Here is a 57,671-nt window from a genome sequence, read left to right on the forward strand (position 1 = left end):
CCAGATACAGTTCAGGCTTCAACATCAGGTTGGAGATGCCGACGTAGCGTTCGTGCTCCATCCACTTCTCGTTTTCTGCCACCGGACGGGAACAGGCCAGCTCAGCGCCAATCGTCTGGCACAGCGCTTCAGCCAGAGAGATATTCTCTTTGCTGCCAATACCACGTCCCACGCTGACCACCAGACGGGCTTTATCAAGATCAACGCTGTTGCTCTGACGCGCCTGAGTTGCCGTACGCGTCACGGCAATGGTCGGAGCCTGCCATTGCACCGTGTGCATCTCGCCGCTACGGGAGGTGTCTGGCTGTTGGGCGTCAAACGTTCCGCTACTAAGCGTCAGTACGGCAAACGGTGATGCGATGGTTTCCGCTCCCATTGCCAGGCCACCGTAGACCATATGTTTGACCGCGGCTTTTCCGTCCTGCAATGTCACTGCACTGGCATCGTTGGAAACTGCCGCTGATAAACGAAAACCCAGTTTTGCCGCTAACAGCTTGCCGCGACGCGTATTTGGCAGCAGTACCGCCCCCCCTTCGCTATGCTGACGAATCGTCTCAGCCATTACCCCGGCGTAATCCTCCATCATGCGATCTTCTGGCTTACCGCTGAGCAACCAGGCATGATCCGCACCCAGTTGGAATGCCATCGCGCTATCAGCGTCACTCAGTACGAATGTGTTAACTTTTTCACCTAAAGCCTGCGCACCACTCATCAGTTCCGGCAGACGAGAAGGGGTATCGCTGAATACCCAGACACTGGAAAACTTGTTCATAACATCCCCTGATAATTAAATGATTTTGCGAAGATTCTCGACAAACGCGGCAATCTGTTCTTCACCGTCACCTTCAATCACAACGCGTTGACGCTCGCGTTGTTTCGGTGCGGCAACCTGTTGTACGGAATACGCCTGTGCGCCAGTAAACCCAATGTCCGCTGGCGACCAGACCTGAACCGGCTTTTTCGCCGCGCCGAGAATGGCTTTCATGGAAGGGATTTGAGGGGTGTTGATGTCAGTTGAGACCGCAATCACCGCTGGCAGCGGTATGCTCAGGGTCTCAATTTCATCTTCCAGTTCGCGTTCTACCGTAAGGGTGTTATCCGTTAGGGACAGGATCTTGCTTACACCGTTAATCGCCGGGATATTCAGCGCTTCGCCCACCAGCAGACCAACCTGCTGTGCGTACAAATCGGAAGAACCATCACCGCAGATAAGCAGATCAAAGCCTGATTTTTGTGCGGCAGCGGCCAGCGCGCTCGCGGTATGTTGTGGTAGCGCCTGTTCAAACTGCTCGTCAATCACCACAATCAGTTCATCAGGGCCACGGGAGAGCACATCTTTACGCCCTTTGGCGTTGGTCAGTGCTTTCCCACCCACGCTCATGGCGACAACCTGTGCCTCACCTTGCTGCTGTTTTAACTGACACGCAGCTTCAATTGCATTCAGATCATATTGGCTGATTTTGCCATCCGCTTTGCTGAAATCCAGTGAACCGTCAGCATTATTAATTGCAATATCCTGTTCATCAGGTACGCATTTGTAGCAAGTAATTATCTTCATTGCATCTCCAGAAATCATGAAGGAAACGTTATTTATATCGGCGGTGTTAAATACAAATATCACGCTCTTTAATTCGGAAATAAAACATTAATCACCAATATTGAAAATGTCACACATTGAAATTCGTAACTTTCAATAGTGTTACATGCCTCACCAATATTGAACAAAACATGTCAAACAGGAAAATTTTCAATATTGTTTGCTGGTTCAACAATATTGAAAGACAAACACTTAAAAAAGTTAAAAAACCAACATCAAGCCATTGAATATAAAGATGTAAAATTGATTTTTAAGCCAAAATTACCAGCATAAAAAAGTGTGACGCGCATAACAGAACCACCCGTTACGAATACCCATTATGAGTTACTCACTGAGGCGCCCCAGAGGTTAAACAGTTATCAACAAATCATTAATAATAAATAAACAAAAGATTACAAACGGGAACGCTAAATAAATTTCGTTTTCACACTGGAATTCAATTATGAAAAATGAAAAGAGAAAGTCGGGAATTGAACCTAAGGTTTTCTTTCCGCCATTAATAATTGTCGGGATACTTTGCTGGCTAACAGTAAGAGATCTCGATGCCGCTAATGTGGTTATTAATGCGGTATTTAGTTATGTCACCAATGTCTGGGGTTGGGCATTTGAATGGTATATGGTCATCATGCTCTTCGGCTGGTTCTGGCTGGTTTTTGGTCCGTACGCCAAAAAGAAATTAGGCGACGAAAAACCAGAATTTAGCACCGCCAGCTGGATTTTCATGATGTTCGCCTCCTGTACATCCGCTGCCGTACTGTTCTGGGGCTCGATAGAGATCTACTACTATATCTCTACGCCCCCCTTTGCTCTCGCCCCGAACTCAACAGGAGCGAAAGAGATAGGCCTGGCATACAGCCTGTTCCACTGGGGACCGCTGCCGTGGGCAACCTATAGCTTCCTCTCCGTTGCCTTCGCCTACTTCTTCTTTGTGCGCAAAATGGACGTCATCCGCCCCAGCTCTACACTGGTGCCGTTAGTTGGCGAAAAACATGCAAAGGGCTTGTTCGGAACGATCGTCGATAACTTCTATCTGGTGGCGCTGATCTTTGCGATGGGTACCAGTCTCGGTCTGGCGACACCGCTGGTAACCGAGTGTATGCAGTACCTGTTCGGCATTCCGCATACGCTGCAATTAGACGCCATCATCATTACCTGCTGGATCATCCTGAACGCTATTTGCGTAGCCTGTGGCCTGCAAAAAGGGGTCAAGATCGCCAGTGATGTGCGCAGCTACCTGAGTTTCCTGATGCTCGGTTGGGTGTTCATCGTCAGCGGTGCCAGCTTCATCATGAACTACTTCACCGACTCCGTCGGCATGCTGCTGATGTATTTACCGCGCATGTTGTTCTATACCGATGCTATCGGCAAAGGCGGCTTCCCGCAGGGCTGGACCGTCTTCTACTGGGCATGGTGGGTCATTTACGCCATCCAGATGAGTATCTTCCTGGCACGTATTTCTCGTGGTCGTACCGTACGTGAACTGTGCTTCGGGATGGTGCTGGGCCTGACCGCGTCGACCTGGATCCTGTGGACTGTCCTTGGCAGTAACACGCTGCTGCTGATGGATAAAAACATCCTCAATATCCCGCAGTTGATTGAACAACACGGTGTGGCGCGCGCCATTATCGAAACCTGGGCCGCCTTACCGTTTAGCACCGCCACGATGTGGGGATTCTTTATCCTCTGCTTCATTGCCACTGTCACTCTGATTAACGCCTGTTCCTATACCCTGGCGATGTCGACCTGTCGCGAAGTTCGCGACGGTGAAGAACCTCCGCTGCTGATCCGTATCGGGTGGTCCGTCCTGGTGGGCATCATCGGTATTGTGCTGCTGGCACTGGGGGGATTGAAGCCGATTCAAACCGCCATCATTGCCGGGGGATGTCCGCTGTTCTTCGTCAACATCATGGTAACGCTGTCCTTTATTAAAGACGCCAAAGTGCACTGGAAAGACAAGTAATTCTCATTAACCCAATTGATCAAGAGGCTGAAAGATGGATTTCAACTTAAATGACGAACAGGAACTGTTTGTCGCCGGTATTCGTGAACTGATGGCCAGTGAGAACTGGGAAGCTTATTTTGCCGAGTGCGATCGCGACAGCGTCTATCCAGAGCGTTTTGTAAAAGCACTGGCGGATATGGGGATTGATAGCCTGCTGATCCCGGAAGAACACGGTGGTCTGGAAGCCGGTTTCGTCACCGTTGCCGCCGTCTGGATGGAACTGGGTCGTCTTGGCGCACCGACTTACGTGTTGTACCAATTGCCGGGAGGTTTTAACACTTTCCTGCGTGAAGGAACCCAGGAGCAAATTGATAAAATCATGGCGTTCCAGGGAACCGGTAAGCAGATGTGGAACTCGGCGATCACCGAACCGGGAGCGGGATCGGATGTTGGTAGTCTGAAAACCACTTATACACGCAAAAATGGTAAGGTTTATCTTAATGGCAGTAAGTGTTTTATCACCAGTAGCGCCTATACCCCGTATATCGTGGTGATGGCGAGAGATGGTACATCGCCGGATAAACCTGTTTATACCGAGTGGTTTGTTGATATGAGCAAAGCAGGTATCAAGGTCAACAAGCTAGAGAAACTTGGTCTGCGCATGGATAGCTGCTGTGAAATCACCTTTGATGACGTCGAACTGGATGAGAAAGACATGTTCGGTCGGGAAGGTAATGGTTTCAACCGCGTAAAAGAAGAGTTTGACCACGAACGTTTCCTCGTCGCGCTGACCAACTACGGTACGGCAATGTGCGCCTTTGAAGATGCGGCGCGCTACGCTAATCAGCGTGTACAGTTTGGCGAAACTATCGGCCGTTTCCAGCTGATTCAGGAGAAGTTCGCACACATGGCGATCAAACTGAACTCCATGAAAAACATGCTGCTGGAAGCCGCATGGAAAGCGGATAACGGCACCATTACCTCGGGTGACGCGGCAATGTGTAAATACTTCTGCGCCAATGCCGCGTTCGAAGTGGTAGACAGCGCTATGCAGGTACTGGGTGGCGTGGGTATCGCGGGCAACCATCGCATTACCCGTTTCTGGCGTGACCTGCGCGTTGACCGTGTTTCTGGTGGCTCTGACGAAATGCAGATCCTGACGTTGGGTCGTGCGGTACTCAAGCAATACCGCTAAGTGGGATGCCGGATGGCACTGTGCTTATCCGGCCTACAACTAACTGCCAGGAGCTAAATTATGAATCATTTACCCATGCCAACCTTTGGGCCACTTGCCGGGCTGCGGGTTGTCTTTTCAGGGATTGAAATTGCCGGGCCGTTCGCCGGGCAAATGTTTGCCGAATGGGGTGCGGAAGTTATCTGGATAGAGAACGTGGCATGGGCCGATACCATCCGCGTACAGCCAAACTACCCACAGCTTTCACGCCGTAACCTGCACGCCCTGTCGCTGAATATTTTCAAAGATGAAGGCCGGGAAGCGTTTCTGAAATTAATGGAAACCACCGACATCTTCATCGAAGCCAGTAAGGGCCCGGCCTTTGCCCGCCGCGGCATTACTGATGAGGTATTGTGGGAACATAACCCGAAACTGGTTATCGCCCACCTTTCCGGCTTCGGTCAGTTTGGCACCGAGGAGTACACCAATCTTCCGGCTTATAACACCATCGCGCAGGCATTCAGCGGCTATCTGATCCAAAACGGCGACGTTGATCAGCCTATGCCCGCCTTCCCATACACCGCCGATTACTTTTCTGGCATGACCGCAACCACCGCCGCGCTGGCTGCGCTGCACAAAGTGCGCGAAACGGGTAAAGGGGAAAGTATTGACGTTGCCATGTACGAAGTGATGCTGCGTATGGGTCAGTACTTCATGATGGATTACTTCAACGGTGGCGAAATTTGCCCGCGCATGACCAAAGGGAAAGACCCCTACTACGCCGGTTGCGGTCTGTATAAATGTGCTGATGGCTACATCGTTATGGAACTGGTTGGTATCACGCAAATCAACGAGTGCTTTAAAGATATTGGTCTGGCTCACATCCTCGGTACCCCTGAAGTCCCGGAAGGTACTCAGCTTATCCATCGCGTTGAATGCCCATACGGCCCATTAGTCGAAGAAAAACTGGATGCCTGGCTGGCGCAACACACCATTGCCGAGGTCCAGGCACGCTTTGCCGAGCTGAACATCGCTTGCGCGAAGGTACTGACGATTCCAGAACTGGAAGGCAACCCGCAGTACGTTGCCCGTGAATCCATTACTCAGTGGCAAACGATGGATGGTCGCACCTGCAAAGGGCCAAACATCATGCCGAAATTCAAAAATAATCCGGGGAAAATCTGGCGTGGCATGCCATCACACGGCATGGATACCGCCGCCATTCTGAAAAATATCGGTTATAGCGAAGCAGACATAAATGAGCTGGTCGGCAAAGGCCTGGCCAGGGTTGAGGAATAAACGCGACGCGCTAACCCACGGGTTTGGTTAGCGCTCACGCCTGTTTTCAGTGGATAAAGCAATATGGATATCGTTGGCGGACAAAACTTACGTCAGATGTGGGACGACCTGGCCGGGGTGTACGGAAATAAAACGGCACTTATTTTCGAATCCTGCGAAGGAAGCGTTCAGCAGTTTAGCTATGCCTCGCTTAATGAAGAAATTAACCGCACGGCGAACCTTTTCCATTCTTTAGGGGTCCGCAAGGGCGATAAGGTCGCATTGCATCTGGATAACTGTCCGGAGTTTATTTTTTGCTGGTTTGGACTGGCAAAAATCGGCGCCATTATGGTCCCGATTAATGCCCGTCTGCTGGGTGAAGAAAGCGCCTGGATCCTGCAAAACAGTCAGGTGCGCCTGCTGGTCACCAGCGCCCAGTTTTATCCTATGTACCGCCAGATACGCCAGGAAAACGAGACACCACTGAATCACATCTGTCTGATTGGCGATCGGCTTCCGGCGGATGACGGCGTAAGCCACTTTTCCCTCCTGAAAGACCGACAGTCAGCCACGCTATGCTATACGCCCGCGTTATCCACTGACGATACGGCGGAAATTCTGTTTACCTCAGGCACCACCTCACGTCCCAAAGGGGTGGTAATTACCCACTACAACCTGCGTTTTGCAGGTTACTACTCTGCCTGGCAAATCGCCCTGCGCGATGATGACGTCTACATGACGGTGATGCCTGCGTTTCATATCGACTGCCAGTGCACGGCTGCAATGCCGGCATTTTCATCAGGGAGCACCTTCGTGCTGATTGAGAAGTACAGCGCCCGGGGCTTCTGGGATCAGGTACGTCGATATCAAGCGACGGTGACGGAATGCATCCCGATGATGATCAGAACGCTGATGGTACAGCCCGCCTCGCCGACGGACAGGCAACATCATCTGCGTGAAGTGATGTTCTACCTCAACTTATCAGAGCAGGAAAAAGACGACTTTACCGGGCGTTTTGGCGTCAGGCTGCTGACCTCCTACGGTATGACAGAAACTATCGTCGGCATTATTGGCGACCGTCCAGGAGACAAACGGCGCTGGCCTTCAATTGGTCGTGTCGGTTTTAGCTATGAAGCTGAAATTCGCGACGACCAAAACCGCCCCCTGCCCGCCGGTGAAATTGGTGAAATATGCATTAAAGGCGTGCCGGGTAAAACGATCTTTAAAGAGTACTACGCTCAGCCAGAAGCAACCGCCAAAGCACTGGAGCCAGAAGGCTGGTTACATACCGGCGATTCGGGTTACCAGGATGAGGATGGCTTTTTTTATTTTGTCGACAGGCGCTGCAATATGATTAAACGCGGTGGAGAAAATGTCTCCTGCGTTGAGCTGGAAAATATCATTTCTGCACATCCGAAAATTCAGGACATCGTTGTTGTCGGTATCAAAGACACTATCCGTGATGAAGCGATTAAAGCATTTATTGTCCTGAATGAAGGTGAAACATTAAGCGAAGCCGAGTTTTTCAGCTTCTGCGAACACAATATGGCGAAATTTAAGGTTCCCTCTTTTATGGAGATCAGAACCGACCTGCCGCGAAATTGTTCAGGGAAAATAATTAAAAAAAATCTGAAATAACCTCTCTGGCAGGAATATCTCCTGCCTGAAAACCTATTTATCTGGAGATGAACCATGAGTGAATCATTACATCTGACCCGCAATGGCCCGATTCTGGAAATTACGCTGGACAGGCCCAAAGCAAATGCCATTGACGCCAAAACCAGCTTTAAAATGGGCGAAGTTTTTCTTAATTTCCGTGACGATCCTGAATTACGCGTCGCCATCATCACCGGTGGCGGCGAGAAGTTTTTTTCCGCAGGTTGGGACTTAAAAGCCGCCGCGGAAGGTGAAGCGCCTGATGCCGATTTTGGCCCAGGCGGCTTTGCCGGTTTAACCGAAATATTCGATCTCGATAAACCGGTCATCGCTGCGGTAAACGGCTATGCATTTGGGGGTGGTTTCGAACTGGCGCTGGCGGCCGATTTTATCGTCTGCGCAGAGAACGCCAGCTTCGCCCTGCCGGAAGCCAAACTCGGTATTGTACCGGACAGTGGCGGCGTACTGCGTCTGCCGAAACTGCTGCCGCCGGCTATCGTCAATGAAATGGTGATGACCGGCAGACGCATGAGCGCCGAAGAAGCGCTGCGTTGGGGGATTGTGAACCGTGTTGTTAGCCAAAGTGAATTGATGGACAGCGCCCGCGAACTGGCGCAACAGCTGGTGAATAGCGCCCCGCTGGCTATCGCCGCGCTGAAAGAGATTTACCGTGCGACCAGCGAAATGCCGGTGGAAGAAGGTTACCGTTACATCCGTAGCGGCGTACTGAAACATTATCCCGCTGTCCTGCACTCTGAAGATGCGCTGGAAGGACCACAGGCATTTGCGGAAAAACGCGATCCGGTGTGGAAAGGTCGTTAATCAAGACATGCCGGATGGCGGCGTAAACGCCCTATCCGGCCTACAAACACGGTATGTCAGCCAGATAAACGCCATCCGGCAAAAAAGCGAGGAACAACCATGAGCTATTACGCCTTTGAAGGACTGATTCCGGTCGTACACCCGGATGCATATGTCCACCCCAGCGCCGTGCTGATTGGCGATGTGATTGTGGGGGCCGGTGTCTATATTGGTCCGCACGCGTCACTGCGTGGTGATTATGGTCGTCTGATCCTCGAGGCAGGCGCTAATCTGCAGGATGGCTGTATCATGCACGGCTACTGCGACACCGATACCATCGTGCATGAGAATGGACACATCGGTCATGGCGCAATTTTACATGGCTGCGTGGTCGGTCGGGATGCATTGATTGGCATGAACAGCGTCATTATGGACGGCGCAGTGATTGGCGAAGAGAGCATCGTTGCCGCCATGAGCTTTGTCAAAGCCGGATTTCAGGGGGAGGCAAGACAGATGCTGGTTGGCTCCCCGGTTCGCGTACTGCGCGAAGTCACGGACCAGGAACTACACTGGAAACGGCTGAACACCAAAGAGTATCAGGATCTTGCGATCCGTTGTCAGACTGGTTTACACGAAACGCAGCCCTTAACGCGGGTCGAAGAAAACCGGCCGCGCCTGAAAGGCACGACGGACGTGAAGCCGAAATCAGCACCGTAATTGATGCCGGATGCGCTCACGCTTATCCGGCCTACGCGTCAATCACCGTTTATACCGCCATCAGGCAAACTGACCATTAGCGACGCATACTCTTGGAGAGCATCATTTGCCATTTCTGCTCACGGTTGAGCTCTGTTGGAGGAACCGCTGACAGGCGCGGCGTTTTCGCCATGCTCACCTTTTTTTCCTGCAAATTGTGATTCAATCTGCTGTAAAGATGGGAATCAATACTGATGACTTTCACCAGCCGCTGGCACTGACAGCCCCGACCGGCAATCTGATTAGGGATCATCTTAACTTCACAAACGATTTCCCCCACTTCAGACAGAATATAGGAGAGCGTATTAATCGCTTTGCAGTGCTCAATATCAAAATGGCGGGAAATTTCCTTTGCGGTGATCCAACGATCCTCAGCCATCATCCAGTCAGCAATTAACAAATAAAGCGGTCTTTCAACATATTTTTCACACATAAGCACACCATTTCACAAATTAAAAATCTGGCTACGGCCTGTCCAAATTAATAAAAACTAAGCCATATTAAAATTGTGGATATAAAGGATAGTATGCGACTTGAATGTTGATTAGTGTGAGCTATATCGTGCTTATTACATTGAAAATGTGGTTATGAAAGTGCATTTAGCCAGGAATGACCTTACACGAATTTAAAAAAGGGTTTCTTTACAGAAACCCTTTCAAAATTATATTGCAGGTCCGGTTAACGCAATTATCACCGAACCTATTTTTTATGACATTTTGATCTGCGCGTGCATTTCCTGGACAGAGGTCACCTTCTCGGTGGCATCTGCATTCAGCGCCATCGCCGTGGCAAAACCGCCGTTCAGGGTGGTGTCATAATGCACTTTATACTGCAGCGCACTGCGGCGAATCAGCTTGGAGTCTTCAATCGCCTGACGACCTTCAGTGGTATTGATGATGTAGGTGTATTCGCCATTCTTGATACGGTCCTGAATGTGCGGACGGCCTTCATGCACCTTGTTCACCAGACGTGGGTTAATGCCCGCTTCACCCAGCACAATCGCCGTACCATGCGTGGCATCCAGCTCGAAACCAAACTTCAGCAGTTTCGCCGCCAGGTCCACTACACGTTCTTTATCGCCTTCACGTACGGAGAGCAGCGCACGGCCCTGTTTTTTCATGGTGGAGCTGCTGCCCAACTGTGCCTTAGCGAACGCTTCGGCAAAGGTACGCCCCACGCCCATGACTTCACCGGTAGAGCGCATTTCTGGCCCTAACAGCGGGTCAACGCCCGGGAATTTATTGAACGGCAGCACCACTTCTTTTACCGAGTAGTACGGCGGGATGACTTCTTTGGTGACGCCCTGCTGTGCCAATGTTTTACCCGCCATCACACGTGCCGCCACTTTCGCCAGCGGTACACCAGTGGCTTTAGAGACGAACGGAACGGTACGCGCCGCACGTGGGTTAACTTCAATCAGGTAAACTTCGTTGTTCTTCACGGCAAACTGGACGTTCATCAGGCCACGAACCTGCAGTTCGAAGGCCAGTTTCTGCACCTGTTGACGCATGACGTCCTGAATTTCCTGACTCAGCGTATAAGCAGGCAGAGAACATGCGGAGTCACCGGAGTGCACGCCCGCCTGTTCGATGTGCTCCATGATGCCGCCAATCAGCACCATTTCACCGTCGCAGATAGCATCCACGTCAACTTCTACCGCATCGTCGAGGAAGCGGTCCAGCAGCACCGGCGCGTCGTTGGAAACGCTCACCGCCGTCTGGAAGTAGCGGCGCAGGTCAGCTTCGTCGTAGACAATTTCCATCGCGCGGCCGCCGAGAACGTAGGACGGACGCACCACCAGCGGATAACCGATTTCTTTTGCTTTCTCAACAGCCTGCTCGATAGCGGTTACGGTGGCGTTGGCCGGTTGCTTCAGCTTCAGACGGTCAACCGCCTGCTGGAAACGTTCACGGTCTTCGGCACGGTCAATCGCATCCGGGCTGGTGCCGATAACCGGAACACCTGCCGCTTCCAGCGCACGAGCCAGTTTCAGCGGGGTCTGGCCGCCGTACTGAACGATAACGCCTTTCGGCTTCTCGATACGCACGATTTCCAGCACGTCTTCGAACGTTACCGGTTCAAAGTACAGACGGTCAGAGGTGTCATAGTCAGTTGAAACGGTTTCCGGGTTACAGTTGACCATGATGGTCTCGTAACCGTCTTCACGCAGCGCCAATGAAGCGTGTACGCAGCAGTAGTCGAATTCAATCCCCTGACCGATACGGTTCGGACCACCGCCCAGCACCATAATTTTGTCGCGATCCTGAGTCGGATTCGCTTCACACTCTTCTTCATACGTGGAGTACATGTAGGCGGTGTCGGTGGAGAATTCTGCGGCACAGGTGTCCACGCGCTTGTATACCGGGTGCAGCTGATACTGTTCACGCAGTTTGCGAATTTCTGCTTCGCGCACGCCCGCCAGTTTAGCCAGACGCGCATCGGCGAAGCCTTTGCGTTTAAGCATACGCAGGAAGTCAGCATCGAGGCCGTTAATGCCCACGTCAGCCACTTTTTCTTCCAGACGCACCAGCTCTTCAATCTGCACCAGGAACCAGCGGTCAATGTTGGTCAGGTTGAACACACCATCGACGGACAGGCCAGCGCGGAACGCATCAGCGATGTACCAGATACGCTCAGCGCCTGCGTCTTTCAGCTCACGGCGGATTTTAGTCAGCGCTTCCGGATCATCCAGGCTTACTTTCGGGTCAAAACCGGTCGCGCCCACTTCCAGACCGCGCAGCGCTTTCTGCAGGGATTCCTGCTGGGTGCGGCCAATCGCCATCACTTCACCAACAGATTTCATCTGGGTAGTCAGACGGTCGTTTGCCCCCGCAAATTTCTCGAAGTTAAATCGTGGAATCTTCGTCACCACGTAGTCGATGGACGGCTCGAAGGATGCCGGAGTACGACCGCCAGTGATGTCGTTCATCAGCTCATCGAGGGTGTAACCCACCGCCAGTTTCGCCGCTACTTTAGCAATCGGGAAGCCCGTTGCTTTGGACGCCAGCGCTGAAGAACGGGATACACGCGGGTTCATCTCGATGACGATCAGACGACCGTTTTTCGGGTTTACCGCAAACTGGACGTTAGAACCACCGGTTTCCACGCCGATTTCACGCAGTACCGCCATCGAGGCGTTACGCATGATTTGATATTCTTTGTCGGTCAGCGTCTGGGCTGGTGCTACGGTGATGGAGTCACCGGTATGGATGCCCATGGCGTCGAAGTTTTCGATGGAGCAGACGATGATGCAGTTGTCGTTTTTATCACGCACCACTTCCATCTCGTACTCTTTCCAACCAATCAGCGATTCATCAATCAGCAGCTCATTAGTGGGGGAAAGGTCCAGACCGCGTTCGCAGATTTCTTCGAACTCTTCGCGGTTATAGGCGATACCGCCGCCGGTGCCGCCCATGGTGAAGCTGGGACGGATAATGCACGGGAAGCCAACATCAGCGGCAACCGCCAACGCTTCTTCCATGGTGTGGGCGATGCCTGAACGCGCAGTATCGAGGCCGATTTTTTTCATCGCGATGTCAAAACGACGACGGTCTTCTGCTTTATCAATGGCATCTGCCGTCGCGCCAATCATGGTCACGCCAAACTCAGCCAGTACACCCTGGCGTTCCAGTTCCAGCGCACAGTTCAGCGCCGTCTGGCCGCCCATGGTCGGCAGCACCGCATCCGGGCGCTCTTTTTCGATAATTTTGCGTACCACTTCCCAGTGAATAGGCTCGATATAGGTTGCATCGGCCATTTCCGGGTCGGTCATGATGGTTGCCGGGTTGGAGTTCACCAGAATGACGCGGTAACCCTCTTCACGCAGCGCTTTACACGCCTGCGCGCCGGAATAGTCAAACTCACACGCCTGACCGATTACAATCGGACCCGCGCCCAGAATCAGGATACTTTTTATGTCTGTACGTTTTGGCATGGCTCTTTTACTCCTGATTATTTCGCGGACTGACGGTATTGCTCAATAAGCTCGATAAAGTGGTCAAACAACGGCGCAGCGTCGTGCGGACCTGGGCTCGCCTCCGGGTGCCCCTGGAAGCTGAATGCCGGTTTATCGGTACGATGAATCCCCTGCAGGGTGCCGTCAAACAGTGACTTGTGGGTCACGCGCAGGTTGGCAGGCATGGAGGCCTCATCAACCGCAAAACCGTGGTTCTGCGCGGTGATCATCACGGTATTGTTATCAATATCTTTCACCGGATGGTTGCCACCGTGGTGGCCAAACTTCATCTTGATGGTTTTGGCACCGCTCGCCAGCGCCAGCAGTTGATGGCCGAGGCAGATGCCAAATACCGGAATATCGGTTTCGAGGAATTTCTGAATCGCGGTAATCGCGTAGTCGCACGGTGCCGGGTCGCCAGGACCGTTGGACAAGAAGATACCGTCCGGATTCATCTTCAGAACCTCTTCTGCAGAGGTCTGCGCCGGGACAACCGTCAGGCGACAGCCGCGATCCGCTAACATACGCAGAATGTTGCGCTTGGCGCCGAAATCGTAAGCCACGACGTGGAACGGGAGTTCATCAGCAGATTTTGCTTCCGGTAAGTCACCTTCCAGCGTCCAGCTACCCTGCGTCCAGCTATACGGCTCCGCGGTGGTCACTTCTTTCGCCAGATCCATACCGTTCAGGCCCGGAAACGCTTTGGCTTTTTCCAGCGCCAGCGCCGCATCCGGGTTGTCACCCGCAATAATGCAGCCGTTCTGTGCGCCTTTTTCACGCAGCAGACGCGTCAGCTTACGAGTATCGATATCGGCAATCGCCACGATGTTATGGCGCTTCAGGTAAGAAGAAAGGTCTTCAGTATCGCGGAAGTTGCTGGCAATCAGCGGCAGGTCGCGAATGACCAGGCCTTGCGCATGTACCTGAGAAGATTCTGCATCGGCTTCATTGGTGCCGACATTACCGATATGAGGATAAGTAAGAGTGACGATTTGGCGGGAATAGGAAGGATCAGTGAGGATTTCTTGATAACCGGTCATTGAAGTATTGAAAACGACTTCCCCAACCGCCGAACCTGTTGCCCCTATGGCCCGACCGTGAAACTGGGTTCCGTCTTCCAGAACCAATAGCGCTGACTTAATCAAAACACCCTCCAGAGAATATTCACTCACTTTATTTGCATATTAATTCATTAACACACTATGAATCAATGCAAATTTGCTTACCTATGGATTTCTGGCAAACGGCGGCATTCTAGAGATAGCCCACGTAAAAGTCTACCCAAAAGGACAATTTTTATTATTATTTTGCGCCATTGACGAATTAACCCGCCTCCAGGCATCAAAAAGATCAACTAACTTAGAGTGGAAAACGCTTGCGGAGCAGGAAGAGTATCAAATCTCAAAAACAAGAGATAAAAAGTAGACCAAATGGTCAAAATTTACATTTAACCAACACAAAAAGACAGTAAAACCTATAAAAATAAGACATTAAACTCAAAATAAACATCAAACAGATAAAATAAAGGGCAATAAAATATTGCCCTATGTAATCAAATAATTACGACCACAATAACCACATCACGAAGGGTAATAAATCTTACAAATTGCGTAAATCAAGCACGTCTCGCATATCAAAAAGACCATTTGATTTAGATTTCAGCCAAACTGCCGATCTCACCGCACCGTTGGCGAATGTCATACGGCTGGAGGCTTTATGCGTAATCTCGATGCGCTCACCGATATCAGCAAACATCGCGGTATGTTCCCCAACGATATCTCCCGCACGCACCGTCGCAAAACCGATAGTGCCCGGCACACGTTCACCGGTATAACCTTCACGCGCATAGACGGCACAGTCTTTTAAATCTTTATCCAGTGCCCCGGCTATCGCCTCCCCCATCGCCAGCGCGGTACCAGACGGCGCATCCACTTTATGGCGGTGGTGCGCTTCAATAATTTCGATATCGGTATAGTCACCCATGACTTTTGCGGCTTTCTCCAGCAGCTTCAACATGACGTTAACACCGACGCTAAAGTTAGCGGCGAAGACGATGCCAATATCCTGTGCGGCATCGTGAATAGCCTGTTTTCCCGCCTCATCGAAGCCGGTGGTGCCAATCACCATGCCTTTACCGTGCTGGCGACAAAACGCCAGATGTGTCAGCGTACCTTCCGGGCGGGTAAAATCGATAAAAACGTCAAAATCATCTTTTATCGCTTCAAGGCTGCTTTGCACGGTCACGCCCGTCTTTCCTGCGCCCGCCAGTTCCCCGGCATCGCTACCCAATAAGGAAGAGCCTTCACGCTCCAGCGCCGCGCCAAGCTGTACGCCATCCATGCCAAGAGTGGCCTGAATCAACTGACGCCCCATGCGTCCTCCGGCTCCCGCGATGGCAACGCGGATTTGTGCATCATGCATAGCTATTCTCTTTTGTTAATTTTACGTAAATCGTTTTCAGATTAACCAGCGCATCGCTGCGCCGCCAGCCGAAAACGTCGATAATTAGAATTTAATGATAAACAGGGAAAGATATCAGTAAAAGGCATGACGCCACGGAATAAGCAGCGTCATATCGTTATATCGCGTGGAAATCAGGGGGCCAGTGCCAGAACGTGCGCCACCCACTGCTGGAAACCCTCGACATCCAGCCCCAGCGCCACCTGGGCATTCGCGGGTTGCCCCAGCCGCCCTTCAATATCTACTACCGTTGTGCCAGAGGTATATTCCCCCTGCGTTTCAACGGCGACAAAACAGGACTTGAGCGTAAAGAGATCCGGGCGCACCAGCCAGGCAATAGCGCACAGGTCGTGCATTCGCAGCCCCGTATTCATGCTACCGCTACGGTAGTGATTGAACAGCGCATGCAGCATTTTTCCGGTCTGATTAAGCCCTGGTAACGTCGCCAGATAATCCGGCGCAAGCATGGCCTGGTTGGTCACGTCCAGCCCGCACATTACAATCTCCAGCCCACTCCGGAATACTTTCGCTGCCGCTTCCGGGTCGATAGCAATATTAAACTCAGCGTTTGGCGTGAAGTTCCCGCGCCCGGCCGAACCGCCCATCATCACCAGGCGCTGAATGTTGAATACGCATTCAGGATAATGAGTCAGCAGCAGCGCAATGTTGGTCAAAGGACCAATTGCCACCAGCGTAACAGGCTGCGGGGCATGCATCAGCGCATCACGAATGGCCTGGAAGGCAGGTTTTGCCAGCGGCTGGCGGTCGTGCTCGACAAATTCGTACCCTTCCATGCCGGACTCACCGTGTACGGAAGCAGCATCACGCAACGGGCGCACCAGCGGCATGGATGCGCCCTGCGCCAGGGGAATATCCGCCTTCCAGAAATGCAGTAACTGCAACGCATTACGGGTGGTTTTTTCCACCGACACATTGCCTGCTACCGTGGTCATCAGTTGCAGATCCAGCTCAGGGGCAAACAGCGCGGCGGCAATAGCGGCGGCATCATCAATGCCAGGATCGGTATCAAGAATGATCGGTAAGCGCATGGTTTCTCCAAAAAAAATGCCAGACGTTAAGTCTGGCATCTTCGCATAATCATGGCGTGAAAGACTTACTCTACTTCACGAACATCCACACGCAGCTCTTTAGGTACTTCGAAAACAATATTCTCTTCACGGCCTTCAAGCGGGATAGCTTCCCCACCGCCCAGCTCCTGCAGACGAGCAATCACATTCTGCACCAGAATATCGGGTGCCGAGGCGCCAGCGGTCACGCCTACGCATTTCGCCTCTTTCACCCACGCTTCCTGAATGTCAGTCGCATCATCAATCAGATACGCGGCTTTCCCCATCCGCTGCGCCAGTTCAGCCAAACGGTTGGAGTTAGACGAGTTTTTCGAGCCGACAACCAGCACAACATCCGCCTGTTCCGCCAGCGCACGTACCGCTTCCTGACGGTTAGTGGTGGCATAGCAGATATCGTCTTTGCGCGGCCCAACGATTTTCGGGAAACGTTGGCGCAGCGCGTCGATGACATCCGAAGTATCGTCAACGGAGAGCGTGGTCTGCGTCATGAAGGAAAGTTTACCTTCATTTTTCACGTCCAGTTTCAACACATCTTCCGGTGATTCAACCAGATACATCCCCCCTTGCGGGTTACTGTATTGGCCCATCGTACCTTCAACTTCCGGGTGTCCGGCGTGGCCGATCAGGATCGACTCTTCGCCGCGACGACTGGCACGGGCGACCTCCATATGCACCTTGGTCACCAACGGACAGGTCGCATCAAATACGGTAAGGTCGCGGCCTTTGGCTTCGTTACGCACTGCCTGAGACACGCCGTGGGCGGAGAAAATCAGAATTGAGCCGTCCGGCACTTCGCTGATTTGCTCAATAAAAATAGCACCGCGCTCACGCAGGCTATCCACCACGTAGCGGTTATGCACCACTTCGTGACGGACATAAATCGGCGCGCCGTAAATAGCCAGCGCGTTTTCTACAATGCTGATAGCGCGGTCTACGCCAGCGCAGAAGCCGCGCGGGTTGGCCAACAGGATCTGCATTTTACGCCTCCAGTACTGGTTCGACTTCCAGCACTTCAATATCAAAATGAACGGTATGCCCAGCCAGTGGATGGTTGAAATCAACCGTGATCGAATCACCGTTGATTTCGCGGATAACACCGGGCATCTCACTGCCGTCCATTGCGGTAAAGAGCATGATTGCGCCAATTTCTGGCTCGCCCGCGTCCATAAATTCCCGACGTGAGAAATACTGAATGAGGTCCGGGCTGGTGATACCAAAGGCCGCATCCGGCTCCAGGGAGAACGTGGTTTTATCGCCCTCTTTTAAGCCCAGTAGGTGCTGCTCCAGTCCTTCAGACAGAGAACCGTCGCCCAGGCGAAACAGCGCTGGCTTGCCGTTATTGCGGGTTGACTCAGCGGTGGAGCCATCGTCGAGCTTAAGGGTGAAGTGCACCAGCACCGCACTGTTACTCTGTACTGATTTTGACATGCAGGTTGCTCTTTAAAATTGCTGCCGACTGTAGGCCCGGTGGCGCTACGCTTACCGGGCAAACAAGGATCGCAGTGTATTGTAGGCCGGATTAGCATAGCGCCATCCGGCATTTTTTTATGCGACTTTTTTCTCTTTCGACGGCAGGAAGCCTTCAAGAACAATCAACGCCGCCCCGATACAGATAGCTGTATCGGCCAGATTGAAGGTCGCGAAATGCCAGTCCCCGACGTAAAAGTCAATCATATCAACTACAAAGCCGTGCCACAGGCGGTCGAACAGGTTGCCCAGCGCGCCACCGATGATTAACGCATACGCAATGTTATTCAGCTTCTGCGTCGCCTTAGCGCGGTACATCATCACCATCAGGATGACGCAAATACCGATGGCGATCCCGGCAAAGAACCAACGTTGCCAGCCACCGCTGTCAGCTAAGAAGCTAAACGCCGCACCATAGTTACGTGCATAGTGCAGATTAAGCGACGGGAACAGCGACACCGTATCCCCCAGAGCAAAGTTCTGGAGGATCAGGTATTTGCTGCCTAAGTCGATAATCAGCACGACTACCACCAGCCACAGCCAGCGTAGCCCTGTTGAACAAAGAGGCTTACTCATCAGGCAAACTTACGTTGTTCGCCATCACCGGCGATGTTGCTGACACAGCGTCCGCAGATTTCTGCGTGTTCCGCCACCTGGCCGACGTCGGTGGTGTAATGCCAGCAGCGCGGGCACTTCTCACCTTCGGCTTTACTCAGTACGATTTTCAGACCTTTCAGCAGTTCGCTCTGCTGAGCATCAGCCGGAGCCGCAGCATAATCCGCAACCGTTGCGCCGGAGGTCAGCAGTACAAAGCGCAACTCTTCGCCCAGTGCGGTCAGTTTCGCCGCCAGTTCTGGTTCAGCGTACAGCGTCACTGCCGCTTCCAGAGAACCACCGACTTTCTTATCTGCACGCGCCTGCTCGATAACCTTGTTCACTTCGCCACGTACTTTCAGCAGCTCGTCCCAGTAGGCATCGTTCATCGCTTCGGTTTCGCCTAAGCCAAACAGACCGTCGTACCACTCACCGGTAAAGACATACTTCTCGCGGGAGCCCGGCAGGTAGCCCCAGATTTCATCGGCGGTGAAGGACATGATCGGCGCCATCCAACGAACCAGCGCTTCGGCAATATGGAACAGCGCAGTCTGGCAGCTACGACGCGCCACGCTGTCCGCTTTCGCGGTGTACTGACGGTCTTTGATGATGTCGAGGTAGAACGACCCCATTTCTACGGAGCAGAAGCGCATCAGGCGCTGTACCACTTCGTGGAAGTCATAGGCTTCGTAAGCTTTCAGGATCTCTTCCTGAGCCGCCTGCGCACAACCTACCGCCCAGCGGTCCAGAACCACCATCTCTTCCGGTTTCACCATGTCTTTAACCGGATCGAACCCGTTCAGGTTCGCCAGCAGGAAGCGTGCGGTGTTACGGATACGACGATAGCTGTCGGCAGCACGTTTCAGGATTTCATCAGAAACGGCCATTTCACCGGTATAGTCGGTAGAAGCCACCCACAGACGCAGAATATCCGCGCCCAGTTTGTTCATCACATCCTGCGGAGAAACGGTGTTACCGATAGACTTGGACATCTTACGGCCCTGACCATCGACGGTGAAACCGTGGGTCAGTACCTGGCGATAAGGTGCTTTGCCTTTCATGGCGGTGGAGATCATCAGGGAAGACATGAACCAGCCACGGTGCTGGTCAGAACCTTCCAGATACATATCTGCCGCATGGCCTGCAAACTCAGGACGCACGTCCACGACGGATGAGTGGGTTGAACCGGAGTCGAACCACACGTCCAGCGTATCCGGCACTTTGACATACTGGTCAGCTTCGTCGCCGAGGATATCTTTCGGATCGAGGTCCCACCACGCCTGGATGCCGTCAACTTCAACGCGCTTGGCGACCTCTTCCATCAGTTCGATAGCGCGCGGATGCAGCTCTTCGGTATCTTTGTGAACAAACAGAGACATCGGCACGCCCCACGTACGCTGACGGGAGATACACCAGTCAGGACGGTTGGCAACCATCGATTCAATACGCGCCTGACCCCAGTCCGGGATCCACTGCACGCCTTTGATTTCTTTCAGCGACTGAGCGCGCAGACCTTTCTGGTCCATGCTGACGAACCACTGTGGCGTCGCACGGAAGATGATCGGTGACTTGTGACGCCAGCAGCATGGGTAGCTGTGCTGCATCTTCTCAACATGCAGCAGCGCGCCTTTTTCGCTCAGCAGTGCAACGATTTTGTCGTTGGCTTTAAAGACGTTCACGCCGTCGAGTTCCGGGTAAGTGCCCGCCAGGTATGCGCCGTCCGGGCCAACCGGGTTAGCGATTTCCAGACCGTATTTCTGGCTGATGACGTAGTCATCCGGGCCGTGGCCACCAGCGGTATGCACCGCACCGGTACCCGCGTCCAGCGTAACGTGATCGCCAAGGATAGCCGGCACGTCAAAGCCCATGAATGGGTGAGTAAAGCGCAGCAGTTCCAGCTCAGCGCCTTTAACGGTGCCGAGAATGGTGTATTCAGCCGCGCCAATACGCTGCATCACGCTTTCAACCAGATCTTTTGCCAGAATCACCGCCTGGCCTTCAATCTGCACCAGCGCATAGTCAAAGTCAGGCGCCAGAGAAATTGCGCGGTTCGCCGGTAACGTCCACGGGGTAGTGGTCCAGATAACCAGAGAGATCGGACCGTTGACGTCAGAAACGCCAAATTTTGCTTTTACTGCGTCCGGGTCAGCCGCATGGAACGCAACGTCAATAGATGGAGACGTTTTGTCATAATACTCAACTTCCGCTTCCGCCAGCGCAGAACGGCAGTCAACGCACCAGTGCACCGGCTTCGCGCCTTTGTGCAGGTGACCGTTGCCGATGATTTTACCCAGCGCACGAATGATGTTGGCTTCGGTTTTGAAGTCCATGGTCAGGTACGGATGCGACCAGTCGCCCAGTACGCCAAGACGGATAAAGTCTTTACGCTGACCGTCAACCTGGGTCGCTGCGTATTCGCGGCACTTGGCGCGGAACTCAGCGGCGGTGAACTTCTCGCCCGGCTTGCCGTATTCCTGTTCCACTTTCAGCTCGATCGGCAGACCGTGGCAGTCCCAACCCGGAACGTAAGGCGAGTCATAGCCCGTGAGCCCCTTGGACTTCACGATAATGTCTTTCAGAATCTTGTTAACCGAGTGACCAATATGAATGCTGCCATTCGCATAAGGAGGGCCATCATGCAGAATGAAGGTTTTTTTGCCTTTTTTGGCCGCACGAATGATGCCGTACAGGTCATCATCAGTCCAACGCGCCAGCATTCCCGGTTCACGCTTGGCGAGATCGCCGCGCATCGGGAACCCTGTTTCCGGCAAATTCAGGGTTGATTTATAGTCACTCATCAGATTCTCGGTTCCGTATTTAAAACTCGTATAGGCATTAAGCCGGTTTTGTTAGCCCAAAAAATTCGCGGGCAGTCAACTCATCACGCGCAATCTGCGCTTTTAGTTCATCCAGCGAGGCAAATCGCTGTTCGCTGCGTATTTTTTTACGCAGTACTACATCTATATGGCGACCGTAGAGGTCCATTGCAACATCCAGTAGATGCACTTCCAACTGCTGGCGTACACCGGCAACCGTCGGGCGGGTGCCAATGTTAGCTACGCCGGGATAAGGCTTTTCACCCAATCCCATCACTTCAACCGCATACACCCCTTTCACCGGGGAAACCTGGCGACGCAGCGGTAAATTTGCCGTCGGGAAACCGATAGTTCGTCCCAGTTCATCGCCGTGTACGACGCGTCCTGAAATGGTAAAAGGGTGTCCAAGCAAACTTTCGGCCAGTTGCAGGTTATCGTCTGCCAGCGCCTGACGCACCGCGGTGCTGCTGATCCGCACACCGCCTTCACAGAAGGTTTGGGTACTGGTGATATCAAAACCATACTCAGCGCCCGCTTCCTGTAATAACAAGAAATCGCCCGCACGGCTAGCGCCAAAGCGGAAATCATCGCCAACGGCAAGAAATTGTACACCAAGGCGCTTCACCAGCAGGTCGCTGATAAAGGTCTGTGCCGTTAATGCGGCAAAACGCCTGTCAAAGCGCACGCACAGCACGTAATCCACGCCGCATTCGGCCAGATAACGCAGTTTTTCCCGCAGGCGGGTAAGGCGCGCAGGTGACTTATCCGTCGCAAAAAGCTCCAGCGGCTGTGGTTCGAAAATCATCACCACCACCGGTAAATTGCGTTTGCGCCCTTCTTCCCGTAAGCCTTGCAGCAACGCACGGTGGCCACGGTGCACGCCGTCGAAATTACCAATAGTCAGCACACACCCATGCGGGGCCTGGCTGAGATTATGTATGCCTCGTATCAGCTTCATGTCTGGCTCAAAACAGTGAAAATCGTGAAAGTATACCCTGTACCGCGGTCAACGTTAACCGGCGATTGTTTCTACGAAACAGAAAGAGGATTGTTTTCATTGTTATGAAACAAATTGCAGACCTCCACGGGCACGCCAATGCAATTTTTCTCGTCGAAAAGCTGTATTCACAGCACGCAAGCTGGTAGAATCCTGCGCCATCACTACGCAACGAGTGCTGTAATTTAAACGGCGCTTATTTGCACAAATCCATTGACAAAAGAAGGCTAAAAGGGCATATTCCTCGGCCTTTGAATTGTCCATATAGAACACATTTGGGAGTTGGACCTTGGCTAATATCAAATCAGCTAAGAAGCGCGCCGTTCAGTCTGAAAAGGCCCGCAAGCACAACGCTAGCCGTCGCTCTATGATGCGTACTTTCATCAAGAAAGTATACGCAGCTATCGAAGCTGGCGACAAAGCTACTGCACTGAAAGCATTTAACGAAATGCAACCAATCGTGGACCGTCAGGCTGCTAAAGGTCTGATCCACAAAAACAAAGCTGCACGTCATAAAGCAAACCTGACTGCACAGATCAACAAACTGGCTTAATCGCCTGCTTGTTGTCGCTTTGTGAAAAAACCCGCGCAAGCGGGTTTTTTTATGTCTGCTTATTTGCTCACTGGCGTAAAGAGCGCGGAATAGTCCGCATTACAAATACGCTGCACCGCCGGGTGCTGGATCATTCTCTCCGCAAAAATGGCATGGTATTCCTCCATCACATTCTCCACACGTCCAATCTCCACAATCGAATCATCGGCATAGAAATTGTTCGAATAGAGCGTGGGCGCAACGAAAATGGCATTGTGCGTGGCACCAAAGGCTTTCATCAATGCAGCATCATCAAACTCACCGAGGATTTCAACATTCAGCCCCTGAGAATTAATCCAGTTCAGCAGCTTACGCCCCAGCATTGAACGACGACCAGGGATCAGCAATCGCCGCTCTTCAAGACAGGCCGGAAATGGCTTCTCAGGCAAGGGATTCGTGCACCAAAAACTGACACAGCACTCGCCTATTTTCACCGAGAACAGACCTTCCTGCTGCGTCGAATCAATCGGACAATCGGAGATAATCATATCCAGCTTGTGCTGACTGAGCTGCTCTAGCAGCATCTCATGCGTAGATTCAAAGCAGCGCAGGTGGATTTGTTCATCTTCCGCCACAGCGGCATCCAGCACACTGCTGACCAGCTGTTTTGACAACGCATCCGCCACACCGACATCGAACAATAAATTAGACTCTTTGCGATAGTTCACGATATCCAGCATCTCCTGGCTTAACGTGAACATTTTATCCGCATAGCGAAAGACTAATTCGCCCAGTTCACTGGGCTCCAGTCCGCGCCCCTTACGCTTGAACAGCTTTCCCTGCAAACGTTCCTCAAGCGCTTTAATCTGCCCGGTAATGGTCTGTGGCGTCAGATAAAGCGCTTCTGCTGCGCCAACCACCGAACCTTCTTTATACACATGCCAGAAGTAATACAGGTGGTTGTAATTGATATGAGACATACTCTCTCCCTGAAAATTGCCACAAAAGCGTCAGCCGATCAGGCTGACACGTTCAATCGAGTGCGTAACCAGCAATAACCGATCACTGCCGACAGTAAAGAACCGATCAGTATCCCCAGTTTTGCCCAGTTAATCAGCTCTGGATCAACGCTGCCGAACGCCAGGCTGGCAATGAAAATCGACATGGTGAAACCAATGCCGCACAGAATACCCACCGCCATGATCTGCTGGAAATTCGTGCCTTCAGGCAACTGTGCCAGCTTCAGGCGGAGCGCCAGCCAGCAGAACAGGCTAATCCCCAGCGGCTTACCGATGAGCAGGCCAGCGATAATTCCCAGCGGTAGAATCGAGGTCAATCCATCCAGCGTAACGCCCTGCAGCGAAACACCTGCGTTAGCAAAGGCAAACAGCGGCAGAATCAGATAAGCCACCCACGGATGCAGGACGTGCTCCAGACGCTTCGCCGGTGAGCGCCCATGTTTTTCCTTTAACGGAATGAAGAAACCCACAATCACCCCAGCCAGCGTCGCGTGCACGCCAGATTTCAGTACCGCAGTCCACAGCACCACGCCGACAAGAATGTAAATACCCGTCCGTCTTACGCCACACAGATTCAACGCAGCCAGGATAACAATGGCCAGAGCGGCAACCCCCAACGAAAGCAGTGAAAGGTCGCTGGTGTAGAACAACGCAATAATCACGATAGCGCCGAGGTCATCAATAATCGCCAGCGCCATCAGGAAGATTTTCAGCGCCAGCGGGACACGACTGCCCAGCAGCGCCAGCACGCCTAACGCAAAAGCAATATCCGTTGCCGCCGGGATAGCCCACCCTTCACGAGTGATGGGATCGGCATAGTTAAATGCCAGATACAGCAACGCCGGAACAATCATGCCGCCAATCGCCGCAATGATCGGGAACGCCGCCTGACGCAAACTGGCAAGCGATCCCTGCATCAGTTCACGCTTCACTTCCAGACCGATCAGCAGGAAAAACACCGCCATCAAGGCATCGTTGATCCACAACAGCATGTTTTTGTTGATCTCAAGCGCGCCAACCCGCAGTTGAACGGGCGTCTCCAGAAAGGCGTGGTACCATCCACTGGTGGCACCGATATTGGCCATCAACATAGCTACCGCTGCAGCGATGATCAGAATGATGCCGCCCGAGGCGTCGCTACTAAAAAAACGATGTAGATGTTTCACTTTTATTCTCTCTATTGGGTGAATACTTCGTAATTACTATCTTACACCCTCAAAAAGCTCGTTAAAATTAGATTATTTGTGATTGATAGATCGGTTTTTACGAAGCATACATCCAGGAGGGAACGGCTGAAAATCAGTACTTAACCTTAGCAGTCATGTCGTTCGATGTGGCGGGCATTGAATGCATAGCGGAGATAATCCAGCGTTGAGACGACATTACCTGGTGACATATGGTTAAGTTGTGTCAAAAACGGATGACTATTGATGTACATAATAAATTCCGTTGCTCCGGCAAGCGTAGCATGACGCAGCATGCCCGTTTTTTTATTACCTGTTAGGCTACATGCCGCTATCGCATAATCTTGGGTAGAGTAAGTACGCCAGACATTATTACGAATCCCCCCACTTTGAAACATGCGGTACGGAATATCACGTTGCGCAGGCCTGTCCCCTATTTCCTTCACAAACGAGATATGGCAGCGCCCTTGCTGGACGTGCTGTAAATTAGCCATCATGCAACCGCCTAATATGAAGCACTCATGATCAATGTAATGCTGAACATTGAGGGAGCGTTCATCAGTAAGTGTTTTGACTAACTCAAAATGCCGATAAGCCGGCAGGACGGGTTTTACCAGCATCCCGGTATCATTTCTGTACAGCGTTGCAGGACCATAATCCACATCAAACAAGGTATTTCGTCGCATTGTCATCAGTTCCTTGCGCTGGACAAGATGCGCTAACGTGCCGGGGGGTAAACGTTCTTCGTAGTAGGAAGCATACTGGTACTCACCCTCAACAGGCTGGGTTGAATAATTAGTCGAAACGGCAATAACCCGACCGCTATTTTCCTCAACCGTAACCAGAACATACAGACTGTTGTCACTACCGTTAAATTTAATCCGAAAAGCACGCGTACTCATCACCAGGTCGAATTTCGGAATAACAAACTCACGTTCAGCCTGATTTGCCTTACGGGATAATTTTAGTAGAACGCGGTTCAGGCCCGTGCTGTCGACAGACAGCGCCGTGCGAATATCAACAAGTGAAGCGCCCTCCAGGATAAGCCTGGCAAGATCTTCCAGACGAGGATCGCCTTTATGCCTGACAGGAGAAATAAACGTTTTATGACATTGCAGACAATAAACTCGCGGTTCCCCCTGAGCAGAAAAACCATACTTTTTTAATGACGAACTGCCGCAGGCTGGGCAACCCTTAACTAACCCCTTCCATGACTGGTTTACCGACTGACGAAAAAGGTTAAGAGAGCGCTCAGAAATGATAGGGAAAAAAAAGCCACATTCCCGGCACAGGATATTTTTCCCCTGTACCAAGTAATCAGGGCTATTAAAGACCCCAAGGTTTTTACAATCAGGTGTTTTACACACATCTACATTGATTCGAGAAAACATATTCACTCCCTGCGAATATTGCTATCACACAAATATTGATTTTATCTCTGCGGGTGAAATTCCATTTTCATAGAGCGTTTTCATCGCATTCATCGTTGGGCTGGTATGGGCAAAAAAAGCCTGGTAACCCGCGCACAGGTAGTTTTGATTCGAAGAACCAGAAACCGAAGGTAAAAAACGATGCTTAGGGCAACCACCATAACAGGCAAACTGCCACTGACAGGCATGACATTCCTGTGCCATTGTTCGGCGCTTATCGTCGCCAAACTGTCGATTCTGTTGGCTGTTGTTCATTGTGCGCAACGTCATATCCTGGATATTTCCCAGTTTGTACTGTGGGTAAACAAAATGGTCGCAATTATAGACATCGCCATTCATTTCCAGCGCAAACGCACTACCGCAGGTTGGCGCAAATACACATACCTGTGGCGGTAATCCACACCAGGCAGCTAAAGTTTGCTCAAAAACCTGTACACCTACATCGCCAATGTCGTTACGGATCCAGACATCAAAGATTGCATTAAGAAAATGGCCAAACTCGATAGATTCGACAGACCAGGGCATCATTGCGGTTTGTTTATCAACAGGATGTGCCAATCCTGTGTCACCACTTCTCTCAACCAGCGGAATAAACTGCATATAACGGCTGCCAATGTTTTTCAGATATTCATAGACCTGCAGCGGATAACGCATATTTGTACGGTTAACGACCGTCAGCGTATTAAACTCGACATCGTGACGTACCAGACATTTAATGGCTTGCTCAACCTTTTCGTGAGTCGGCTTTCCTGAACGCGTAACGCGCCATTCATCATGCAAAGCTGCATCACCGTCAATGGAAACCCCAACCAGGACGTTATGCTGCTTAAAAAACATCGCCCATTCGTTATCAATCAAAATACCGTTGGTCTGGAACGTATTGATTATTGTCTTTTCACCCGCGTATATCTGCTGAAGTTCGACCGCCCGTCGAAAAAATGGCAGCCCCATCAACGTTGGTTCCCCTCCTTGCCAGGCAAAAATCACCTCATCCACATCCTGCGCGGCGATATGCTGTTTGATAAACAATTCAAGCGTATCTTCAGACATCTTGTAATTGGCTTTTCTTTGCGGATAGAGCTTCTCTTTCTCCAGGTAAAAACAGTATTTACAATCCAGATTGCATACCGAACCCGTCGGTTTAATCATGACCTGACAACTTTTCCTGCTCATCATCATTCAAGCCTATAAATAAAAGAACCTGACTCAGCGCTAAAGCACTGAGTCAGGCGGGCAGAGCCCTAAGTGGCATACATGGTATTTCTTATAATTATTCGATTAGCCCCAGGTGACCGGCGTAGGCTTGTCACCACGTGCTTTCATTAACGAGTCGTTATCAATATCCTGTTTATATTTCAGGAACTTACCGTAGAGTTGTTTTTCAATATCAGGCTGTTTGCCGATCTGGTTCAGTGTCTCAAAACGATCTTTTTTCAGGTTATAGAGATACTTGGGTTTATTCTCACGATCGATGATCATTTTCCAGTCACCATCACGAATAGCCCATTCATCAGTAGGATCATCCTGGAATGGCATATCGATACCGAAAATCAGCGGTTTTTCACGTTTTAAGGTTTTCTGTTCCAGTAATGGAATCAAAGACTGCCCATCATAGGTGCGATCGGTAGGGAGCTTGAAGTTCATCATATTTGCCAGGGTCGGCAACCAGTCGAGGCCATAGACAGGCGTATCTGTCACCATTCCCTGCGGAATATGCTTACCATATTTGATAATCGCCGGAACGCGGATCCCGCCCTCCCACAGGTTATCTTTACGACCGCGAAGACCATCCGTTTCACCCGCCAGGTTTAACTCATACACTTTACGCGCTTCACGAGTGACAGGTCCGTTATCACTGGTAAAGATAACAATGGTGTTATCTTCTTCACCCATTGCCTTTATCTTATCCATTACTTTACCGACCTGAGCATCCATATAACTGATGTTGGCGTAATACTCACCTGTGCCACGCCAGGGTTTATCAGCCCAATCACCGTAGAACAGATCGGGATGCTGTTTCTGGTAGGCACTCATGTATTGTGAATACATATCGAGGTATTTTTTCGGTGAGGCCAGCGGGCTATGGACCTCAGTAAATGCAACGTATAAGAAGAAAGGTTTATCGTCTTTCTTGTTATCCAGCCAGTTAACAACTTCTGAACTAACCAGTTCACCGCTAAATGTTTCTGCTCTTCCAATCGGTTTGCCATTACGTACGAATCCGGTCGGATGCACAGTGCCATAGCGTGGACGCTCTTTCGCATTATCTAAAGTGGAATCGGTCACAAACCCGGCTGCATTCACCAGACCATAGTCAAACCCCATATCTTTAGCTTGCGGTTGGTCTGTTCGATCACCACCGGCATTGAGGTGTAATTTACCCATCATCGCCGTATCGTAGCCTTGCGCTTTCAGCAGATTAGCAATCGTCAGCTCATTACGGCCCAATGCCACATCTTTCCCTTCCGGGATCCAGGAACGGATCCCCGTGCGAAACGGCATACGTCCAGTCAATAACCCGGCACGAGAAGGGGAGCACAGCGGAGCTGGCGCATAGTAATCCGTAAATCTCACACCATCCTGAGCCAATTTATCGATATTCGGTGTTTTAACGATTTGATGACCATAAGCAGCCAGATCGCCATAACCCAAGTCATCCGCCAGAATGATGACTAAATTAGGGCGTTTATCCGCAGCAGCCTGCGCAGTTTGTAATGTACTCCCGGCGCACAGTGCCAGCCCAATCATGCTGGCAACGACTGTTCTTTTCATTTCAGTTCCTTTAATTTTAATTAAAATGAATATCCGACCATATAAATCATCTGATCCCCATATCCGTCATAACCTAATTTGTTCTCAAAATAACGATACGTTACAGATGCCTTCCATCGTGGATAAAACTTCCATGCCAGCGTTAATCCACCATTTAAACCATTCCGACCGAATTGCTGCTCCGTGTAAGCATCATTTCTATCAATCTCGACTTCATTCCAGTCAGATAAAACAAAGCTTTCACCAAATAAAGAGAAGTTATAAACAGCAGTCCAACCAATAACGTATCCATTCCATCCACTGGTCTGTCCATATTTCGGTGATACATAGTCACCTGACTGGTTATGCAAGCCGATATAAGGTTTAAAGAAACCCCAATCTCCGCTCCACCCCAGATAACCAAGTCCATAAAACATATCCAGATCATCCCCCCAAGAGTTGTCCCATTGACCGTATATCTTGCCAAAGAAGGTATAGTCAGAATCAAAAAGACGCACATGGGTCATAGCAGAGACAGTATGGTTACGACCCGCCACTGCATGGTTTAATACGTTGCTTTCAATAAAAGAATAGAATTCAGCCTCTCTGAAATTGACGCCAAAATCAGCCGTTGCTTTCCAAACTTCACCGCGGTGCACATTCACAAAACCGCTATTCCAGTCTGCATAACCAGCGTTAATTGACCCAAAAGAGTTTTTATATTCCAGAGCCTGTACATTTTGGCTAAAAAGAGCTGGCACGGCTAATACAAGACTAGCCAATAGTATTTTCTTTATCCGAGGCATTGAATTTATTCCCCATAATTATAATTTATCCATCAATGAATGAAGGTTCGCTGCGGTGATAAATATTAAACAAATGTAATTACAAGATAGTGATGTAAATCTCACATCAGAATAGATAAAGGCTGCTTAAAATAATGTGTCGAATAATGTTGCTGTAGATACGATAAGTTCATATTTATTAATAAACACGTCAATATCTTCTTACTAAACCACCTCTGATATATTTACCTGGCATGTTAGAAAACTCACATTAAAGACTATCCAACTCACTTTTATCCTTGACAATAAAAAACCGGTATTCCCTTAAAGGGGATACCGGTTTTTTCAAACGAGAGAGCTTTTCTGCTTGTCGTTAGCGCGTCAGATCGTCAAAGAACTTCTTCACACCGTCGAAGAAACTTTTGGAGCGCGGACTGTTTTGTTCGCCGGTCGGGCCGCCAAAGCTGTCCTGCAGATCTTTGAGCAGTTGCTTCTGCTTGTCGTTCAGGCCCACTGGGGTTTCAACCACCACGCGGCACAGCAGGTCGCCCTGAGCGCCACCGCGTACAGACTTGACGCCCTTTCCACGCATGCGGAAAAGTTTGCCAGTTTGCGTTTCGCCCGGAATTTTTAGCTTCACGCGACCGTCCAGCGTCGGGACTTCAATCTCGCCGCCCAGCGCAGCCATCGCAAAGTTAATCGGTACTTCGCAGTACAGGTTATTGCCTTCACGTTCGAAAATTGGGTGCTGTTTTACCTGCACCTGAACGTACAAATCACCTGCTGGCGCACCATGTTCACCGGCTTCACCTTCGCCCGCTAAACGAATGCGGTCTCCGGTATCAACCCCTGCCGGGATCTTAACGGACAGCGTTTTACTTTTCTCAACGCGACCATGACCGTGGCATTTGTTGCACGGATCTTTGATCAGCGTACCGCGGCCCTGACAGTGTGGACAGGTCTGCTGTACGGCGAAAAAGCCCTGACGCATCTGCACCTGACCAGAACCATGACAGGTTGGACAAGTCTGCGGCTGAGTGCCTGACTTCGCACCGCTGCCGTGGCAAACGTCACACTCTTCCAGCGTAGGAATACGGATCTCTTTGGTGACGCCACGCACGGCTTCTTCCAGAGTGAGATCCATGTTGTAACGTAAATCAGCACCACGTGAGGCGCGCTGACGACCACGACCGCCGCCAAAGATATCGCCAAACACGTCACCAAAGATATCGCTGAAGTCAGCCCCGCCGCCAAAACCGCCGCCGCCGCCCATGCCGCCTTGCTCAAACGCTGCATGACCGTACTGATCGTAAGCCGCACGTTTTTGCGCATCGGTCAGGATCTCGTACGCTTCTTTGATTTCTTTAAACTTGGCTTCGGCCTCTTTATCACCCTGGTTGCGGTCCGGGTGAAATTTCATGGCCAGGCGCTTGTAGGCCTTTTTGATTTCACGCTCTTCCGCTGATTTGGAAACGCCTAAAATCTCGTAATAGTCTTGCTTAGCCATCTCTTTTTATCTGCCCCCAACATGCGTGCACGGGCGGAGAGGAAACCTCTTCGCCCGTGCCAGTAATTACCCGTTCAAAGGGCGATTATTTTTTGTCTTTCACTTCTTCAAACTCGGCATCGACAACGTCGTCATCTTTCGCGTTGTTTGCAGAAGCATCAGCGCCTGCTGCACCAGCCTGCTGCTGTGCGTGCTGCTGCTGAGCGATTTCCATCAGTTTCTGGGAAACCTGTGCCAGCGCCTGCATTTTCGCTTCGATATCCGCTTTGTCTTCACCTTTCAGAGAAGTTTCCAGCGCGGTCAGTGCAGACTCGATGGCAGTTTTGTCGTCAGCTGGCAGTTTATCGCCGGCTTCTTCAACCTGCTTACGCGTGCTGTGCAGCAGATGGTCGCCCTGGTTGCGGGTCTGAACCAGCTCTTCGAACTTACGGTCAGATTCCGCGTTCGCTTCTGCTTCGCGAACCATTTTCTGAATTTCTTCTTCGTTCAGACCAGAAGAAGCCTTGATGGTGATCTTCTGCTCTTTACCGCTGTTTTTGTCTTTCGCGGAAACGTGCAGGATACCGTCGGCATCGATGTCAAAAGTCACTTCGATCTGCGGCATACCGCGCGGAGCCGGGCTGATACCATCCAGGTTAAACTGACCCAGATCTTTGTTATCAGCGGCGCGTTTACGTTCACCCTGCAGCACGTGGATGGTTACCGCAGACTGGTTGTCTTCAGCGGTAGAGAACACCTGGCTGTGCTTGGTCGGGATAGTGGTGTTTTTCGCGATCAGTGGAGTCATCACGCCACCCATGGTTTCGATACCCAGAGACAGCGGGGTAACGTCCAGCAGCAGCACGTCTTTTACATCACCGGTCAATACACCACCCTGAACGGCAGCACCGATTGCCACAGCTTCGTCCGGGTTAACGTCTTTACGCGGCTCTTTACCGAAGAACTCAGCAACTTTCTTCTGTACCATCGGCATACGCGTCTGACCACCAACCAGGATCACGTCCTGAACGTCGGAAACAGACAGACCAGCATCCTGCAGAGCTACTTTCAGCGGCTCGATAGAACGGTTAACCAGGTCTTCAACCAGGCTTTCCAGTTTCGCACGGGTCACTTTGATGTTCATGTGTTTCGGACCGGTCGCGTCTGCAGTGATGTACGGCAGGTTCACGTCGGTCTGCTGAGCGGAAGACAGTTCGATCTTCGCTTTCTCAGCGGCTTCTTTCAGACGCTGCATCGCCAGCGGGTCATTACGCAGATCGATACCCTGATCTTTCTTAAATTCGTCAACCAGGTAGTTGATCATACGGCTGTCGAAGTCTTCACCACCCAGGTGGGTATCACCGTTGGTTGCCAGAACTTCGAAGGTTTTTTCGCCGTCAACTTCGTCGATTTCGATAATAGAGATATCGAAAGTACCACCACCGAGGTCATAAACCGCGATAGTACGGTTGCCGACTTCTTTATCCAGACCGTAAGCCAGTGCCGCTGCGGTCGGTTCGTTGATGATACGTTTTACTTCCAGACCTGCGATACGGCCAGCGTCTTTGGTTGCCTGACGCTGAGCATCGTTGAAGTATGCAGGTACGGTGATAACCGCTTCAGTTACCGGTTCGCCCAGGTAATCTTCAGCCGTTTTCTTCATTTTTTTCAGCACTTCAGCAGAAATCTGCGGCGGTGCCATTTTCTGACCTTTTACGTCAATCCATGCATCACCGTTGTCAGCACCGATGATTTTGTACGGCATGATGGCTTCATCACGCTGTACTTCTTCGTCCTGGAAGCGGCGGCCAATCAGGCGTTTAATCGCAAACAGGGTGTTTTGCGGGTTTGTCACTGCCTGACGTTTAGCCGGCTGACCAACCAGAGTTTCACCATCCTGGGTATAAGCAATGATAGAAGGCGTGGTGCGATCGCCCTCGGCGTTCTCCAGCACACGTGCAGTAGTGCCATCCATAATCGCTACACAAGAGTTGGTAGTACCCAGGTCGATACCAATAATTTTACCCATCTAAACGTCTCCACTAAAAATTCGGTCATCATGTGGTTGTGAATCTGTAATAAGGGCGAAACGTGCGGTTTCAACTACCCTGAATCGTTTTTTTTCAGACTCACCACTGCGGTTGTCTACAAGATGGGGTCGTAACCCACGTCATCAAGGGGGGCATGAAAATTTTTTTTAGCGTCGTGGCAATAAAATGAGGGAAAAATGGCTGAAATGTACAATTGCGAATAATCACCACCCAAAATGTATACACAAAGCCAATAACAAAAAACCAATCATTCATCTAAAAATTGTAATAAAAAGAAAAGATTACAGGAATGAATCATTTTTCTGGCGGCGTTAAGATGACGGCAACGAACATATTTTTGAACCCGCCTAAGAGAAACACCATGAAAGCCGCATTAACACTTCCCGCCAGCCTGTTGGCGGGTCTTCTACTGAGCAGCGCCGCGCACGCTAACGATCATAAAGTTCTCGGTATGATTGCGATGCCCAGAAATGAAACCAACGATCTGACACTTAAAATTCCCGTTTGCCGCGTAGTGAAACGCATCCAGCTCACCGCCGACCGTGGCGATATCCACCTGAGCGGTGCGTCTGTTTATTTCAAAGCTGCACGCATGGCCAGTCAAAGCCTGAATGTCCCTTCATCCATTAAAGAGGGGCAGACCACCAATTGGATCAATATTAATAGCGACAACGACAACAAACGCTGTGTCTCCAAAATTACCTTCTCTGGTCAGTCGGTAAACTCGTCTGATATGGCAACGTTGAAAATCATTGGCGACGACTAATCCCTTCTGCATAAGTAGAACTCAGTATGAATGTCACGTATTTGAATGACGACGATCTCGCTTTTCTCCAGCATTGTAGTGAGGAGCAACTCGCCGACATCACCCGTTTACTCACCCATAACGAAAAAGGGAAAGCCCGCCTGTCGAGCGTTCTGAGTCATAACGAATTGTTTAAATCGATGGAAGGACACCCGGAACAGCACCGCCGCAACTGGCAATTAATCGCAGGCGAGCTTCAACATTACGGCGGTGACAGTATTGCCAACAAATTACGCGGACACGGGAAATTATACCGGGCGATTTTGTTGGATGTCTCAAAGCGGCTAAAGCTCAAAGCAGACAAAGAGATGTCTACGTTCGAAATTGAACAGTATCTACTGGAACATTTTTTACGCAACACCTGGCAAAAAATGGATGCTGAGCACAAGCAAGAATTTCTGCAGGCGGTCGATGCAAAAGTCTCTGAGCTGGAAGAACTGTTGCCGCTATTAATGAAAGACCGCAATCTGGCAAAAGGAGTGTCTCACCTGCTCTCCGGCCAGTTAACCCGAATTTTGCGTACGCACGCTGCAGTTAGCGTCATCGGGCACGGACTCTTGCGCGGCGCAGGGCTTGGCGGCCCAGTGGGGGCGGCCTTAAACGGCGTAAAAGCCGTGAGTGGAAGTGCCTATCGGGTCACCATTCCGGCCGTGCTGCAAATCGCCTGTCTGCGCCGAATAATCAACACCTCACAAGCGTGATGCTCATCACAGGGGAAAATAATTCATTTTCCCTTCGTTAGATCATAGACAGTGCCCTCTCCCCTGATTATCATGCCGCGCCCCGAAGACTGTGATCGTTATTCGGGGAAACTATTTCACCATTCAATCAATGATGATTTTGAGGAATTATGGGCAACACTAAGTTGGCTAATCCGGCACCGCTGGGCCTGATGGGCTTTGGCATGACCACCATTCTGCTTAACCTGCACAACGCGGGTTTCTTCGCCTTTGACGTTATTATTCTGGCGATGGGAATTTTCTACGGCGGTATCGCGCAAATTTTTGCCGGCCTGCTGGAATATAAAAAAGGCAATACCTTCGGTTTAACCGCCTTTACCTCCTACGGTTCGTTCTGGCTGACGCTGGTTGCGATCCTGATCATGCCGAAAATGGGCCTGGCAGAGGCAACAAATGGTCAGTTCCTGGGCGTATACCTGGGTCTGTGGGGTGTGTTCACTCTGTTCATGTTCTTCGGAACGTTGAAAGCCGCCCGCGCATTACAGTTTGTCTTCCTGAGCCTGACGGTGCTGTTCGCGCTGCTGGCCGTTGGCAACATTGTCGGTAATGAAGCCATTATCCACGTTGCAGGTTGGGTTGGCCTGGTGTGTGGCGCAAGCGCCGTTTACCTGGCGATGGGTGAAGTACTGAACGAACAGTTTGGTCGTACCATCCTGCCGATTGGTGAAGCGCACTAATCGACGTTATCCCCCCTTTCGGGGGGATATTCCTTACAAGCGCTGTAACGCCCCCTGCGCGCTCGCATCGCGATGAAAAATATCCTGTCGCAGCCAAATCCCCAGACCTAATCCCACCAGCGATAACGCCAGCACATACCAGGCCGGAGCCATTGGCGACACGCTCATTAACATCGTCACGGCGATTGGCGTCAGACCACCAAAAATGGCATAGGAAACGTTGTAGGAAAAGGAGATGCCGGTAAAGCGCACTTCTGCTGGAAACGCCCGCACCATGACATAAGGAACAGCCCCCACCACACCAACACACAACCCCACCAGTCCGTACAACAGGAACAGATGCTCAGGGTGGCTACCGGTCAGGTGATAAAAGAACCAACTGGAACAGGCCAACAGTAAGCTACCGATAATGAAGGTTTTGCTGGCGCCGACCCTGTCGACAATCAATCCGGCCAGCAGACAGCCAATACACAGCATAATGGTGGCAACACTGTTCGCCTGTAACGTTAGCGCGGCTGCAAAGCCATACTGCTTCTGCAACCAGACTGGCGACATCAGGATCACCACCACAATCCCGGCCGATAACAGCCAGGTCAGCAGCATTGAAATAACCACCGCTTTTTTATGTTTACTGACGACCGACTTCACCGGCAGTTCCTGCGCCAGCGCTTTACGTTGCTGCATTTCAAGGAAGATAGGCGTCTCCTGCAGCCAGCGGCGCAGGTACATTGCCACCAGCCCAAACGCGCCCCCCAGCAGGAAAGGGATACGCCAGCCGTAGTCATGCACCGCCTGCTGCGTCAGGCTGGTGTTCACCAGCGTCGCAACCACCGACCCCAACAGAATTCCCACCGTCAGCCCGGCGGTCAGCGTGCCACAGGCAATGCCGATGCGACGCTCCGGTACGTGCTCCGCCACGAACACCCACGCGCCCGGTACTTCTCCACCAATGGCAGCACCTTGCAAAATACGCATCAGCAGTAACAGCAGCGGCGCGAGGATCCCCATTGAGGCGTAGGTAGGCAAAAGACCAATCGCCAGCGTCGGTATCGCCATCAGCAAAATGCTCAGGGTGAACATTTTCTTACGCCCGACCAGATCGCCAAAGTGCGCCATGATGATGCCACCCAGTGGACGCGCCAGATATCCGGCCGCAAAAATGCCAAAGGTTTGCACCTGACGTAGCCATTCCGGGATGTCAGCGGGGAAGAAGAGTTCGCCAACGACGGCGGCAAAGAAGACAAAAATAATGAAATCATAAAACTCCAACGCCCCACCGAGGGCAGCAAGCGTTAGGGTTTTATAATCCTGGCGATTCAGCGGTCGAGAGTGTTGTGACATAGCAAACCATGAGTCAGTGGAGTAATTGAATCTGTTCGTCGATATATGTAAAGCAAAAATTACTATATCGTAAACAATTCAATACTCCACCGTGATTGCTATTTATATCACGAATAGACTACTTTCAGGCGTTTGTATCGCGTATTGCGCTTTTAGGTCGAAAAGATGCTACGACAGCCGGTGCAGTTTCCACATACGGCCCATCCAGCAACTGTATACAATACGGTACACTCGCAAAGATACCCGGCACGATAACCTTACCGTCGGCATCTTTTACGCCTTCCAGCGTTTCTTTGATCGATTTCGGCTGCCCAGGCAGGTTCAGGATCAGCGCCTGCTTGCGAATGACCCCAACCTGGCGGGAGAGAATAGCCGTTGGCACAAAGTGCAGACTAATTTGGCGCATTTGCTCACCAAACCCAGGCATTTGACGGTCGGCAACAGCCAGCGTGGCATCAGGCGTCACATCTCGACGTGCCGGACCGGTACCACCGGTCGTCAGTACCAGATGGCAGCTCATTTCATCCACCAGTTCGCATAACGTTTGCTCGATGATTGCCTGCTCATCCGGGATCAACCGCGTTTGCAGCTCAAAGGGGGTAGTCAGAGCCGATGCCAGCCATGCTTCAAGAGCAGGGATACCCTTATCCTGGTAAACGCCACTGGAGGCGCGATCGGAAATGGAAACCAGGCCAATGCGTAAAGTGTTCATGATTATTCCGTTTAAACAGTCTCGTTAAACAGAATGATACACTGCGAAAGGAAGGACAGACAGGTTTCAGAAGAGGTAGCGTGACCCCTGTCAGGGCCACGCTCTAATGATTACAGCAGATCGCCGATCATTTTTTCCAGTTTACCCTGGTCTACAGCAAACTTACGGATACCGTCCGCCAGTTTGTCTACAGCCATCGGATCCTGGTTGTGCTGCCACAGGAACTCAGCTTCAGTGATGCGTGCAGGACGCGCTTTCACTTCGCCAGAGAAGGACAGTTTACGTTCGAGAGCGCCTTCGCTTTCCGCCAGCTCTTTCAGCAGTGCCGGAGCAATGGTCAGACGATCGCAGCCCGCCAGCTCAATGATTTCGCCGATGTTACGGAAGCTTGCGCCCATGACGACGGTTTCGTAACCGTGCTGTTTGTAGTACTCGTAGATTTCCGTTACGGAAACCACACCTGGATCTTCTGCCGGTGCGTACTCTTTCTTGTCAGTATTGGCTTTGTACCAGTCAAGAATACGGCCAACGAACGGAGAAATCAGGTATACGCCAGCTTCAGCACATGCACGCGCCTGCGCGAAGGAGAACAGCAGAGTCAGGTTACAGTTGATACCTTCTTTTTCCAGCTGCTCAGCGGCACGGATACCCTGCCAGGTAGAAGCCAGTTTGATCAGAATACGATCGTTGCTGATGCCAGCATCGTTGTACAGTTTGATCAGACGTTTTGCTTTCGCGATAGACGCGTCGGTGTCGTAGGACAGGCGAGCATCAACTTCAGTAGAGATACGACCCGGGACCAGTTTCAGGATCTCCAGACCGATATTTACCGCCAGTTTGTCCGTCGCATCGACGATCTGCTGAGCACGATCGTCGCTCTGCTGCTTAGCCCATGCCACAGCGTCATCGATCAGCTTGCGGTATTCCGGGATCTGCGCTGCGTTAAGAATGAGAGAAGGGTTAGTTGTGGCATCCTGAGGCTGATACAGCTTCATTGCCGCGATGTCTCCGGTGTCGGCCACTACTGTGGTGAACTGACGAAGGGAGGTCAATTTGTCCGTCATGATAGCGATTCTCTTTAAACAGCTTGTTAGGGGGATGTAACCGATCTTCCCTGATGATAGCACGACGCACTCTCAGCGCAACCGCCGGGATTGTCCAACTCACTGCTCATTCCCGATTACGCATCTTAAAGCCCCTGATGCGCAATTAAGGGTTATACCCATTGTTATGGTAAACTCCCGCAATCAATCTCCTGACAAGGTATATACTGTTCGATAATTGGTAGCGCTTACATGGGAATATTAGCGCGTACCGGCATCAACAAGAGGGATGTTAATGCCTGATTTTTTCTCGTTTATTAATGAAATACTCTGGGGATCGGTGATGATCTACCTCCTGCTTGGCGCAGGATGTTGGTTCACCTGGCGTACCGGGTTTGTTCAGTTTCGCTACATTCGCCATTTTGGCAAAAGTCTTAAAAACAGCCTCAGCCCGCAACCGGGTGGCTTAACCTCGTTTCAGGCATTGTGTACCAGTCTCGCAGCTCGTATCGGCAGCGGAAACCTCGCTGGGGTTGCCCTGGCGATCGCCGCGGGTGGCGCAGGGGCCGTCTTCTGGATGTGGGTCTCAGCGATCATTGGCATGGCGACCTCCTTTGCCGAGTGCTCACTCGCGCAACTGTATAAAGAACGCGATAGTAAGGGGCAGTACCGCGGCGGGCCAGCATGGTATATGGCACGCGGCTTGGGTATGCGCTGGATGGGCGTACTCTTTGCCCTCTTTTTGCTCATCGCATACGGCCTGATTTTTAACAGCGTGCAGGCAAACTCTGTCTCCCGCGCATTGGCATTTGCGTTCGACATCCCTCCCCTCGCTTCCGGCATCGCTTTAGCGATACTGTCATTCCTGGTGATCATTGGCGGTATTAAAGGTGTTGCTCGTCTGATGCAATGGTTTGTGCCGATCATGGCGCTACTGTGGGTCGGTTGCAGCCTTACTATCTGTCTTTGGCATATCGGGCAGATCCCCGAGATCATCGTCAACATCGTAAAAAGTGCTTTAGGGTGGCAGGAAGCTGCTGCCGGCGCAGCCGGTTATACGCTGAGTCAGGCCATTGCCAGCGGTTTTCAACGCGGTATGTTCTCTAATGAAGCGGGAATGGGCTCAACACCTAACGCAGCAGCTTCGGCTGCCTCCTGGCCACCGCATCCCGCGGCGCAAGGCATTGTGCAAATGATCGGTGTGTTAGGTGATACGCTGATTATCTGTACGGCCAGCGCCATGATTATTCTTCTGGCGGGGAATGGCACGACCTATATTCCAATGGAAGGCATCCAGTTGATGCAGAAGGCCATGGTCTCGCTGACCGGCGAATGGGGAGCTGGGTTTGTCGCATTTATTGTGATTCTGTTTGCCTTCAGCTCTATCGTGGCTAACTACATTTATGCGGAAAACAACCTGGTCTTTTTACGTCTGGACAATATCCGGGTTGTCTGGCTGTTGCGCATTGCTACCGTCAGTACCGTGATCGCAGGCACCGTAGTCAGCTTCCCGCTGGTCTGGCAGCTCGCCGACATCATCATGGCCTGTATGGCGATAACGAACCTGACGGCGATTCTGCTGCTCTCCCCGGTTGTTCATACCCTTGCCAGCGACTATCTGCGTCAGCGCAAACTCGGTGTGCGCCCGGAATTTGATCCGCGCCGTTATCCTGAGATCAGACAACAGCTTGCGCCGGATAGCTGGGATGAGACGCCGCGCGAATAGCGCGGCAATCACAACCATCGATCAATTCTGTCGTTTTTTTTGCTAAAGTCGCAGTAAATTTCCTGCAAGGACTGGATATGCTGATTCTGATTTCACCTGCAAAAACGCTCGACTACCAAAGTCCGCTGGCAACCACACGTCATACGTTGCCCGAACTGCTGGATCACTCTCAGCAGCTTATTCACGTGGCGCGTCAACTCTCTGCGCCGCAGATCGGCAAGCTGATGGGAATTAGCGATAAGCTGGCGGATCTGAACGCGACCCGTTTCCATGATTGGCAGCCAGACTTCACACCGGACAATGCGCGTCAGGCCATTCTGGCGTTCAAAGGTGACGTGTACACCGGATTACAGGCGGAAACCTTCAGCGAAGCGGATTTCGATTTCGCTCAGCAGCACTTACGCATGCTGTCCGGGCTGTATGGTGTTCTGCGCCCGCTGGATTTGATGCAACCCTACCGTCTGGAGATGGGCATTCGTCTGGCCAATGCAAAAGGTAAAGATCTCTATCAGTTCTGGGGAGAGACTATCACCGATAAGCTTAACGAAGCGCTGGAAGCACAAGGTGATAACGTGGTGATTAACCTCGCCTCAGACGAGTATTTTAAATCCGTGAAGCCGAAAAAGCTGAACGCAGAACTGATCAAACCCGTCTTCCTTGACGAGAAGAACGGCAAATTCAAAGTCATCAGCTTCTATGCCAAAAAAGCCCGCGGCCTGATGAGTCGCTACATTATTCAACATCGTCTGACGAAGCCTGAGCAACTGACTGCGTTTAACAGCGACGGCTATTTCTTTGATGAAGAAGCATCAGGGAATGGCGAACTGGTGTTTAAGCGTCACGAGCAATAATGTAACGCATGTCGGATAAGGATGCGCCTTATCCGACAGCACATACTTAATGGTGCCCGTTCGGTCCTGGACGGTGGTCGTCGCGGCGATCGTCATGACGATCGTTATGATGATCATCATAGCGATTGTTGTGTGGCTGTGGGCGCGGTCCGTGAGGTTGCCAGCGATGATCCCGCCACTCATAGTGTTTTCCCCACCAACCGTGATCGCGCCAGTTCCCGCCATCCCAGTAGTTACCCTGGCTGTCACGATCGCCAATCTGTAATTTAACCGCCGGTACCAGAGTAATTTCAGCCGCCTGTACGGCAAGGGGAGCAACCAGCATCATAGAAAGCGCAAGAAACACAGGTTTGAATTTTTTCATTGGTGACTCCTTTTTATCATTGCCCTTATCGGGTCGATAAAAGGAGATTACGTGAAGGGAATGAACGTTATTATCCTCCGCAATCCTAATCTCTAAGTTAGCGCATTTATTGGGAATTTCTCCTTTTTCGCTACCTATTTTCTCCTTATTTTCTCCATAAAAAAAGCCGGGTACAACCCGACTCAGATTGTTAGCAAGCATCGCCTACCTGTTACCGGATAACAGGTATCGTCGGCCCGGTAAGCAGAGCGTCACCGGGCACAACAATTAACTGCGGGTCATCATCAGTTGACGCAGCGCGGCAAAATCAGCAGGCAAATGATGAGAGAGCAGCGGTAAGTCTGCACGTTCAGCCAGCTCTTTTGGCAGATCCAGCGTGACATTCAGAATCTGTTCAACGCTTTCTTTAAATTTCGCCGGATGTGCGGTGCCAAGGAACAGGCCATATTCGCCCGGATTCAACTGGTCACGCAGTGCACGATACGCCACCGCAGCATGCGGCTCTGAGGTATAACCTTTCTTCTGCAGTTCACGCATGGTGTCCTGCGTTGTTGCATCATCCACAGCAGCATAGCCCAGCTCATTCAGGCGCCATATTTTACGGCGGAACAGTTCCTCCACACGCGGCCAGTTGTTTGGCTGGCTGACGTCCATGGCGTTCGATAAGGTTGCCTGAGTCGCTTTCGGCGCCCACTCGCCTTCGGCAAGAAAGCGTGGAACCGTATCGTTGACGTTAGTTGCCGCAATAAAGCGCTTCACCGGTAAACCCAGTGATTTCGCCAGCAGACCCGCGGTCAGATCGCCAAAGTTACCGCTGGGAACAGAAATAACCAGTTGGTTACGCGCTTCCTGCGGCAGTTGAGCCACGGCTTCAAAGTAGTAGCAGATTTGCGCCAGCAGGCGGCTGATGTTGATGGAGTTAGCGGAATTCAGCCCCAAAGCCGCCTTCAGCTCTTCATCATCAAACGCCTGTTTCACCAGCGCCTGGCAGGCATCAAAATCACCATCAATCGCAACGGTTTCAATATTGCCGCCCAGCGTACAGAACAATTTTTCCTGTAATGGGCTGATCTTGCCATTTGGGTAGAGGATCACCACGCGCACATTTTTCAGGCCATAAAAAGCATGTGCAACCGCCGCCCCGGTGTCTCCGGATGTCGCGGTCAGGATAGTCACCGGTTTGTCGCCGCTGATGTGCGTTAGCATTTGCGCCATAAAGCGCCCGCCAAAGTCTTTAAACGCCAGTGTCGGACCATGGAACAGCTCCAGACAGCCGACATCACCTTCGACCTGAGCGACCGGTGCCGGGAAGGCAAACGCCGCACGCACGCGCTCTTCCAGGATCTCTTGTGGGATCTCCGTGCCAATGAATGCGGACAGGATCTTAGCGCTGCGGCTAACGAAGTCCTGGTTCAGCATCTCATCCACTTCTGTCAGATTAAATTCCGGCAGTTCGTGCGGAAAAAACAATCCCTGATTCTTGCCAAGCCCTTGCGTGACGGCCTGCGCAAAGCTGACCTGTTCGTTGTGATCTTTCAGATTATAGAGTTTCATTGATTATCCCAGTACCCGTGCGCCCGCCGTGTCCAGCTGGCAAATATGAACAAAGCCTTCCTGATTTTGCAGGTAATTTTTACCCAGCCAGTCTGCTACGCGCTGTGCCGTATCCGGCTTATCGCATAAGGCGAACAGCGTCGGCCCTGATCCGGAAATGCCGCTGGCCAGCGCGCCGATTTCCGCTACCGCCTGACGCGCCTGACTAAAGCCGGGCAGCAAGCGGGTACGGTACGGCTCAGCAATAACATCTTTCATCAGCTTCGCGGCAAGCCCCGGCTGACGGGAATAGCAGGCGTGGATAAACCCAGCCAGATGCCGCCCGTGGGCAATACAGTCCTGACGACGATACTGCGCAGGTAAAATCGCCCGTGCTTCCGCCGTCGACACTTTAATGCCTGGATACGCCAGTACCCACAGCCACTCATCAAAGCCTGGCACCTGCTGGCTGATAATGCCGTTTTCTTCGATCATTAACTGCATGCCGCCCAAAAAGCACGGGGCGACGTTATCGTAATGAATACTGCCGGAAATACGCCCTTCCAGTTCGCCCATAATTGCCAACAGTCGCGTATCGTTGAGCGGTTTACCGCAATATTCGTTCATCGCCACCAGTGCGGCCACCACGGAACAGGCGCTGGAGCCTAAGCCAGAACCAATCGGCATATTTTTTTCCAGCGTCATCGCCACTGGAACGGTTTTACCCAGTTCCTGACAAAAACGCTCCCAGCACTGGTAGACGATGTTTTCCCGCGGCGCTGACGGCAGCTTATTCGCAAAGCGCCCGAGGTTGTTCAGGCTGAACTGGTCAGCCGCCTCAACCGAGACCACGTCACCCAACAGTGAACCATCTACAGGGGTGACCGCCGCGCCAAGCACATCAAACCCGACGCTCATATTGGCACTGGAAGCCGGGGCATAAACTCTCACCATGTCAGACTCCTAACTTCCATGAAAGGGTGCGAAGAAGATCGGCAAATACCCCTGCCGCGGTGACATCATTACCCGCACCATATCCGCGCAGCACCAGCGGTAATGGCTGATAGTAATGGCTGTAGAACGCCAGCGCGTTTTCACCGTTTTTCACCTTGAACAGCGGATCGTTGCCATCTACCGCATCAATCTTCACACGACAGACGCCGTTTTCTTCGATATTGCCAACATAGCGCAATACTTTCCCCTCATCACGGGCTTTCGCCACGCGTGCGGCAAACTCATCGTCCAGTTGCGACAATTTCGCCATAAACGCGGAAACATCACCGGAATCATCAAATGCTTCTGGCAGGACTGGCTCAATGACAATGTCAGAAAGCTCCAGCTCACGACCGGTCTCACGGGCCAGAATCAGGAGCTTACGCGCCACATCCGTACCAGAGAGATCGTCACGTGGATCGGGTTCGGTGTAACCCAGTTCCCGCGCCAGCGTGGTGGCCTGCGAGAAGCTCATCCCTTCATCCAGTTTGCCGAAAATAAACGACAGCGAACCGGAGAGGATACCGGAGAAACGCTGTAGCTCATCACCCGCGCTAAGCAGGTTTTGCAGGTTCTCAATAACCGGTAATCCTGCGCCCACGTTGGTGTCGTACAAGAATTTACGCCGGGATTTCGCGGCTGCGAAACGCAGCTGATGGTAGTAATCCATCGACGAGGTATTAGCTTTTTTGTTCGGGGTGACCACGTGGAAACCTTCACGCAGGAAATCGGCATATTGGTCTGCCACCGCCTGGCTTGACGTACAGTCGACGATCACCGGGTTAAGCAGATGGTATTCTTTTACCAGACGGATCAAACGACCGAGGTTGAAAGGCTCTTTCGCGCACTCCAGTTCCGATTGCCAGTTTTCCAGATTCAGGCCGTGAACATTCGTCAGCAAGGCCTTCGAGTTCGCCACACCGCACACGCGCAGATCGATATGTTTGCCCTTCAACCAGCTTTGCTGACGCTTGAGCTGCTCAAGCAGTGCAGAGCCGACACCGCCAACGCCAATGACAAAGACTTCGATCACCTGGTCCGTATTGAACAGCATCTGATGGGTCACACGCACACCCGTGGTTGCGTCGTCGTTATTGACGACCACTGAAATAGAGCGTTCAGACGAGCCTTGCGCGATGGCCACGATATTGATGTTGGCGCGGGCCAGCGCGGCGAAGAATTTCGCCGAGATGCCGCGCAGCGTGCGCATGCCGTCACCAACCACTGAGATGATCGCCAGGCGTTCGGTCACCGCCAGTGGCTCCAGCAGCCCTTCTTTCAGCTCGAGGTAGAACTCATCCTGCATCGCCCGCTGCGCTCGCACACAGTCGCCCTGTGGGACGCAGAAGCTAATGCTGTATTCAGAAGAGGATTGGGTGATCAGCACCACCGAGATGCCCGCACGCGACATCGCGGCGAAAACGCGTGCCGCCATGCCCACCATGCCTTTCATTCCAGGGCCGGAGACGCTAAACATCGCCATGTTATTGAGGTTAGAAATACCTTTTACCGGCAAATCGTCCTCATCGCTGCTGGCGCCGATCAGTGTACCTGGCGCTTGCGGATTGCCGGTGTTTTTAATCAGGCACGGGATCTGGAACTGGGCAATTGGGGTAATGGTTCGCGGGTGTAATACTTTGGCGCCGAAGTAAGAAAGCTCCATCGCTTCCTGATAAGACATCGACTTCAACAGCCGGGCATCGGGTACCTGGCGCGGATCGCAGGTATATACGCCGTCGACATCGGTCCAGATCTCACAACAGTCCGCGCGTAAACAGGCAGCCAGCACAGCGGCAGAGTAGTCAGAGCCATTGCGCCCCAACACCACCAACTCACCTTTTTCATTCCCGGCAGTAAAGCCTGCCATCAAAATCATATGATCTGCTGGAATACGGCTGGCTGCGATGCGACGCGTAGATTCGGTGATATCAACGGTAGATTCGAGGTAATGGCCTACCGCCAGTAGTTTCTCAACTGGATCGATAACGGTAACGTGATGCCCGCGCGCTTCCAGCAGGCCTGCCATGATAGCGATCGACATTTTTTCGCCACGGCAAATAAGCGCGGCGTTAATGCTGTCCGGGCACTGTCCCAGCAGGCTGATACCGTGCAGGACATGTTTAATTTGGGCAAATTCTTGTTCAACGAAGGCTTTAAGCTGCGTCAGCGGGAAGCCCGGCTGCGCGGCGGCGAGACCAACCAAAAGCTCTGAGAAAATACGTTCGGCGTCACTGATATTGGCTAAAGCGTCCTGACCACCGATGGTCTTCTCAATCATCGCCACCAGATGGTTGGTAATTTTTGCGGGGGCAGAAAGAACCGTCGCGACCTGCCCCTGCCTGGCATTGCTTTCCAGAATATCGGCAACTCGCAGAAAGCGCTCTGCATTTGCCACTGATGTACCGCCGAACTTCAACACTCGCATGGTTTACCTCGTTGCCTTTGGTCGAAAAAAAAGCCCGCACTGTTTAGGTGCGGGCTTTTTCTTGTGTTTCCTGTACGCGTCAGCCCGCACCGTTACCTGTGGTAATGGTGATGGTTGTTGTAATGGTGATGCTGATGCGTTTCATGATGTTGTGTGCTCTGTAATTATTTATGACCTGTCTTGTATTCTTTTAGGGTTAAAGTATCTGCTGACCTAAGTCAATAAATTTTTAAATTGATCACATTCCGAAACTTGTTCACGAGCGACTGCTTGCCCTTTTATTTTCAACCAATACAGCATGCGCACCCCACTTGAAGTCAGAATCAAACACTAAAAAATAAAACAAAGAAGACATTTTATTTTGTAATATTTTTTTCGATATCATGTAAAAAACGGTGCAACATTGCTGTATCTCGTTGCCCTAACAACCCCATCCGCTGCTGTAGCCAATCCGTGAGCTTGATATCATCCGCAACGTCCAGCGTGGCTAATAATTGCAAAACCCGGGCACGTAACGCCTGCAACTGAAGCTCATCCGTCACCTCAATGTTTTTTGCCGGTTGTTGTATTAAACCTGCTAATTGATAGCAATAGACCATCACCGCCTGACCCAAATTCAGTGAAGGGTAGTCAGCCACCATCGGCACGCCGGTTAGCACATCCGCTAGCGCCAATTCTTCGTTTGTCAGGCCTGAATCTTCACGACCGAACACTAACGCGGCGTGATCCATCCACGTTGATTTTTCCTGTAACAGGGGAACTAGCTCGACCGGCGTGGCGTAATAATGGAACTTCGCGCGGCTACGAGCCGTGGTGGCGATGGTAAAATCGACGTCGTGCAACGCATCGGCTAACGTTGAAAAAACGTTAATATTATCAATAATGTCCCCTGAACCATGTGCCACCCATCGCGTCGCAGGCTCCAGATGAGCCTCGCTATCAACGATCCGCAATTGTGTGAATCCCATGGTTTTCATCGCACGCGCTGCCGCGCCAATATTTTCGGCTCTGGCTGGAGCAACCAGAATAATTGTTAAACGCATTTTGATACTCTTCTTGACCGGTCTGCAGATAATTATGTGATGTGCATCAACATATTACGCAGCGCGAATTTACATATTTTTAACAGAAATCACTGAAAAAGCATTTCACATTCAGTAAAAAATGCTAAACTATTTCCTGCCTGTACTATTGCTTTTTATGTTAACAGAAGTTGCATATCCTTCTGTTTATCCATGATAATTTGATTTAGAATGGTTCTCATAGATTGGATTCATTACATTTATTAATTAGCGCGTGCAACTAGTTGTAATATTGCAATTTTGTGATGAAAGCTATCATTTAGATACGTTGATTTCATCAAACTGTTAACGTGCTACAATTGAACTTGATATATGTCAACGAAGCGTAGTTTTATTGGGTGTCCGGTACGTCTTAGCCTGTTATGTTGCTGTTAAAATGGTTAGGATGACAGCCGTTTTTGACACTGTCGGGTCCAGAGGGAAAGTGCCCACGACCAAGCTAATGATGTTGTTGACGTTGATGGAAAGTGCATCAAGAACGCAATTACGTACTTTAGTCATATTACGCCGATCATGTTAATTTACGACATGCATCAGGCAGGTCAGGGACTTTTGTACTTCCTGTTTCGATTTAGTTGGCAATTTAGGTAGCAAACATGCAGACCCCGCACATTCTTATCGTTGAAGACGAGTTAGTAACACGTAACACGTTGAAAAGCATTTTCGAAGCGGAAGGCTATGATGTATTCGAGGCGACAGATGGCGCGGAAATGCATCAGATCCTCTCTGAATATGACATCAACCTTGTGATTATGGATATCAATCTGCCAGGTAAAAATGGTCTTCTGTTAGCGCGTGAACTCCGCGAACAAGCTAACGTTGCACTGATGTTCCTGACGGGCCGTGATAACGAAGTCGATAAAATTCTCGGCCTCGAAATCGGCGCTGACGATTACATCACCAAGCCGTTTAACCCACGCGAACTGACTATCCGTGCTCGTAACCTGCTGTCCCGTACCATGAATCTGGGCACAGTGAGCGAAGAGCGTCGTAGCGTCGAAAGCTACAAGTTCAATGGTTGGGAGCTGGATATCAATAGCCGCTCTCTGATTGGTCCTGACGGCGAGCAGTATAAACTGCCACGTAGCGAATTCCGTGCCATGCTTCACTTCTGTGAGAATCCGGGCAAGATCCAGTCTCGCGCAGAACTGTTGAAAAAAATGACCGGCCGCGAACTGAAGCCGCATGACCGTACCGTTGACGTAACAATCCGCCGTATTCGTAAACACTTCGAATCCACGCCGGATACACCAGAAATCATCGCTACCATTCACGGTGAAGGCTACCGTTTTTGCGGCGACCTGCAGGATTAATATCATCCTGACTGGTATAAAAACGGCGCTTTATGCGCCGTTTTTCATTTCACTACGCCCCTATTTCCACAACCGTAATTCATCGTCCTCAGTTGCGTTCTCCTTTTTGGGCTTTGGCTGTGCAAGCGCGTGCCAGTCAAGATGACGTGTCAGGAACATCACCCCACAAAGCGCCAGTAACAGTACCCCCGTTCCCAACAGTAACGCGCTGTCCTGCGAACGCAACAGTACCCACATCACGCCATCCAGTCCCAGCAATGCTGCGGTAAAAAACAGACTGTTACGCCATCCCTGTAGTATCGCCTGTAAATACACGCCGTTCATCAGCGCGCCAACCAGGCTGGCGACAATCCACGCGGCAGTAAAACCCACATGCTCCGACAGCGCCAACAACAGCAAATAGAACATCACCAGTGATAATCCCACCAGCAGATATTGCATCGGGTGCAGACGCAGGCTGGTCATACTTTCGAGTACAAAGAAAGACATAAAAGTTAGCGTAATCAATAAAATGGCATACTTTGTCGCCCGATCTGTCAGTTGATACTGATCCGCAGGCGTAGCCACGGCAACGCTAAATGCGGGCATGCCCTGCCAGCCAATCTTCTCATCGCCGAAGCGTTCTCCCAGATTATTCGCGAACCAGCTACTTTGCCATTGCGCCTTAAACCCTGACTCACTAACTTCACGCTTAGCCGGAAGAAAATCACCGAGGAAGTTAGGATGTGGCCAGTTGCTGGTCACGGTCATTTCGCTATTACGACCAACCGGGACGACAGAAAAATCACCGGTTCCACTCAGATTAAGCGACAACACGACACTGAGATTTTTTTCCACCCAGCCGGCATCCGGTAGCGGAATGTGGATCCCCTGAGCACGGCCATCCAGCCCTGTACCGGGTTCGACCGCCAGCGATGTTCCATTGATCTGCGAAGCCTTCACGACACCAATACCGCGCGCATCGCCCACCCCAACCACCACAAAAGGTTTGCCGATGGTGATATTGGGATGGTTCAGTTCACTGAGGCGCTCAGCATTAAACTCGGCCTTCACCGATAAATCGTTGTGCCAGACCTGCCCTTCATAAATACCTATCTTACGCGCTTCAACGTTCTGGTTACCCTCAACGACCAGCGATTCCGGCAACCAGAAATGGATGTAGCTGCGCTTTCGCTGGATCTGTTTGTCACCTTCCAGCTCGGTATACAGTTCCGTCACCGGGACGGCAATCAGCGGGCCTACCACCTTTTGCGGTCCGCTGGTGCTCTGTCGGATAGCATCTTCTACCTCACTACGATAGTCCGACCGCTCAACAATAATCTGCCTGACCATCGTCAGTGGAATTAACAGCAGCAGCATAGCGCCACCTAAGGTGACTATTTTCCAAAACAGGGGGGATTTAAACATAGCGTTCTCCTTTGCGATATCAGCAAGGTAGAACAGCTATGTGCGGGGAATTTGAAGTTATGTGAAGTGACGGTGAAGTGTAAACGAGGCCTGCGCCCCGCCTTCTGGTCGGTTGCATAACGTCACGTCACCTTGATGCAATCGCGCAACCTCACTGACAAACGCCAGCCCCAGCCCACTGCTTTTCTGCCCATTCTCGCGGGGTAGCGAATAGAAGCGCTCAAAAATACGCGGCAACGCAAAGTCAGGTATGCCGCTGCCGTTATCACTGACCTGTATTGTGACGCGGTCCTCCTGCGGATACGCGCTCAATACAATTGTCCCGTTCTCCGGCGTAAAATCGATGGCGTTATCCAGCAGATTACCCAACGCCTGCTCCAGCAGTGCGGCATCGGCGGCAACCGTCAGCGATGAAGGTACAACGGTAAGCGTGATGTTTTTTGCCGCCAGTTGCACACTACGCGCCTCTTTGAGCTGAGCAAAAAGCGTATCTACTACCACCGGCGTCAACGTAATATCCTGCCGGTTCTCCAGTCTGGCCTGGCGTAACAGCGTTTCGACCAGCACCTGCATGCGCGCATTCTGCGTCAAAATATTATCGGTAAATCGCGCGACCACGCCGGGCGGCGGGCCTTCGCGCAAAATTTCTGCCGCGCCGCGAATAGCCGCCAGCGGGCTTTTTAGCTCATGCGTCAACGCATAGACGTACTGCTCAATGTAATTCTTGCCCTCCAGCTTCAGACGCATACTTTCCAGCGCCTGCGCCAGCTTGCGTAGCTCACTGCTACCAAGATCAGGAAGCGCAACGGGGCGATTCTCAGTGACAGAATCAGCATAGCGTGCCAGCCGCGCGATCGACCGGTTTATCCACCATACCATTCCTGCGCCAATCACTAAGGCGATCCCCAGTAGCACGGCACTGGCCCACAGTATTCGCCGCTCACTGCGTTTAATCACCGGTGCCATTGCCGCATTGGGTTTGCCGACACTGAGCACACCAATAATACGTCCACGGTCAACAATCGGCGCGGCAACGTACATCACCGAACTTTCCGGATCGGCCGGGTTCTGTGGCGTACTTCGTGCGCCATACTGCCCACGCAGCGTTAACCATACGTCGTTCCAGCGAGAATAATCTTCGCCTACGGCTTTGTTGGCGGAATCAAACACCACCTTGCCCTGCGCGTCCGTCATGTAGACGTGATACTCATTGCGCACTTTGTTAATGCCACTGATATTGGCGCGAAAAGGACGATCGTGCAGTTGCGAAAATGCCTGCGCCAGCCTGCCGTGGGAGGGAGAGCCAGACAGCAAATCATCACGCGCCAGCGCGGCCAGCAGCGTAGCGGTATCTATCAACGTCCCTTCCGTCGCACGACGAACGCCGGGCTTAATCTCCTGTACAAAGATGGACAGAACAAACCAGGCGGCAACGGCGACAATCAGAAAGTAGCCCAGCAGCAAACGCATGCCAATGCGCATCAGGTGCTCCTCAGGCTGTATCCCATACCGCGATGTGTATTAATCGGTGATAGCTCCGGGTTGACGGCCCGCAGTTTGGCACGCAGCGTTTTAATGTGCGTGTCTACCGTTCGGTCAAAGGTATCCTGGGCATCGGCCCAGACTAAATCCATTAACTGTTGGCGTGAGTAGACGCGTCCCGGCGACAGCAGTAATGTTTTCAGCAGCAAGAATTCATAGCGTGTCAGATTTAACGGCATCCCAAACCAGGTAATCTGTGCGGCAAGCTCATTGAGTTCAAAATCACCGCACCGCGTCGCCGGTGAAGGCGTGGAGAATTTTTTCACCCGCCGCAGCAACGTACGCACGCGGGCGCACACCTCACGCGGAGAGAAGGGTTTCGCCACATAATCATCCGCACCAATTTCCAGCCCCAGCAGGCGATCCACTTCATCGCTACGCGCAGTCAGAAAGAGGATTGGCAATGCCGGGTGACGTTCCAGTAGTCGCCGGCATAGTTCAAAACCGCTGATATCGGGTAGACCGATATCCAGAATGATCGCATCCGGACATCTTTGGCGTGATTTTTCCAGCACGGGCAATCCACGCTCAAAGGCTTCAACGCTAAAGCCTTCCTGCTGCAGCATGTAGATAAGCGTATCCGCAATCCCCTGCTCGTCCTCAACCAACCAGATCAGCGCCTGTTGCATTTTGCCTACCTGTTATCGCTGCCACGGCATGATGGGTACCGCGCTGATAGCATTTTTGGGCGATCCATCAACCACCTTATCTGAATAGGCCAGATAGGCCAGCGTGTTGCGTTTCGCATCATAAAAACGCACGACCTGTAAGGATTTAAACACCAGCGACGTCCGTTTCTTAAAGACCACCTCGCCCTGGGCTTTGCCGTTTTTAATTCTGTCGCTCAGCTCCACCGGCCCCACTTGCTGACAGGAGATAGCCGCGTCGGAAGTATCTTCAGCCAAACCCAGCCCACCTTTAATGCCACCGGTTTTGGCGCGGCTAACGTAGCAGGTCACATTGGTGACATCAGGATCATCAAATGCCTCGACCACAATTTTATGATCCGGTCCAAACATTTTGAACACGGTATCGACAGATCCTATCTGCTCCGCATGGGCAACCTGCGCCATCATCAGCAGAATTGAGGAAATGACTAAGCTCTTATATTTCATATTGTTACCATTCTTAAATGTTACTCTGTGTAATTATTCGACATTCTAAGATAAAACGTATACAGATCACAGGATTACAATAATCACGCTTTCGTATGTGCGAAAAAAGCACTTATGAGCAAAAAAAACACTGAATGCTAAAACAGCAAAAAATGCTATTATCCTCATACCTGACGTCAGGTACTCGTTGTTGAAAGGATGAGGATATTTTATGGATCAGGCTGGCATTATTCGCGACCTCTTAATCTGGCTGGAAGGCCATCTGGATCAGCCTTTGTCGCTTGACAATGTGGCGGCAAAAGCAGGCTATTCCAAGTGGCATCTGCAGAGAATGTTCAAGGACGTGACGGGCCACGCTATTGGCGCCTATATCCGCGCTCGTCGTTTATCGAAGTCCGCAGTGGCGCTACGCCTGACTGCGCGTCCAATACTGGACATCGCCCTGCAGTATCGCTTCGATTCTCAACAGACGTTTACCCGTGCGTTCAAAAAGCAATTTTCCCAGACGCCAGCGCTGTATCGTCGCTCGCCGGAATGGAGCGCTTTTGGTATTCGCCCTCCGATGCGCCTCGGGGAATTTGCCATGCCAGCGCATGAATTCGTCACGCTGGAAGATACACCACTGCTGGGTACCACGCAGAGTTATTCCTGCTCGCTTGAGCAGATTTCAGATTTCCGTCATGAAATGCGGATTCAGTTCTGGCGCGACTTCCTTGCTCAGGCTCCTGCGATCCCGCAGGTTCTGTACGGACTCAACGAAACGCGCCCCAGCATTGAGAAAGATGACGAACAGGAAGTGTTTTATACCACCGCGCTCACACCCGAGCAGGCCAACGGATACGTGCAGTCGGCGCAACCCATCCTGTTACAGGGCGGCGAGTATGTGATGTTTACCTATGAGGGTCTGGGGACGGGCGTGCAGGAGTTTATCCTGACGGTGTACGGCACCTGCATGCCGATGCTGAACCTGACTCGCCGTAAAGGGCAGGATATCGAGCGATACTACCCGGCAGAAGATGCCAAAGCGGGAGATCGCCCTATTAATCTGCGCTGCGAATTCCTGATTCCTATCCGCCGTTAACGCTGTAGCTCATCCAACGCAGGGGCATCCAGATGCGAGATGTCCCCTGCCGTTTCAACCACCCAGCCCGGTGCCAGCCATAAACTTTCCTGGTAATCGACACGAGAAATAGAGCAGTTGCGCAGACGCAAACGACGCTCAGCCCATGCCGGCAATCCCAGAATGGTACTCACCAGGCAGCCCAGCGCAATACCATGGCTCACCAGCAATGGACGACTCCCCGGTGGCAGCTCCAGGCAGGATGCCAGCGCCGCGTTGACGCGTTCGCTCAGTTCCTGCATCGACTCCCCTTGCGGAATACGACCATCCACCGTACCGTTCACCAACTGACGACGCCAGCCCTCTTCTTCCGGGGTCAGCGTATCGATATGGCGTTTTTCCAGCACGCCCATATTGAGTTCACGCAGTCGTGAGTCATAGGTGATATCACAGCCACAGGCCTGGGCGATGATTTCTGCGGTGCGTCGTGTTCGACCTAAATCACTACTGATGACATGCGTAATACCAAACGAGCGGGCGCGTTCCCCCACCTGCATGGCTTGCTGTTCACCTTTAGCGGTCAGTGGGCTGTCTGACTGGCCTTGAATACGTCGCTCGGCGTTCCACTGCGTTTCGCCATGGCGAACAAGGTATACCTGTAACATGCTTTTTTTCCGTTATATACTCGTCGTACTTTGAGTAGACTCTGCGATGAATTTTCAAACTGAGCTTAATTATGCACAAGGTTATCTCTGCGACCACCAATCCTGCCAAAATTCAGGCAATTCTGCGGGCATTTGAAGAGATTTTCGGGGAAGGATCCTGCCATATTGAACCCGTCGCCGTCGAGAGTGGCGTGCCGGAACAGCCTTTCGGAAGCCAGGAAACGCGCACTGGCGCACGAAATCGCGTTGATAACGCGCGCCGCCTGCACCCGCAAGCTGATTTCTGGGTCGCTATTGAGGCGGGAATTGACGACGATGCCACCTTCAGTTGGGTGGTGATTGATAACGGCGTCCAGCGCGGCGAAGCCCGATCAGCCACGCTGCCATTGCCGGCCGTTATTCTCGACAGGGTACGCCTGGGTGAAGCGCTCGGCCCGGTGATGTCGGACTATACAGGTATTGATGAGATTGGCCGTAAAGAGGGCGCAATTGGCGTCTTTACCGCGGGCAAACTGACACGTTCGAGCGTCTATCACCAGGCGGTGATCCTGGCGCTCAGTCCGTTTCATAACGCGGTGTATTTATAGCATTGCGCCGGATGTTCACCCGTAGGCCGGATAAGGCAAAGCCGCATCCGGCACTTCAATTTTTCCCGAGCAGCACCTGCTCCAGCCACTGGCGTAACTCTACGGGTGCCGACTTGAGGCTGTTGGAACCACGCGTAATGGTGGCAATCCCGGCCCCGAGTTCGTTTTTTAGCTCGCGCTGACTCATCTCGCCACGCAATAACTCTTCAATGATGCGCACGCGCGTTCCCAGCGCTTCGCGCTCATCCGGCGTTAACATCAAATTGAGCAGGGGCAGGTGTAAATCTTGTTCATAGGCGTGTTTAAGCAGATCGACAAAACGTAACCACTCCTGGTGACGCTGTTCTGCCATCTCTGCTGAATAGGGTGATTGCTGGGTCATAAAGTGTCGCCATCGTTGCGGGGGGAAGCGTGCTTGCTTCCCCCTTTTGTACTCTTTAACGAGTACGATAGCATAACACACTCAACGCGATCAGTAACGACGTTGCCATTCTGCGTCGCTCATCAACGTCGGTTTATCCCCGAGGAAATAACGGTAGTACGCATCGTATGCCAGCACGTTCTTCACATATCCTCGCGTTTCCGAGAACGGAATACTTTCGACAAACGCCACGGCATCAATACGACCTGCGCTATTGCCAAGCCAGGTACGAACGCGTCCCGGACCTGCGTTATACGCCGCCGACGCAAAGATACGGTTGTTGCCAAATTGCTGATACACGTACTGCAAATAGCTGGTACCGATGTTGATATTGGTATCAGGATCTAACAACTGACTTGGGCTGCTGTAACCGGGAATCGAGAACATTTTCACCGTATGCGTCGCCGTGCCCGGCATAATCTGCATCAGCCCGCTGGCACCGACCGGCGATTTCACTTTCGGGTTCCAGGCGCTTTCCTGACGTGCTATCGCCATTGCATAGCTTGGCTGAATATCCTTGCCGCTGGTGTAACGGGTAAAAAGATCTTTATAGGCCAACGGGAAGCGCTCTTCCAGATGATCCCACAGCTTACCGGCGATCGTCGCCTGAACGCTCAGATCCCACCAGTGATTGTTGAACGCGTAACGCGCCAGTTGAGCCTGCTCGGACCTGGTACGGCTGGTGACCAGATTCGCCCATTCACTGCGCGCGGTATTATCCATGTTCCAGTACATCAGCTCACGAACACGCGCCATTTCCGGCCCCTGCGTTAACGCAGAGTCAACGTTGGCAGGGGCTTTATCCACTTTCAGCGCGTACTCTTCGCCCAGACGCTGTGCCGCCACCATCGGGTAGAATCCGCGCTGCTGCATGAGCTGATGCAGGATCTCTTTCGCTTCATCATTGCGTCCCCGCTCCAGCAGCAGATCCGCCTGCCAGTAGCGCCACTCATCTTTTTCTTTTGCTTCCATTGGCAAACGCGCCAGCCAGGTATTCAGGCCACGACGATCGCCGGTTCCTAGCGCCATACGCACGCGGCGCTCCACAAGCGAGGTGGAATTGGAGCGCATAATCGCATCATCGCGCCATTTCGCCTGCTCATCGGTCACATCATTACCCATCAGACGCCAGGCAACGATATCGCGCAGCTCCTGAATTTGATCGTCATTAAGCTGTTGTGCTTGCGCCAATGAAGGGATCATCAAACGCGCATTTTCCACATCCTGACGCGCCACGCTGGCAAAGGCCACCGCCGCCATCTGTCGGGTGAAATCCGTCGCGCCGGTGGTACGCGCAAAGGTCATCACCGAATTTTGATCGTTGGCCAGCGAGATGATCGCCGAAGCGATAGTCTGGTATTGCGCAGGCATCTGTCCGGCCAGCGCCGTCACCAGTCCGGTATTCCCCGCCTTCATCGCCAGACGGATACGTTCCAGATACGCCAGCGGG

Annotated in this window: 53 protein-coding genes and 1 other annotated feature (2 of these 54 running past the window's edge); of the genes, 15 read left to right on the plus strand and 38 right to left on the minus strand. The window is 51.7% G+C overall.

Annotated elements, in window-relative coordinates:
• Together HV261_RS22335 and HV261_RS22340 are read right to left on the minus strand one after the other, a co-directional pair.
• On the minus strand, positions 1–772 hold the 5' portion of the coding sequence (locus HV261_RS22335; protein ID WP_202039534.1) for an electron transfer flavoprotein subunit alpha/FixB family protein. Its footprint begins 170 nt before the window's first position; 772 of the gene's 942 nt are visible here — the first part of the coding sequence; the start codon lies at positions 770–772; its stop codon lies off the left edge, out of view.
• A gap of 15 nt (positions 773–787) precedes the next feature.
• Complete coding sequence (locus HV261_RS22340; protein WP_202039535.1) at positions 788–1,558, minus strand: electron transfer flavoprotein FixA; 771 nt, start codon at positions 1,556–1,558, stop codon at positions 788–790.
• 481 nt (positions 1,559–2,039) lie between these two features.
• Here HV261_RS22340 and caiT point away from each other — a divergent pair, with 481 nt between their 5' ends.
• From caiT to caiE, 6 genes are all read left to right on the plus strand, one after another.
• Complete coding sequence (caiT, locus tag HV261_RS22345) at positions 2,040–3,557, plus strand: L-carnitine/gamma-butyrobetaine antiporter (RefSeq protein ID WP_202039536.1); 1,518 nt, start codon at positions 2,040–2,042, stop codon at positions 3,555–3,557.
• A 34-nt stretch (positions 3,558–3,591) separates the two neighbouring features.
• On the plus strand, positions 3,592–4,734 hold the full coding sequence (caiA, locus tag HV261_RS22350; protein ID WP_202039537.1) for a crotonobetainyl-CoA dehydrogenase: 1,143 nt from the start codon (positions 3,592–3,594) through the stop codon (positions 4,732–4,734).
• A gap of 60 nt (positions 4,735–4,794) precedes the next feature.
• Positions 4,795–6,012 (plus strand): L-carnitine CoA-transferase, encoded by a 1,218-nt coding sequence (gene caiB / locus HV261_RS22355; RefSeq protein WP_137383762.1) that lies wholly within the window; start codon positions 4,795–4,797, stop codon positions 6,010–6,012.
• 63 nt (positions 6,013–6,075) lie between these two features.
• Complete coding sequence (gene caiC / locus HV261_RS22360) at positions 6,076–7,629, plus strand: crotonobetaine/carnitine-CoA ligase (RefSeq protein WP_202039538.1); 1,554 nt, start codon at positions 6,076–6,078, stop codon at positions 7,627–7,629.
• A gap of 54 nt (positions 7,630–7,683) precedes the next feature.
• Positions 7,684–8,469 (plus strand): crotonobetainyl-CoA hydratase, encoded by a 786-nt coding sequence (gene caiD, locus HV261_RS22365; RefSeq protein WP_202039539.1) that lies wholly within the window; start codon positions 7,684–7,686, stop codon positions 8,467–8,469.
• 99 nt (positions 8,470–8,568) lie between these two features.
• Entirely contained in the window at positions 8,569–9,165 is a 597-nt protein-coding gene (gene caiE, locus HV261_RS22370; protein WP_202039540.1) for a carnitine operon protein CaiE, read from the plus strand.
• A gap of 76 nt (positions 9,166–9,241) precedes the next feature.
• Here caiE and caiF read toward each other — a convergent pair whose 3' ends face one another.
• From caiF to HV261_RS27775, 11 genes are all read right to left on the minus strand, one after another.
• A complete protein-coding gene (caiF, locus tag HV261_RS22375) occupies positions 9,242–9,637 on the minus strand; it encodes a carnitine metabolism transcriptional regulator CaiF (protein WP_202039541.1) in 396 nt (131 codons plus the stop codon).
• Positions 9,638–9,910: 273 nt separating this feature from the next.
• A complete protein-coding gene (gene carB / locus HV261_RS22380; RefSeq protein WP_202039542.1) occupies positions 9,911–13,138 on the minus strand; it encodes a carbamoyl-phosphate synthase large subunit in 3,228 nt (1,075 codons plus the stop codon).
• Between the two features lie 17 nt (positions 13,139–13,155).
• Entirely contained in the window at positions 13,156–14,304 is a 1,149-nt protein-coding gene (gene carA / locus HV261_RS22385; protein ID WP_202039543.1) for a glutamine-hydrolyzing carbamoyl-phosphate synthase small subunit, read from the minus strand.
• Between the two features lie 454 nt (positions 14,305–14,758).
• On the minus strand, positions 14,759–15,580 hold the full coding sequence (gene dapB, locus HV261_RS22390) for a 4-hydroxy-tetrahydrodipicolinate reductase (RefSeq protein WP_202039544.1): 822 nt from the start codon (positions 15,578–15,580) through the stop codon (positions 14,759–14,761).
• A gap of 173 nt (positions 15,581–15,753) precedes the next feature.
• The gene (gene rihC, locus HV261_RS22395) at positions 15,754–16,668 is read right to left on the minus strand and encodes a ribonucleoside hydrolase RihC (RefSeq protein WP_202039545.1); all 915 of its coding nucleotides are present in this window, start codon (positions 16,666–16,668) and stop codon (positions 15,754–15,756) included.
• A gap of 65 nt (positions 16,669–16,733) precedes the next feature.
• Positions 16,734–17,684 (minus strand): 4-hydroxy-3-methylbut-2-enyl diphosphate reductase, encoded by a 951-nt coding sequence (gene ispH / locus HV261_RS22400; protein ID WP_202039546.1) that lies wholly within the window; start codon positions 17,682–17,684, stop codon positions 16,734–16,736.
• Between the two features lies 1 nt (position 17,685).
• The gene (fkpB, locus tag HV261_RS22405; RefSeq protein WP_137383771.1) at positions 17,686–18,135 is read right to left on the minus strand and encodes an FKBP-type peptidyl-prolyl cis-trans isomerase; all 450 of its coding nucleotides are present in this window, start codon (positions 18,133–18,135) and stop codon (positions 17,686–17,688) included.
• Between the two features lie 117 nt (positions 18,136–18,252).
• Positions 18,253–18,750 carry a signal peptidase II gene (gene lspA, locus HV261_RS22410; RefSeq protein WP_202039547.1) on the minus strand — a complete coding sequence of 166 codons (498 nt, stop codon included), beginning with the start codon at positions 18,748–18,750 and terminating at the stop codon, positions 18,253–18,255.
• Positions 18,750–21,566 (minus strand): isoleucine--tRNA ligase, encoded by a 2,817-nt coding sequence (gene ileS / locus HV261_RS22415; protein WP_202039548.1) that lies wholly within the window; start codon positions 21,564–21,566, stop codon positions 18,750–18,752. The genes lspA and ileS overlap by 1 nt, the downstream gene beginning before the upstream one ends.
• Before the next feature lie 37 nt (positions 21,567–21,603).
• Entirely contained in the window at positions 21,604–22,542 is a 939-nt protein-coding gene (ribF, locus tag HV261_RS22420; protein ID WP_202039549.1) for a bifunctional riboflavin kinase/FAD synthetase, read from the minus strand.
• A gap of 7 nt (positions 22,543–22,549) precedes the next feature.
• Entirely contained in the window at positions 22,550–22,753 is a 204-nt protein-coding gene (locus HV261_RS27775; RefSeq protein ID WP_079937267.1) for a DUF2575 family protein, read from the minus strand.
• 117 nt (positions 22,754–22,870) lie between these two features.
• Here HV261_RS27775 and rpsT point away from each other — a divergent pair, with 117 nt between their 5' ends.
• Positions 22,871–23,134 carry a 30S ribosomal protein S20 gene (rpsT, locus tag HV261_RS22425; protein WP_003018940.1) on the plus strand — a complete coding sequence of 88 codons (264 nt, stop codon included), beginning with the start codon at positions 22,871–22,873 and terminating at the stop codon, positions 23,132–23,134.
• 59 nt (positions 23,135–23,193) lie between these two features.
• Here rpsT and nhaR read toward each other — a convergent pair whose 3' ends face one another.
• The 8 genes from nhaR to dnaK all read right to left on the minus strand — a co-directional run bounded on the left by nhaR (position 23,194) and on the right by dnaK (position 33,797).
• The gene (nhaR, locus tag HV261_RS22430) at positions 23,194–24,093 is read right to left on the minus strand and encodes a transcriptional activator NhaR (RefSeq protein ID WP_202039550.1); all 900 of its coding nucleotides are present in this window, start codon (positions 24,091–24,093) and stop codon (positions 23,194–23,196) included.
• 38 nt (positions 24,094–24,131) lie between these two features.
• Entirely contained in the window at positions 24,132–25,298 is a 1,167-nt protein-coding gene (gene nhaA, locus HV261_RS22435; RefSeq protein ID WP_202039551.1) for a Na+/H+ antiporter NhaA, read from the minus strand.
• Positions 25,299–25,444: 146 nt separating this feature from the next.
• Complete coding sequence (locus HV261_RS22440) at positions 25,445–26,707, minus strand: IS1/IS1595 family N-terminal zinc-binding domain-containing protein (RefSeq protein ID WP_202039552.1); 1,263 nt, start codon at positions 26,705–26,707, stop codon at positions 25,445–25,447.
• A gap of 24 nt (positions 26,708–26,731) precedes the next feature.
• Positions 26,732–27,922, minus strand: coding sequence for an anaerobic sulfatase maturase (locus tag HV261_RS22445; protein WP_202039553.1), 1,191 nt, complete (start codon positions 27,920–27,922; stop codon positions 26,732–26,734).
• Between the two features lie 102 nt (positions 27,923–28,024).
• A complete protein-coding gene (locus HV261_RS22450; RefSeq protein ID WP_126956926.1) occupies positions 28,025–29,518 on the minus strand; it encodes a sulfatase family protein in 1,494 nt (497 codons plus the stop codon).
• Between the two features lie 20 nt (positions 29,519–29,538).
• Positions 29,539–30,303, minus strand: a complete 765-nt coding sequence (locus HV261_RS22455) for an outer membrane protein OmpK (protein ID WP_202039554.1) — start codon at positions 30,301–30,303, stop codon at positions 29,539–29,541.
• Between the two features lie 352 nt (positions 30,304–30,655).
• The gene (gene dnaJ / locus HV261_RS22460) at positions 30,656–31,789 is read right to left on the minus strand and encodes a molecular chaperone DnaJ (RefSeq protein ID WP_181509547.1); all 1,134 of its coding nucleotides are present in this window, start codon (positions 31,787–31,789) and stop codon (positions 30,656–30,658) included.
• A gap of 85 nt (positions 31,790–31,874) precedes the next feature.
• Positions 31,875–33,797 (minus strand): molecular chaperone DnaK, encoded by a 1,923-nt coding sequence (dnaK, locus tag HV261_RS22465; RefSeq protein WP_003829739.1) that lies wholly within the window; start codon positions 33,795–33,797, stop codon positions 31,875–31,877.
• 383 nt (positions 33,798–34,180) lie between these two features.
• Between dnaK and HV261_RS22470 the strand changes: the two genes are divergently transcribed.
• From HV261_RS22470 to satP, 3 genes are all read left to right on the plus strand, one after another.
• Positions 34,181–34,585, plus strand: coding sequence for a DUF2541 family protein (locus HV261_RS22470; protein WP_137383777.1), 405 nt, complete (start codon positions 34,181–34,183; stop codon positions 34,583–34,585).
• A gap of 26 nt (positions 34,586–34,611) precedes the next feature.
• Entirely contained in the window at positions 34,612–35,325 is a 714-nt protein-coding gene (gene msyB / locus HV261_RS22475) for an acidic protein MsyB (RefSeq protein ID WP_137383778.1), read from the plus strand.
• A 149-nt stretch (positions 35,326–35,474) separates the two neighbouring features.
• A complete protein-coding gene (gene satP, locus HV261_RS22480) occupies positions 35,475–36,041 on the plus strand; it encodes an acetate uptake transporter (RefSeq protein WP_137383779.1) in 567 nt (188 codons plus the stop codon).
• 33 nt (positions 36,042–36,074) lie between these two features.
• On the opposite strand, the gene HV261_RS22485 is transcribed toward satP, so the two are convergent.
• The 3 genes from HV261_RS22485 to tal all read right to left on the minus strand — a co-directional run bounded on the left by HV261_RS22485 (position 36,075) and on the right by tal (position 39,158).
• Positions 36,075–37,382, minus strand: coding sequence for an MFS transporter (locus HV261_RS22485; RefSeq protein ID WP_202039555.1), 1,308 nt, complete (start codon positions 37,380–37,382; stop codon positions 36,075–36,077).
• Positions 37,383–37,506: 124 nt separating this feature from the next.
• Entirely contained in the window at positions 37,507–38,094 is a 588-nt protein-coding gene (gene mog, locus HV261_RS22490; RefSeq protein WP_137383781.1) for a molybdopterin adenylyltransferase, read from the minus strand.
• 110 nt (positions 38,095–38,204) lie between these two features.
• Positions 38,205–39,158, minus strand: coding sequence for a transaldolase (tal, locus tag HV261_RS22495; protein ID WP_202039556.1), 954 nt, complete (start codon positions 39,156–39,158; stop codon positions 38,205–38,207).
• Positions 39,159–39,432: 274 nt separating this feature from the next.
• On the opposite strand from tal, the gene HV261_RS22500 reads away from it, so the two are divergent.
• Together HV261_RS22500 and yaaA are read left to right on the plus strand one after the other, a co-directional pair.
• Positions 39,433–40,863 carry an alanine/glycine:cation symporter family protein gene (locus HV261_RS22500; RefSeq protein ID WP_202039557.1) on the plus strand — a complete coding sequence of 477 codons (1,431 nt, stop codon included), beginning with the start codon at positions 39,433–39,435 and terminating at the stop codon, positions 40,861–40,863.
• A 77-nt stretch (positions 40,864–40,940) separates the two neighbouring features.
• Positions 40,941–41,714 (plus strand): peroxide stress protein YaaA, encoded by a 774-nt coding sequence (yaaA, locus tag HV261_RS22505; RefSeq protein WP_202039558.1) that lies wholly within the window; start codon positions 40,941–40,943, stop codon positions 41,712–41,714.
• Between the two features lie 46 nt (positions 41,715–41,760).
• Here yaaA and HV261_RS22510 read toward each other — a convergent pair whose 3' ends face one another.
• From HV261_RS22510 to yjjY, 7 genes are all read right to left on the minus strand, one after another.
• Positions 41,761–42,078 carry a DUF2502 domain-containing protein gene (locus HV261_RS22510; protein WP_202039559.1) on the minus strand — a complete coding sequence of 106 codons (318 nt, stop codon included), beginning with the start codon at positions 42,076–42,078 and terminating at the stop codon, positions 41,761–41,763.
• 267 nt (positions 42,079–42,345) lie between these two features.
• Positions 42,346–43,632, minus strand: a complete 1,287-nt coding sequence (thrC, locus tag HV261_RS22515) for a threonine synthase (protein ID WP_202039560.1) — start codon at positions 43,630–43,632, stop codon at positions 42,346–42,348.
• Between the two features lie 3 nt (positions 43,633–43,635).
• Complete coding sequence (gene thrB, locus HV261_RS22520) at positions 43,636–44,565, minus strand: homoserine kinase (protein ID WP_202039561.1); 930 nt, start codon at positions 44,563–44,565, stop codon at positions 43,636–43,638.
• A 1-nt stretch (position 44,566) separates the two neighbouring features.
• On the minus strand, positions 44,567–47,029 hold the full coding sequence (gene thrA / locus HV261_RS22525; protein WP_202039562.1) for a bifunctional aspartate kinase/homoserine dehydrogenase I: 2,463 nt from the start codon (positions 47,027–47,029) through the stop codon (positions 44,567–44,569).
• 23 nt (positions 47,030–47,052) lie between these two features.
• Positions 47,053–47,179, minus strand: a sequence feature (Thr leader region).
• Positions 47,109–47,174 (minus strand): thr operon leader peptide, encoded by a 66-nt coding sequence (thrL, locus tag HV261_RS22530; protein ID WP_032337689.1) that lies wholly within the window; start codon positions 47,172–47,174, stop codon positions 47,109–47,111. Its footprint overlaps the feature before it by 66 nt.
• Before the next feature lie 206 nt (positions 47,180–47,385).
• A complete protein-coding gene (locus HV261_RS22535) occupies positions 47,386–48,072 on the minus strand; it encodes a tRNA/rRNA methyltransferase (protein WP_202039563.1) in 687 nt (228 codons plus the stop codon).
• Positions 48,073–48,471: 399 nt separating this feature from the next.
• The gene (gene yjjY / locus HV261_RS22540) at positions 48,472–48,612 is read right to left on the minus strand and encodes a YjjY family protein (RefSeq protein ID WP_001541509.1); all 141 of its coding nucleotides are present in this window, start codon (positions 48,610–48,612) and stop codon (positions 48,472–48,474) included.
• A gap of 95 nt (positions 48,613–48,707) precedes the next feature.
• Between yjjY and arcA the strand changes: the two genes are divergently transcribed.
• Positions 48,708–49,424 carry a two-component system response regulator ArcA gene (gene arcA / locus HV261_RS22545; protein ID WP_001194359.1) on the plus strand — a complete coding sequence of 239 codons (717 nt, stop codon included), beginning with the start codon at positions 48,708–48,710 and terminating at the stop codon, positions 49,422–49,424.
• A gap of 60 nt (positions 49,425–49,484) precedes the next feature.
• Here arcA and creD read toward each other — a convergent pair whose 3' ends face one another.
• The 4 genes from creD to creA are packed head-to-tail and all read right to left on the minus strand — an operon-like array spanning position 49,485 to position 53,488.
• On the minus strand, positions 49,485–50,831 hold the full coding sequence (creD, locus tag HV261_RS22550; RefSeq protein WP_202039564.1) for a cell envelope integrity protein CreD: 1,347 nt from the start codon (positions 50,829–50,831) through the stop codon (positions 49,485–49,487).
• A gap of 57 nt (positions 50,832–50,888) precedes the next feature.
• Positions 50,889–52,313 carry a two-component system sensor histidine kinase CreC gene (gene creC / locus HV261_RS22555; RefSeq protein WP_202039565.1) on the minus strand — a complete coding sequence of 475 codons (1,425 nt, stop codon included), beginning with the start codon at positions 52,311–52,313 and terminating at the stop codon, positions 50,889–50,891.
• Positions 52,313–53,002 carry a two-component system response regulator CreB gene (gene creB, locus HV261_RS22560; protein ID WP_202039566.1) on the minus strand — a complete coding sequence of 230 codons (690 nt, stop codon included), beginning with the start codon at positions 53,000–53,002 and terminating at the stop codon, positions 52,313–52,315. Before creB ends, creC begins: the two co-directional genes overlap by 1 nt.
• A gap of 12 nt (positions 53,003–53,014) precedes the next feature.
• On the minus strand, positions 53,015–53,488 hold the full coding sequence (gene creA, locus HV261_RS22565) for a protein CreA (protein ID WP_137383793.1): 474 nt from the start codon (positions 53,486–53,488) through the stop codon (positions 53,015–53,017).
• A 211-nt stretch (positions 53,489–53,699) separates the two neighbouring features.
• Here creA and robA point away from each other — a divergent pair, with 211 nt between their 5' ends.
• Positions 53,700–54,569: an MDR efflux pump AcrAB transcriptional activator RobA gene (gene robA, locus HV261_RS22570; protein ID WP_137383794.1), complete on the plus strand. Its 870-nt coding sequence runs from the start codon at positions 53,700–53,702 to the stop codon at positions 54,567–54,569.
• On the opposite strand, the gene gpmB is transcribed toward robA, so the two are convergent.
• On the minus strand, positions 54,566–55,213 hold the full coding sequence (gene gpmB, locus HV261_RS22575; protein WP_202039567.1) for a 2,3-diphosphoglycerate-dependent phosphoglycerate mutase GpmB: 648 nt from the start codon (positions 55,211–55,213) through the stop codon (positions 54,566–54,568). The genes robA and gpmB overlap by 4 nt on opposite strands.
• A 71-nt stretch (positions 55,214–55,284) precedes the next feature.
• Here gpmB and yjjX point away from each other — a divergent pair, with 71 nt between their 5' ends.
• On the plus strand, positions 55,285–55,800 hold the full coding sequence (gene yjjX, locus HV261_RS22580) for an inosine/xanthosine triphosphatase (protein WP_202039568.1): 516 nt from the start codon (positions 55,285–55,287) through the stop codon (positions 55,798–55,800).
• Positions 55,801–55,855: 55 nt separating this feature from the next.
• On the opposite strand, the gene trpR is transcribed toward yjjX, so the two are convergent.
• Together trpR and sltY are read right to left on the minus strand one after the other, a co-directional pair.
• Positions 55,856–56,182, minus strand: coding sequence for a trp operon repressor (trpR, locus tag HV261_RS22585; RefSeq protein ID WP_202039569.1), 327 nt, complete (start codon positions 56,180–56,182; stop codon positions 55,856–55,858).
• Between the two features lie 90 nt (positions 56,183–56,272).
• On the minus strand, positions 56,273–57,671 hold the 3' portion of the coding sequence (sltY, locus tag HV261_RS22590) for a murein transglycosylase (RefSeq protein WP_202039570.1). Its footprint extends 539 nt past the window's final position; only the last 1,399 of its 1,938 coding nucleotides appear in the window; the start codon falls outside the window, past its right edge; it ends in the stop codon at positions 56,273–56,275.

This window comes from Citrobacter sp. RHBSTW-00671 (assembly GCF_014103415.1).
Lineage (GTDB): Bacteria > Pseudomonadota > Gammaproteobacteria > Enterobacterales > Enterobacteriaceae > Citrobacter.

Bases quoted from the DNA above. Each gene is read 5' to 3' on its own strand.
- HV261_RS22340 (WP_202039535.1), bottom strand. From the start codon at position 1,558: ATGAAGATAATTACTTGCTACAAATGCGTACCTGATGAACAGGATATT.
- caiT (WP_202039536.1), top strand. From the start codon at position 2,040: ATGAAAAATGAAAAGAGAAAGTCGGGAATTGAACCTAAGGTTTTCTTT.
- caiA (WP_202039537.1), top strand. From the start codon at position 3,592: ATGGATTTCAACTTAAATGACGAACAGGAACTGTTTGTCGCCGGTATT.
- caiB (WP_137383762.1), top strand. From the start codon at position 4,795: ATGAATCATTTACCCATGCCAACCTTTGGGCCACTTGCCGGGCTGCGG.
- caiC (WP_202039538.1), top strand. From the start codon at position 6,076: ATGGATATCGTTGGCGGACAAAACTTACGTCAGATGTGGGACGACCTG.
- caiD (WP_202039539.1), top strand. From the start codon at position 7,684: ATGAGTGAATCATTACATCTGACCCGCAATGGCCCGATTCTGGAAATT.
- caiE (WP_202039540.1), top strand. From the start codon at position 8,569: ATGAGCTATTACGCCTTTGAAGGACTGATTCCGGTCGTACACCCGGAT.
- caiF (WP_202039541.1), bottom strand. From the start codon at position 9,637: ATGTGTGAAAAATATGTTGAAAGACCGCTTTATTTGTTAATTGCTGAC.
- carB (WP_202039542.1), bottom strand. From the start codon at position 13,138: ATGCCAAAACGTACAGACATAAAAAGTATCCTGATTCTGGGCGCGGGT.
- dapB (WP_202039544.1), bottom strand. From the start codon at position 15,580: ATGCATGATGCACAAATCCGCGTTGCCATCGCGGGAGCCGGAGGACGC.
- rihC (WP_202039545.1), bottom strand. From the start codon at position 16,668: ATGCGCTTACCGATCATTCTTGATACCGATCCTGGCATTGATGATGCC.
- ispH (WP_202039546.1), bottom strand. From the start codon at position 17,684: ATGCAGATCCTGTTGGCCAACCCGCGCGGCTTCTGCGCTGGCGTAGAC.
- fkpB (WP_137383771.1), bottom strand. From the start codon at position 18,135: ATGTCAAAATCAGTACAGAGTAACAGTGCGGTGCTGGTGCACTTCACC.
- lspA (WP_202039547.1), bottom strand. From the start codon at position 18,750: ATGAGTAAGCCTCTTTGTTCAACAGGGCTACGCTGGCTGTGGCTGGTG.
- ileS (WP_202039548.1), bottom strand. From the start codon at position 21,566: ATGAGTGACTATAAATCAACCCTGAATTTGCCGGAAACAGGGTTCCCG.
- ribF (WP_202039549.1), bottom strand. From the start codon at position 22,542: ATGAAGCTGATACGAGGCATACATAATCTCAGCCAGGCCCCGCATGGG.
- nhaR (WP_202039550.1), bottom strand. From the start codon at position 24,093: ATGTCTCATATCAATTACAACCACCTGTATTACTTCTGGCATGTGTAT.
- HV261_RS22440 (WP_202039552.1), bottom strand. From the start codon at position 26,707: ATGTTTTCTCGAATCAATGTAGATGTGTGTAAAACACCTGATTGTAAA.
- HV261_RS22445 (WP_202039553.1), bottom strand. From the start codon at position 27,922: ATGATGAGCAGGAAAAGTTGTCAGGTCATGATTAAACCGACGGGTTCG.
- HV261_RS22450 (WP_126956926.1), bottom strand. From the start codon at position 29,518: ATGAAAAGAACAGTCGTTGCCAGCATGATTGGGCTGGCACTGTGCGCC.
- HV261_RS22455 (WP_202039554.1), bottom strand. From the start codon at position 30,303: ATGCCTCGGATAAAGAAAATACTATTGGCTAGTCTTGTATTAGCCGTG.
- dnaJ (WP_181509547.1), bottom strand. From the start codon at position 31,789: ATGGCTAAGCAAGACTATTACGAGATTTTAGGCGTTTCCAAATCAGCG.
- dnaK (WP_003829739.1), bottom strand. From the start codon at position 33,797: ATGGGTAAAATTATTGGTATCGACCTGGGTACTACCAACTCTTGTGTA.
- HV261_RS22470 (WP_137383777.1), top strand. From the start codon at position 34,181: ATGAAAGCCGCATTAACACTTCCCGCCAGCCTGTTGGCGGGTCTTCTA.
- msyB (WP_137383778.1), top strand. From the start codon at position 34,612: ATGAATGTCACGTATTTGAATGACGACGATCTCGCTTTTCTCCAGCAT.
- satP (WP_137383779.1), top strand. From the start codon at position 35,475: ATGGGCAACACTAAGTTGGCTAATCCGGCACCGCTGGGCCTGATGGGC.
- HV261_RS22485 (WP_202039555.1), bottom strand. From the start codon at position 37,382: ATGTCACAACACTCTCGACCGCTGAATCGCCAGGATTATAAAACCCTA.
- mog (WP_137383781.1), bottom strand. From the start codon at position 38,094: ATGAACACTTTACGCATTGGCCTGGTTTCCATTTCCGATCGCGCCTCC.
- tal (WP_202039556.1), bottom strand. From the start codon at position 39,158: ATGACGGACAAATTGACCTCCCTTCGTCAGTTCACCACAGTAGTGGCC.
- HV261_RS22500 (WP_202039557.1), top strand. From the start codon at position 39,433: ATGCCTGATTTTTTCTCGTTTATTAATGAAATACTCTGGGGATCGGTG.
- yaaA (WP_202039558.1), top strand. From the start codon at position 40,941: ATGCTGATTCTGATTTCACCTGCAAAAACGCTCGACTACCAAAGTCCG.
- HV261_RS22510 (WP_202039559.1), bottom strand. From the start codon at position 42,078: ATGAAAAAATTCAAACCTGTGTTTCTTGCGCTTTCTATGATGCTGGTT.
- thrC (WP_202039560.1), bottom strand. From the start codon at position 43,632: ATGAAACTCTATAATCTGAAAGATCACAACGAACAGGTCAGCTTTGCG.
- thrB (WP_202039561.1), bottom strand. From the start codon at position 44,565: ATGGTGAGAGTTTATGCCCCGGCTTCCAGTGCCAATATGAGCGTCGGG.
- thrA (WP_202039562.1), bottom strand. From the start codon at position 47,029: ATGCGAGTGTTGAAGTTCGGCGGTACATCAGTGGCAAATGCAGAGCGC.
- HV261_RS22535 (WP_202039563.1), bottom strand. From the start codon at position 48,072: ATGCGTTTAACAATTATTCTGGTTGCTCCAGCCAGAGCCGAAAATATT.
- yjjY (WP_001541509.1), bottom strand. From the start codon at position 48,612: ATGACTAAAGTACGTAATTGCGTTCTTGATGCACTTTCCATCAACGTC.
- arcA (WP_001194359.1), top strand. From the start codon at position 48,708: ATGCAGACCCCGCACATTCTTATCGTTGAAGACGAGTTAGTAACACGT.
- creD (WP_202039564.1), bottom strand. From the start codon at position 50,831: ATGTTTAAATCCCCCCTGTTTTGGAAAATAGTCACCTTAGGTGGCGCT.
- creC (WP_202039565.1), bottom strand. From the start codon at position 52,313: ATGCGCATTGGCATGCGTTTGCTGCTGGGCTACTTTCTGATTGTCGCC.
- creB (WP_202039566.1), bottom strand. From the start codon at position 53,002: ATGCAACAGGCGCTGATCTGGTTGGTTGAGGACGAGCAGGGGATTGCG.
- creA (WP_137383793.1), bottom strand. From the start codon at position 53,488: ATGAAATATAAGAGCTTAGTCATTTCCTCAATTCTGCTGATGATGGCG.
- robA (WP_137383794.1), top strand. From the start codon at position 53,700: ATGGATCAGGCTGGCATTATTCGCGACCTCTTAATCTGGCTGGAAGGC.
- gpmB (WP_202039567.1), bottom strand. From the start codon at position 55,213: ATGTTACAGGTATACCTTGTTCGCCATGGCGAAACGCAGTGGAACGCC.
- yjjX (WP_202039568.1), top strand. From the start codon at position 55,285: ATGCACAAGGTTATCTCTGCGACCACCAATCCTGCCAAAATTCAGGCA.
- trpR (WP_202039569.1), bottom strand. From the start codon at position 56,182: ATGACCCAGCAATCACCCTATTCAGCAGAGATGGCAGAACAGCGTCAC.